The organism is Mycobacterium sp. ABE4_509 (genome assembly GCF_056160785.1).
In genome coordinates this window covers 1-56,872 of the sequence record NZ_JBSWXU010000014.1, presented here as the reverse complement: position 1 = coordinate 56,872, position 56,872 = coordinate 1, and the positions used below count along the sequence as shown (strand labels likewise).

Sequence of the window (56,872 nt, the reverse complement as noted above, 5' to 3'; positions counted from 1 at the left end):
GGGCGCAGGTCCGTGACTGGCTGGCCGACAACCTCGTCGGCGACTACGCCGCGCTGAAGGGTCTCGGCGGTCCCGGCCGCGAGCACGAAGCCTTCGAAGAGCGGCTGGCCTGGAACCGGCATCTGGCCGCCGCCGGCCTGACGTGCCTGGGCTGGCCGGAGGAACACGGCGGGCGCGGGCTGTCGGTCGCCCACCGCGTCGCCTTCTACGAGGAATACGCCAAGGCCAACGCTCCCGACAAGGTCAACCATCTCGGTGAGGAACTGCTCGGCCCGACGCTGATCGCCTACGGCACCCCCGAGCAGCAGCAGCGGTTTCTGCCCAAGATCCTCGACGTCACCGAGCTGTGGTCGCAGGGGTACTCCGAGCCGGGGGCAGGTAGCGATCTGGCCAACGTCTCGACCACCGCCGTCCTCGACGGTGACCAGTGGGTCATCAACGGGCAGAAGGTGTGGACCTCGCTGGCGCACTGGGCGCAATGGTGCTTCGTGGTGGCCCGCACCGAGAAGGGCTCCAAGCGTCATGCCGGGCTGTCCTACCTGCTGGTGCCACTCGATCAGCCCGGGATCGAGATCCGCCCCATCATCCAGCTGACCGGAGACTCCGAGTTCAACGAGGTCTTCTTCGACGACGCGCGTACCGATGCCGGCCTCGTGGTCGGGGAACCGGGTGACGGCTGGCGGGTCGCGATGGGCACGCTGACCTTCGAACGCGGGGTGTCCACGCTCGGACAGCAGATCCGCTACGCCCGGGAACACGCCAACCTCGTCGAGGTCGCCAAGCGCACCGGCGCCGCCGGCGACCCGTTGATCCGTGAGCGGCTCACCCGGTCGTGGGCCGGGTTGCGCGCGATGCGGTCGTACGCGCTGGCGACGATGGACGAAGAAGGGACCAGCCAGGCCGCCGGAAAAGACTCCGTGTCGAAGCTGCTGTGGGCCAACTGGCATCGCGAGTTGGGTGAGATCGCGATGGACGTGCAGGGCATGGCCGGGCTGACACTGCCCGACGGCGAATTCGACGAATGGCAGCGGCTGTATCTGTTCTCGCGGTCGGACACCATCTACGGCGGATCCAACGAGATTCAGCGCAACATCATCGCCGAGCGGGTGCTCGGCCTGCCCAGGGAGGTGAAGGGGTGACCGACCTATCGGTGGCACCGCAAGAGATCGAGGGTCACGGTCTGTTGACCGGCAAGGTGGTGCTGGTGACCGCCGCTGCGGGTACCGGAATCGGGTCCACCACCGCGCGGCGTGCGCTGGCCGAGGGGGCCGACGTCGTCATCTCCGACTATCACGAACGCCGGCTGTTGCAGACCCGCGACGAGCTCGCCTCGCTGGGCCTGGGCAAGGTCGACGCGGTGGTCTGTGACGTGACGTCGACCGAAGCCGTCGATGCATTGATCACCCAAACCGTTTCCACCGCAGGGCGATTGGACGTTCTGGTCAACAACGCGGGCCTGGGTGGGCAGACCCCGGTCGTCGACATGACCGACGACGAGTGGGACCGGGTGCTCAACGTGACGCTGACGTCGGTGATGCGTGCCACCCGGGCAGCGCTGCGTTATTTCCGTGATGCTCCGCACGGCGGCGTCATCGTCAACAACGCCAGCGTGCTCGGCTGGCGAGCCCAGCATTCGCAGTCGCACTACGCGGCAGCCAAAGCCGGCGTCATGGCGCTGACCCGCTGCAGTGCCGTCGAAGCTGTCGACTACGGCGTGCGGATCAACGCCGTGTCGCCGAGCATCGCCAGGCACAAGTTCCTGGAGAAGACCAGTAGCTCGGAGTTGCTGGACCGGCTCGCCGAAGGTGAGGCCTTCGGCCGCGCTGCCGAGCCGTGGGAGATCGCCACCACGATCGCGTTTCTGGCTAGCGACTATTCCAGTTACCTCACCGGTGAGGTGATCTCGGTGTCGAGCCAGCGGGCCTGAGCACCGCTCTGCGGCAGCACCTCCGCTCGCCTCTGGAAACGGATCCGCCCGCAGACGACCGGGCTAGAATCGCCCGGTGACCGGAGAAATCCCGCGGGCGCCGACTCCTCGGGACTCGATGCGATCGACGGCTCACCCGTGACTTCTCCCGAGGGCGGCTCCCTGCAGGGGGTTGCCGTTCGCGGCGGAGTGGCCGTCATCATCGGGCAGGTCCTGCGCACCCTGATCCAGCTGATCGGGCTCATCCTGCTGGCCCGACTGCTGACACCGGCGGACTTCGGGCTGGTGGCCATGGTCACGTCGATCATCGGGGTGACGTCGGTGCTGAGCGACTTCGGGCTGTCGATGGCGATCATGCGGGAGGCGAAACTCGAGCCGTCGGTGCGGGACGCCCTGTTCTACATCAACACGGTCCTGGCGATGACCACGGCAGCCCTGGTGTGGCTCGCGGCACCGTTGATCGCGGATTTCTACACCGAGCCGCGCCTGGAAGAGGTCGCCAGATGGCTGGCCGTGTTCGTGCTCATCTCCGGGCTGGCGCCGCAGTTCCGGGCAGAGCTGGCACGCAAACACAAGTTCAACGCGCTGGCGTCTGTCGACACCATCGCGCAGGGCGTCGCACTGATCGCCGCCTGCATCGCGGCCGTCCGCGGTGCCGGGTATTGGGCGGTGGTGGTTCAGCAGGGGACCGCCGCAGTGGTTCTGGTCCTGTCCTTGGTGATCCTGTCCAAATATGTGCCGCGGTCGCGGCCGAGCCTGCGCGGGGTCAAACAGCACGTGTCGCTGGGGGCGACGTCACTGGGTCTCGACGTCACGAATTACGCGGCCGTCTACGCCGCCCCCGCCGCCATCGGCCAGGCGCTCGGGGCCTCGGCGGTCGGGCTGTACACCAGGGCCTTTCAGCTCGTGGCGTTCCCCCTCGTCCAGTTGGCCGGGCCGCTGACGCGGGTGATCGTCCCGATCCTCGCCCACGTCGAGGACGGCCCGCCGCTGGTCGCGGCTGCGAAACGAGTCCAGCTCGCGATGGCTTACGCGCTGTTGCCGTTCCTGGCCCTCATCATCATCGGCGGCGCCGACCTCGTCGTGGTCATGTTCGGGCAGGACTGGCGTGCATCGGGGCATACCGCGCAGATCCTCGCCGTCGGCGGCGTCTTCCAGATCTTCGGATATGTCAACTACTGGCTGTTCACCCGTAAGGGCAGGCTGGGGCTGCTGTGGTTGATCGAAGCGTCCGCCTGGCTCCCGATCACCGCGATGTACTTCGTCTTCAGTTCCAGGGGCGCGGTCTGGGTGGCGGGGCTCTACGTCGTCAGCCTCGTGGTGAACTGGCTCGTCTCGACCGTTCTGGGCCTGCGCAGGCTCGGGCTCCCGGCAGCGGACTTCCTGCGGCCGTCGCTGGTGCGACTCGTTTTTCTCATCCCGGTGGTGGTGGTCGGGCTCGTCGTCCGCGAGGTCCTGACACGTGTCGGCTGGGACGAGATCTGGCGGCTGCTCACCGCATCCGCGGCGTCGCTGCTGGTGGTTGCCGTCCTGGCGGTCATACCGACGTTCAGACACGAACTGCGCGAATTCATCGGTGTTCTCGCCAAGGTCCGCAAGCGCGCATTGTGACCGGGTGGTCAGGGTACGTAGAGTTCGTTCAATTCCTCGCGGATCCGGTTCCAGGAGAATCGTTCCCGTGCGGTGTCATGCAGCGCGAGACAGTAGTCCCGCAGCTCCGGTGAGCTGAGCGCGGCGAGCGCATCGTACTTAGACCAGAACTCCTCCGGCGAGCAGAACAGCGAGCGATCGCCGTCGGCCGCGTAGTCGGTGACCCCGTCGATGCGGCTCAGAAACGCAGGGAGATAACGGTTGTACGCTTCGAGCAACGCGTTGTTCGCGGTGGCGAACGTGAGTGGCAGCAACAGTGCGAACGACCCCCGAAGTAGTTCGTCGTAGCTGTGGGCATCGAGTCGCGGGTGACACACCACGCCCGGGTGTCGCCCGAAGCGACTGCGTGCCTGCTCGTCCATGCCGACGAGGTCGAACTGCACGTCGCGTGTGCCTCGTTCCTCCACTATCCGCTCGAGCATGTCGAAATCGCGGTAGTTGGTGCCGACGATGACCAGACGCCGCGGGGGACGCATGCGTGCGGAGAACTCGTCGACCGACGGCGCGCCGGCGTCGCCGAATGAGCATCCGTGGGGGACGAATACCACCACCTTGTCGGGAAACGCGCGACTGAACACCTCGCGTTGGTGGCTGCTCAGCACGACGATCACGTCCGCTGCCCGAAGTGAGAGATGTTTGATGCGGTGGTGGTAGCTGCGCGCCGGACCCAACCAGAAGGCCTGGTCGAGATGCACCGTGTAGACGATTCGCTTTCCGAGCAGACGCAGAATCCACGGCGACAGGTACGCGGTGGCCTCCGGGTAGAAGTAGTGCACCGTGTCGTATCGCAGGGCGCGCACGACGGTGATCAGATCCAGCAACAGGAAGTTCAGGTGGCGCGGTCTGGTGGATTCGAGACGGTCGGCGAACGGGAGTCGCGCTCCGCTGACGTAGTGGCTCGGATCGGCGACCACCGAGTCGTAGCCCGAGCCCGGGTTGTGGTGCAGATAGTGAAACCCGGAAAACAGCACGCGCGCCGCGTCGCCCGCGCGTTTCGCTCTCACCACATCGATACCTTGTCGGTGTCCGGGGAAGGAATCACGGCGAGCTTCTCTCCATCGGGTTGTCGTTCTTTCGGGCCAGAAGCAGTGTTGCGAAGATCAGCGCGCTGGTGGGGAACTGCTGGGTGTTGGGCCACAGATCCCAGACGGCCTCGGTCACGGCCAGGGCGAAGAACGCAATGAGATAGCCGAAGCACGCGATCTGTTCAGCGGTGACACGCAATGCCCGAGTCGCCAACACCGCCCCGACCCAGATCGGCAGCAGGGTGGCCACGCCGGCGAGGCCGGATTTCACCAGGGTGTCGATCAGGATGTTGTGACCGGTGCCGCCGCCCGCCCACACGAACAGTTCTGTCCGGTATTGACCTTCGGTCATGAACCAGTCGAAACCCATTCCGACGAGGGAAGACTGCTTCCACAGGTCCAGCGCCTCCGCCCAGATGTAACCGCGTCCGGTGAATGCACCCGGACCCCACCCCAGCAAGGGAAAGACCAGGGCTATCGAGAGCGACAGTCCGGCGAGTGCGGTGCCGGCGGTACGGATCGAAATCACCGACCGAAGGCGGCAGACTGCCCACCACAGAACGACCAGTCCGGCGGCGACGAGCGCCGTTCGGGTGGCCGATGCGACGATCGTGGCCAACAGGATCGCCCCGCAGATCACCCGCCACCGTCTCGTGGGTATCAGCGGCACCAACGCGAAGGCGATGGCACAGTACATCCCGAGTGCGTTGGCCCGGCCGAACGGCCCGGCCAGCTCCCAGCCGGCGACCAGGGCCTTGCGCGAGACCATGTTGTACATCATGTACTCGGGGACTATCAGCCCACCGATGATGGAATACACCCCGACGCAAGACATCACGATCGGGATCCATTTCAGCTCGGCCACCCGCGCACCGGTGTTCCAGATCGCGACGAGGACGACATTGGCCAGCACGATCTTGATGAGATCCGCGGGTCCGGGCTTCAGCGGACCGACGACGTACGGCAGGTTCAACGCGAGCAGGAACACGAACAACCACGTGATGTCCCGGTTCGGGTGTCCGCGCATGACAACGATCGCAGAACCCACGGCGAGCAGCGCCGCCGATCCCGCCCATCTGGCAAGACCGGCTATCGGAGTCTCCGCGGAGACCAGTGCGTCCTCGATCGCCACATCGGGTGTGTGGGTGACGAGCAGATAGTTGATGCCCTCGGGGAGGATGATGAGACCGAGCGCGGTGAGGAGCAGCACGACGTAGGCCCGGTTGTCCGCTGTGAACCACGCCGAAATCGGGGCGACTCTGCGAGCGGGTGCGGCCAGGAACGTAACGGACGCGGCAGGCCGGCGCGGTGCGGGGTCGGCGGCCCTGGCTGCGGATCGCGGGGACGAGGTTGTGAACGTCGGCCGGGTCCGGTTCGGGACGGTCTCGCTGCTCTCCATGGATCGGCCGTCTGGTCAGTTCCCGTGCGGTGCGAAGTGCTGAACAGTCAACTGCGGCCCTTCACTCCTGCGTGCCCGTACGTTGAACCAAAATATCCCAGGTCGCGGGTCGCGGCCAAGAAGGCTGACCGCGCCCCGGCTTACCTAGCAAGCGCTTGGTTGCTATGCTTGCGCGGTGGACAAGGCGCCTCCCAGCCGCCGCGACGAGCTACTGCAGCTCGCTGCGACGATGTTCGCCGAGCGTGGCCTGCGGGCCACCACCGTGCGCGACATCGCCGATTCGGCCGGGATCCTGTCCGGAAGCCTCTATCACCACTTCAAGTCCAAGGAACAGATGGTCGAAGAGGTCCTGCGCGATTTCCTGGACTGGCTGTTCACCCGCTACGACGAAATCGTGGCGGGCACCACGGACCCACTGGAGCAGGTGAGGGGTCTGTTCATGGTCTCCTTCGAGGCCATCGAGCATCGGCACGCGCAGGTCGTCATCTACCAGGACGAGGCCAAGCGGCTCAACCCGCTCCCGCAGTTCGGCTTCCTGAACGAACGCAATCGCGAACAGCGCAGGATGTGGGTGGAGGTCCTCAAGCGGGGGGTGGCCGAGGGCAGCTTCCGGCCCGACCTCGACGTCGACCTCGTCTACCGTTTCATCCGCGACACCACCTGGGTTTCGGTCCGCTGGTATCAGCCCGGCGGGCCGCTCACGGCCGAACAGGTCGGAAACCAATACCTGGCCATCGTGCTCGGTGGCATCACAACAGAAGGAGACCGCTAATGGGCGACGCGTATGTCATCGATGCTGTGCGCACCGCTGTGGGCAAGCGCAACGGCTCGCTGGCCGGGGTGCACCCCGTCGATCTCGGGGCGGCAGGCTGGCGCGGGCTGTTCGAGCGCGTCGACGTCGACCCGGGCGCGGTGGACGATGTCATCGCCGGATGTGTCGACGCGATCGGCCCGCAGGCCGGCAACATCGCGCGGCTGTCCTGGCTGGCGGCGGGATTCCCCGAGGAGGTTCCCGGGGTCACCGTGGACCGGCAGTGCGGCTCGAGTCAGCAGGCTGTGTCGTTCGGTGCGCAGGCCATCATGTCCGGCACCGCGGACCTCATCGTGGCCGGCGGGATGCAGAACATGAGCCAGATCCCGATCAGCTCGGCCATGACCGTCGCCGAGCAGTTCGGATTCACTTCCCCGACCAACGAGTCGAAGAGCTGGCTGCACCGCTACGGCGATCAGGAGATCTCCCAATTCCGCGGCGCCGAGCTGATCGCCGAGAAGTGGGACATCTCGCGCGAAGAGATGGAGCAGTTCGCCCTGGCCAGCCACCAGCGCGCGCAGGCCGCGATCCGCGCCGGATACTTCGAGAACGAGATCATCCCGGTCGACGGCTTCGTCACCGACGAAGGTCCGCGGGACACCTCGCTGGAGAAGATGGCCGGGCTCAAGACGCTGGTCGACGGCGGCCGGCTGACCGCCGCGATGGCCAGCCAGATCTCCGACGGTGCCAGTGCGGTGCTGCTGGCCTCGGAGCAGGCGGTCAAGGACCACGGCCTCACCCCGCGGGCCCGCATCCACCACATCAGTGCCCGCGGCGCCGATCCGGTGTTCATGCTCACCGGCCCGATCCCGGCGACCCGCTACGCGCTGGACAAGACCGGGCTGTCGATCGAGGACATCGACACCGTCGAGATCAATGAGGCTTTCGCCCCCGTGGTGCAGGCCTGGCTCAAGGAGACCAAGGCCGACCCGGAGAAGGTGAACCCCAGCGGTGGTGCGATCGCCCTCGGGCATCCGCTGGGCGCCACCGGCGCAAAGCTGTTCGCCACCATGCTCAACAACCTCGAGCGCGTCGGTGGACGGTACGGTCTGCAGACGATGTGCGAGGGCGGCGGAACCGCCAACGTCACCATCATCGAAAGGCTCTGAGCTCCAACCTCAGTGGTCGTGCAGGATGACGCCGCGGATGTTGCGGCCGTCCCGCATGTCCTGGTATCCCTCGTTGACCTCGGCCAGTTTGTACTCGTGGGTGACCGTCTCGTCGAGCAGCAGCTTGCCCTCGCGGTACAGCGACAACAGCCGCGGGATGTCGGCGCGCGGGTTGGCCTCGCCGTAGAGGCTGCCCAGCAGCCGCTTCTGGAACAGCGTGAACATCATCAAGCCCAGCGTGGGTGAGTTGTCGGCCATGGTGGACAGCGCGGTCATCACCACCGCACCGCCCTTGCGGATGATGTTGGCGGCGTCCTCGAGCATCGCGCCCTCCAACAGGCCGACGGTCAAGATGGCGGAGTCGGCCATCACGCCGCGGGTCAGGTCGGCCACCAGCGCCGTGGCCTCCTCCAGCGAGGTGACGAAATGCGTGGCTCCGAGCGCAATCGCCTTCTCGCGCTTGCTCTCCACCGGCTCGACGACAACGATCTTCTCCGCGCCGGCCAGCCTGGCACCCTGCACGGCACCGCTGCCGATTCCGCCGAACCCGATGACCACGACGGTGTCACCCGGCTGAACATCGGCGGTGTTGACCGCCGAACCCCACCCCGTCGTGACACCGCACCCGAGCAGGCACGCCCGCGACAGCGGGATGTCGTCGTCGATCTTGACGATCGATGCCTCCGGCACCGTGCCGTATTGCGAGAACGTACCGACCAGCGCCATCACACCGATGTCCTGGCCGCGAGCACGCCGGCGATACGAGCCGTCCAGCTGCGTTCCGGCCATGATCATCGCGCCCAGGTCGCAGAGGTTCTGATGGCCGGTGGAGCAGAACCGGCACCGGCCGCAGGCCGGCAGGAACGACGCGACGACGTGGTCGCCGGGCGCCAGACCGACGACACCGGCACCGACTTCCCGAACGATCCCCGCGCCCTCGTGCCCCCCGATCAAGGGCAGCGGGGCGGGCAGGTCGCCGCTGCGGATGTGCTCGTCGGAGTGGCACAGCCCGGTGGCCTCCCAGGACACCAGGACCTCGCCGTCACCGGGCGGGTCCAGGTCGATCTCCTCGACGGTCCAGTCCCCGCCGTACTCCCACAGGATCGCTGCGTTGGTCTTCATGGTTCGCCAGTCTAAGAAGACCTCGGTCGGCCAGGGGTCGGTTTGACGGACTAGACGATCTAGACGATGTAGCCGGACGCCTTGCGCAGCTGCTCGACGGCCTCGGCGACGATCGAGGGGACCAACTCGGCGCAGGACGGCAGATCGTCGAGGATGCCGGCGACCTGACCGGAGGCCAGCACACCGGCATCGGTGTTGCCTTCCACCAGACCGGCTTTGAGCAACATCGGGGTGTTGGCGGCCATGATCACCTGCGACCAGGTCAGGTCCTTGCCGTGGCGCATCTCCATCCCGTCGCTGATCATCGAGCGCCAGGACATCTTCGACATCTTCTTGAACTTCTGGGCGTTGCCGACCGCGGCCGACAGGCCCCGCAGCGGTGAACCGCTCTCCAGCTTCTCGACCAGCCCGGTGCGCAGTACCCGGTGCGGCATGCCGTCGACCTTGGTGGACACCACGGTGCCGTCCAGCGCGGCCTGCAGATAGCGCTGTTTGACCGTGTCGGGAACGGTGGAGTCCGAGGTCAGCAGGAAGCGGGTGCCCATGGCGACTCCGGCCGCCCCGTAGGTCAACGCCGCGGCCAGCCCGCGGCCGTCGAAGAAGCCGCCCGCCGCGATCACCGGCATGCCGGTGTCGGCGACCGCGTCGAGCACCGAGGGCAGCAACAGGGTGGTCGCGATCGGCCCGGTGTGGCCACCACCCTCGCCGCCCTGGACGATCACGGCGTCGGCGCCCCAGCCGGCGACCTTCTTGGCGTGCTTGGCCAGACCCACCGACGGGATGACCACGACGCCGGCGTCTTTGAGCTCGGCGATCAGGTCGGGCTTGGGGGCCAGAGCGAAGGAGGCGACTTTGACTCCTTCGCGGATCAGGAGGGAGACGCGCTCCTTGGCGTCGCCGGCGTCGGCGCGGATGTTGATCCCGAACGGCTTGTCGGTGGCCGCCTTGACCTTGGCCACGGCCGTCTCGAGTTCATCGAGGGTCATCGTGGCCGACGCGAGGATGCCCAGGCCGCCGGCGTTAGACGTCGCGGCCACCAGGCGCGCACCGGCCACCCAGCCCATCCCGGTCTGCACCACCGGGTGTTCGATGCCGACCAGTTCGGTCAGCGGGGTCTTCAGACGGGAGGTCATGCCGTACCTACTTCACCTCTTTGTCGCGCAGCGACTTCGGGTCGATGACCTCGCGCAGCAGCTTCTGCTCGTCTTCGGTGGGAAGCCGGGTGGTGTCGGCTCCCTCCAGACCGTGGACCTCGAAGGACGTGTTCTCGGCGACCTGTTCGGGCGCCACGCCGGGATGCAGGGACACCGCGCGCATCTGATGGTCGGGTCCGTTGAAGTCGAACACGCCGAGGTTCGTCACGACCCGGTAGACGTTGACGAACCGGAAGGCGGGATTGTCCGGATCGACCTTGTCCCAGCCGATCCCGGACACCACATCGACCGAGTCGCCGAACACCCGCTTGGAGTGGTTGCCCACCCAGTAGCTCGTTGCGTGGTTGATGCTGTTGCCCGGCGCGCCGCGCACACCGAACATCTGGCGTTTCGGGTGCTGCAGCGGCCCGAAGGCCGACAGGTTCTGATTCCCGTAACGGTCGATCTGGTTGGCGCCCATCACGACGTGGCGGCGGCCCCAGGCCAGGGTCTCGAAGACCCGGCCGAAGGGCATCCAGCCCTCGATGGCCGCGGGGGCGCCGATCGCCGGGGTGTCGGCGATCAGGCGTGCCTCCCCGTCGGTCAGCAGGATGTCGGGGGAGAACGTCAGCCTGGCCAGCCGGGCCCCGATGGACACGATCGTGGTCATCGGGCTGACCATGATCTCGCCTGCGTCACGGAACAGTTCGGCGCAGGCGACGGCGCACACCTCTGGGCGGGTCACGGCGATCACTTCGAGGCCTCCCTCTGCTGCTCGGCGAATGCGCGCACCGCGAACTGGTAGTCGGCCTCACTGCCGGACAGGTAGGTCGCCACGAACTGTTCCCAGGTCTCGTCGGAGCCGGCCGCCTCGGCGTAGTGCCGCTGGAACTTCTCGTCGCGGCGGTAGTCGGGCTCGGCGGTGGTGAAGTGGGCACCGTTGGGGGCCTCGACCACCGTGTCGACCATCATCCGGTTGATCAGCAACGCCTGCGGCGGAACGGATTTGATCAGTTCCTCGGTGCTCACCACCTTCTCCACCGACAGGTGGCGGCGGGCCGCCGCCATCAGGAACAGATCGTCGAAGTACGGATCGATGCCGGTGTAGGCGGCGTTGCCCGCCGAGTCGCCGGCGTTCATGTGCACGAAGGCGGCGTCGAGGTTCAGCGCCGGCATCGCGATCAGCTCCTCGTAGCCGCCACCGGTCGGGTAGGGCGAGCGCACGGTCTTGAGTTCCTCGCCCCAGAAGGCCCGCACGTCGCTGCCGAGACCGGCGCGGATCGGCAGGAACGGCAGCCGCTGGGCGGCGGCCTGCAGCCCGCAGCGCAGCATGCCCTCATCCATCTCCCGTGCCTCGATCGAACCCGTGGTGCGGGCTCGCGCGAACCAGGGGTCGTAGAACGGCGGCGAATCCAGCGAGACGAAGCCGTAGTAGACGCGCTTGACCTTGCCGGCAGAACACAGCAGCCCGACATCGGGACCGCCGTAGGTGACCACGGTGAGGTCGGTGACGTCGGTGCGCAGCAGGGCGCGCACGAAGGCCATCGGCTTGCGCCGCGAACCCCAGCCGCCGATGCCGACGGTCATCCCGCTTTCGATCGACGAGACGGCCTCGTCGAGCGTGGTGCGCTTGTCTGTCATGGCTTCCCCTTGGCGGTTCCGGCGAACGCGTCCCGGTGTTCGTCGGACACCCCGGCGAGGTTCAGTTCGAACGTGAAGCCCTGCTCCATGCGGTAGCTCGAGTTGACCTTCTGCACGTCGATGAAGTTCAGCGCTTCCTTGGCGGCGCGGATCACCCGGGTGTCCTTGGTGGCGATGTCGCGGGCAACCCGCAACGCGGCCTCGTCGAGTTCGGCGCGCGGCACCACCTCGTGCACCGACCCGTAGTGGTGCAGGGTGTCGGCGTCGACGGTGGCGGCGGTGAAGAACAGCCGGCGCATCATATGTTGGGGCACAAGGCGTGACAGATGCGTGGCCGCGCCCAGTGCGCCGCGTTCGACCTCGGGCAGGCCGAAGGTGGCGTCGTCGGAGGCCACGATCACATCGGCGTTGCCCACCAGGCCGATGCCGCCGCCGACGCAGAAGCCGTTGACCGCCGCAACGACCGGCACCGCGCATTCGTAGACCGCACGGAAGGCTTCGAAGCAGCCGCGGTTGGCGTCGATCAGCGCGGTGAAGCCCTCGGTCTTCTGCATCTCCTTGATGTCGACGCCGGCGTTGAATCCGCGTCCCTCGGCGCGCAGCACGACCACATGGGTGCTCATGTCGCGGCCGGCCGCGGTGATCGTGTCGGCCAGTTCGAACCACCCGCGCGAGGGGATCGCGTTGACGGGCGGGTAGTCGACGGTGACCGAGACGATGCCCGGTTCCACGGTCGCTGTGGAAATCGTCATGCGCACTCCTGGGCTGACTACGGGGCGGCTACCTAAGCAAGCATTTGCTTGGTACGCTAGCACAGTGACTGACACCGCCGACAGGCACGTGCCCGCCGCGATAAGCCTCGGTCTCGCCGGCCGCGTCGTGCTCGTCACGGGCGGCGTACGCGGCGTCGGGGCCGGTATCAGCAAGGTCTTCGCCGACCAGGGAGCCACCGTGGTGACCTGCGCGCGCCGCCCGGTCGAGGGGTCGCCCTACGAGTTCCGCGCCTGCGACATCCGCGACGACGCCGCCGTCAAGGGGCTCGTCGACGGTGTCGTCGCCGACCATGGCCGGCTCGACGTCGTCGTCAACAACGCAGGCGGCTCGCCGCATGTGCCGGCGGCCGAGGCGTCGGCGAATTTCAGCCGAAAGATCATCGAGCTCAACCTGCTCGGGGCGCTGTCGGTGTCCACCCACGTCAACGCGGTGATGCAGGCCCAACCCGCCGGCGGCTCCATCGTCAACATCAGCAGCGTCAGCGGCACCCGTCCAACCCCGGGGACCGTCGCGTACGGCGCGGCGAAGGCCGGCATGGACAACATGACAGCCACCCTGGCCGTCGAGTGGGCCCCGAAGGTGCGGGTGAACGCGGTCGTGGTCGGCATGGTCGAGACCGAACAGGCCGAACTGTTCTACGGTGACGCCGAATCCATCGCCGCGATCTCGGCCAACGTGCCGCTGGGGCGGCTGGCCAAACCCGGGGACATCGGTTGGGCGGCAGCATTTCTGGCCTCCGATGCCGCTTCCTACATCAGCGGGGCCTCGCTCGAGGTCCATGGTGGCGGAGAACCGCCGCACTACCTGTCGACCACGACAGCCGACATCAAGTAAGGAGACGACAGCAATGGGACTGCTCGACGGCCGCGTGGTCATCGTGACGGGTGCAGGCGGCGGAATCGGCAGGGCGCACGCCCTGGCCTTCGCCGACGAAGGCGCCCGGGTGGTGGTCAACGACATCGGAGTCGGCCTCGACGGCTCGCCCGCCGGCGGCGGTAGCGCTGCCCAGAGCGTGGTCGACGAAATCGTCGCCGCCGGAGGCGAAGCCGTCACCAGCGGCGCCAACGTCGCCGACTGGGCGCAGGCCGAGGGGCTGATCCAGACGGCCGTCGACGCCTTCGACGGGCTGGACGTGCTGGTCAACAACGCCGGGATCGTGCGCGACCGGATGCTCGCCAACACCAGTGAAGAGGAGTTCGACGCCGTCACCGCGGTGCACCTAAAGGGGCACTTCGCCACGATGAAGCACGCTGGCGCGTACTGGCGCGCACAGTCCAAGGCCGGCAACACGGTCGACGCCCGGATCATCAACACCAGCTCCGGCGCCGGGCTGCAGGGCAGTGTCGGGCAGGCGAACTACAGCGCATCCAAGGCGGGTATCGCGGCGTTGACCTTGGTCGCCGCCGCCGAGATGGGCCGCTACGGGGTCAGCGTCAACGCGATCGCGCCGTCGGCGCGCACCCGGATGACCGAGACGGTGTTCGCCGACATGATGTCCACCCAGGACGCCGACTTCGATGCGATGGCACCGGAGAACGTCTCACCGTTGGTGGTGTGGCTCGGCAGCCCCGAGTCCCGCGAGGTGACGGGCAGGGTGTTCGAGGTCGAGGGCGGCAAGATCCGGGTCGCCGAGGGCTGGGCACACGGCCCGCAGATCGACAAGGGCGCCAAGTGGGATCCGGCCGACCTCGGCCCGGTGGTGGCTGATCTGCTGGCCAAGGCGCGGCCGGCGGTGCCTGTCTACGGAGCCTGAGGGGGCCTCACTTCTTGAGCCGGCGGCTGCCGCCATGCCAGTCCTCCTGTTTGCCGACCTCGTCGACATCGACACCCAGGCCGGCCAGCTGAGGCAGTTCACGCAGCGAGCGCTTCAATTCGGCGAAACCGGGAAACGACGCCAGCGCGATCACGTGATCCCACAGCGCCACCGCATCGTCGGGGGCAGGCAGGCGGCTGATCACCGGCCCGAAGAACGCGGTGCCGCCCGGCGGCTGGAAGTGCAGGATCGGGGTGCCGACGTCACGTCCGGTCAGCGCTAGCGCCTCATCGGTCTCGGCGCGGATCTCCCGGTCGAGGTCGGTGTCGTCGAGAGCGTCGGCCAGGCCGGTGGGCAGCCCGGCCGCACCCAGCAGTGGCTCGATCAGTTCCCGGGTGCCCTGCGCAGCCGCCTCGAGTGGATCGGCGCTGCGTGCCGTGTCGAAGATGCGGGCGCCGACCGCCTCGTAGAGCCCTCCGACGGCACCGCGCCCGTGTTCGGCGCGCACCCGCGCCAGCACCCGCAGCAGGCGTAGTCCGGCGGTGTGCCCGGCTTCGTACTCCGGCGGAAAGTGCGCGTCGTAGTCGATGTGCGCGTTGAGAATTCGCAACGAGATGAATCGCCAGTCCACCCGGTAGTCCCGCCGGGTGGCCACCAGCCGGACCCACTTGCTGGTCATCCAGGCGAACGGGCAGACAGGGTCGAAGTAGAAGTGCAGGTCATACGTTGCGCCAGGCGACGTGGACGGGGACTGCGTCATGACCCCGATGGTAGGCCGACCGGGGTGATGGCGGTGTTCGCTGAGTTCGGCGACTGACCGGCTCGCGGAGACCGGCACCGGTAACATCACCGAGAGTTCCGGCTGATCCGACGTTAGGCAGGTCCAGTGGCGCTCAAGCTCGCGTTCCTGACCGAGCTCTACACACCCAGCGTCGGCGGGCAGGAAGTGTTCTTCCAGGAGCTGGCCGAGGCGATGGTGCGCCGCGGACATCACGTCGACGTGTTCTGCATCGGGCACGTGGGTGGGCTTGCCGCGCACGAGCGGATCAACGGCGTCACAGTGCACCGCAACCCCAACGGCGGCGACTACCTGAACCCGGCCATTGCGGCGCTGCGGCGGAACTGGTTCGACATCGTGCGCTACAGCGCCGGGGTGCGGCGACTGGCGGCCAAGACCCACTACGACTTCTTCCTGCTCAACGAGTGGCCGTTGATGCACGTGACCGCGCTGCCCAAGGCGGTTCGGGCGCGCAGCGGCATCCACTGGTGCGAGGTACGCGACGACCGGTTGTTCCGGCTCCTCCAGCCCAGGCTGCCCAAGCTGGTCGGCTCGAACTTCGCGGTGAGCGAGGCGGTGGCGACGGCCATCACCGCCCAGTCCGGGCGGCCGTGCACGGTGCTGCCCAGCGGCATCGTGACCGAGCGGTACCGGTGCAGTGCTCGCAGCGAGCGCTCCGGGGTGCTCTACGTCGGCCGGCTGGCCCCGCACAAGAACCTGTCGCTGCTCATCGACTCCTTCGAGATCGCCGTCGGCCGTGGGTTGCCCGGGGATCTGGTGATCGCCGGCGACGGCCCGTCGCGCGGTGAGATCGAGGAGTATGCGCGTCGCTGCGCGGTGTCCGACCGGGTGCAGGTGGTCGGGTCGGTGGACGAGGCGGAGAAGATCCGCCTGCTCTCCCGCGCGGCCGTACTCGGAATGCCCAGCCGCCGGGAGGGATTCCCGCGCGTCATCGCCGAGGCCATGGCCAGCGGTCTGCCCGTGGTGACCGCCGACTTCCCGGAGAACGGCGCCAAGGATGTGGTGACCCAGTACCGCGCCGGTGTGGTCTGCGGTACCGGGCCCGCCGAGTTCGCCGACGCGCTGCTGGCAGTCGAATCGGACTGGGATGTGTTCTCCCAGGCGGGATTGGCCGGAGCGGGTTTCCTGGACTGGTCGCGGATCGCCGACACCCTGGAGGGCTGCGTGCGAGCGGTGGCAGGCAGATGACAACGGATCGGACCGGGGAAGCGGGGGACTGCACATGCGCATCATGGTGACCGGTGGAGCGGGGTTCGTCGGCAGGGAGCTGGTGCGCGCGCTGCGGGAAGAAGCCGACGTGCTCGTGGCCGACCTGTTGCGGTACGGCACCCCGGACTGGCTGGCCGGCGAACCCGACGGGTTCGCCTTCGAGCGCGTTGACCTGCGTGACCCGGCGGCGACCCGGGCCCTGACCGACGACTTCGGCCCGGACGTCGTCGTGCACCTGGCGGCCATCCACTACATCCCGGAATGTGACGGCGATCCGGCCAATGCCGTGGCCACCAACGTCGCCGGCACGGTCAACGTGCTGGCCGCGTGTAAACCCGGCACCCGGTTCGTGTTCGCCAGCAGCGGCGCGGTCTACCGGCCGGACGAGGCCCCCCATCGCGAATCGGAGTCCGTGGTCGAGCCGGTCGACATCTACGGCATCACCAAGGCCCACGGCGAGGACTACGTGCGGATGTTCGCTTCCAGCCGCGGGCTGTCCGGCGTCATCGTGCGATTGTTCAACGTCATCGGTCCGGGCGAGACCAACCCGCATCTGCTGCCGGCGATCGTCGTGCAGCTCCGCGGGAATCCCGAGGCGATCGAGCTGGGCAACACCTGGCCCAAGCGCGACTACATCGACGTGCAGGACGCGGCCGGAGGCTTCGCCGCGGCCGCGATCGGCAGCGCACCGCCGCCCGGCGAGTGCGAGGTCGTCAACCTCGGCAGCGGCCGGCAGTACTCGGTGATGGAGATCGTGGACCGGATGCGTTCGGTCCTCGGCCTCGATTTCGAGGTGCGTCAGGACGCCAGCCGGATGCGGGCGGTGGACCGCCCCTACCTGGGTGCCGACATCTCCCAGATCCGGGACGTCTTCGGTTGGACTCCGCAGCACGGACTGGACGAGACGCTGCGGCGCATGTGGGACAGCCCGGAATTCCTGCCCGCATTGGAAGGCCGGCTGCGCTGAGTCGGGCCGTCAGTGCACGTTCGCCGGTAGAAGGGGGCAGGTAGGTGAGCACACAGATCGATCTGCTGTTCGACGCGCGCCACATCCGGCAGAGCGGCATCGGCACCTACATCGGCTTGTTGCTGCCCCACCTGGAGAGCACTTTCGCCGACCGTGGACTGTCTCTGGCGGTGCTGGCCGCCGAGCACGCGGTTCCGCCGCTGCGGGACAGCACGACGGTGATCACCGAGCCCGACGCAGCTCCGATGTATTCGATGGCCGAGCAGCGGCTGTGGGATCGCGCGCTGCGAACGGTGACCCCCCGAGCGCTGTGGGTGCCGCACTACCCGTTTCCGCTCGCGACGCTGCGGCCGCGAAACCGCCGGGTCGAGGTGTTCGCAACCGTGCACGACACCATGCACCTGAGGCCGTACGACATCAGCGGGCAGAACCGGGCCCGGCGCACCTACGCCCGGCTGATGATGACCCTCGATGCACGCCGCTGCCGCATCGTGTTCACGCCCTCGATCGCGACGGCGGACTCCCTGGCGCGGCTACGACCGTCCGCCACGGTGATGGTGACACCGCTCCCGGTGGATGAGGCGTGGTTCCGGCCGGCCGACCCGGCGCTGTGCCCGGTGTCCGGGCGCTACATCCTCTACGTCGGAAACACCAAGTGGCACAAGAACCTGCCGCTGCTGTTGGAGGCGTTCTCCGAGGTCGCCGACGACATCACCCAGACCCTGGTGATCGCCGGCAGCGGGGAGTCGCTGCGCGGTGGCGATGAGCGGGTGGCGGCCCTGGCAGAACAGCAGGGCGACCGGGTCCAGGTGATGGGCCGACTCGACTTCGACGTGCTGCGCGCGCTGGTGGCCGGAGCCGATCTGCTGGTCATGCCGTCCCTGCACGAAGGTGCCGGCCTGCCACCGATCGAGGCGATGGCGGCGCACACCGCGGTGTTGGCTTCCGACATCCCCGCGCTGCGGGAGACCTGCGGCGGCGGGGCTGACTATTTCGACCCTCGCGATCAGCACGCGCTGGCGGACCTGCTGCGCACGTACTGCCGTGACGAGGTGGCCGCCGCCCGGCTGGCCGCGCGCGGCTGGGCGCATGTCACCGCCCGTCAGGCCGGCATCTTCTTCGACACCGCAGCCGAGGCGGTTGCCGCCGAGCTGTCCGGACGCCGGCGCTAGGCGCGGTGTCCCGGCGTGCTCGACGGCTCGTCGTCGGGTCCGGCAGGTCGGGCGGCACGCCGCCGGCGTGCCCACAGGGCCGCCGCGACCGTGCCGATGACGGCGATCACCGCCACGGCGACCCCGCCGAGGATCCACGGATTCGGTAACTGGGACGGCGATTGGGCTCCCTCGCCGGCATCGGACGCCTCGGCGGTGTCGGCGCCGGCCCGGATCTCGACGTTCGTCGGGGTGCCGGCGACCCCGGCGGCGAGCACGTCCCCGAACAACTGCGCCCAGCCACCGTCAGCCTGCTCGAGGTAGCCGAACAGTGGGTCCACCAGCGTCCACGCCCCAGTCGTCGTGACGAGCACGACGGAACGGTTGCGGGCTTGGTCGGCGAAGGCCTGGATCGACCCGATCCCGTCCTGGATGTTCGCGCGGAGCTCGGTGGGCAGCCGGAAATCCACGACGGTGTCGTCCCCGCTCACCGGCGGGGTCAGGGCGGTCTGCTGGATCGCCTCCGACCGGGCCACGATCAGCGCACCGGAGGTGGACTCGGCGGCGGATTCGAGGTCGACGACTTGGGGAGTCAGCTGGGTGGTCGTCTGTTCGGCGACGGAGGCGACGACAGCGGCGGCGTAGCCGAGTTGGTTCGGGCTGCTGCCGTCGAGCGCGACCATGTACGTGGGGCTGAACTCGGAGGGGAACGCGGCGAAACCGCCCCGCGGGGGGCCGCCCTGGTGGACGGTCATCGTCGATCGAGGATCGAGTTGGAAGGTCAGCGGCGCGATCAGTGGCCCACAGATCTGGCGCGGGGTGTAGGTGAGGACGAATTCGAGGGCCATCCATTGGCCCAACTCCTGCCGGTCCACGGTGAACGTCGCATCCAGGCGGCCGCTGTCGTCGAGCAGTGACCGGTAGACGACGGCACCGTTGGACCGGATGACGACGGTGGCCGCGTCACCGTCGGCCACCGGGGTGTAGTCGGCGAGCAGATGCACCTCGACGGAGTCGACCCGGCCGGAACCCAGCGCAGACACGGGCGCCGCGACCGACAGGCGGTTCGTCCGAAGGACGTCGAGTTGACCGCTTATGCCCATCTGGTCGAAGGTGACCGTGTCGCCGGCCGGGGTGGCGGGCGCGCCGGCCTGGTCGACCCGGACGAAGGGCGCCTGTGCCATCGACTGCAGCTCGTTGACCAGAAGCGACACCTGCGTGGTGAGTTCCTCACCGCTGCCGGAGACCCGGAGGTAGGTTCCCGGGGTGCCGGGGTTCTCCAGCTCGAGACCGGCGTCACCGCTCTCGACGACGATCGCGCGGCTGCGCTGGCCGACCGGCGGGGGAGCTGCGCCTCGCGGCTGGTTGACGACGGTGATGGGCAGGGCCTGGGCCTGGTACAGCCGCGCCAGAGTCGAGACCAGGGTCAATACCGACTGCTGTTCGGCGGCGTCGGCGTCGAACGGTGCATAGACGCTCACCCGGTCGAGTACCTGCGGGAAGAACTCGGCGATGGTGGTCACCGGGGCTTCGATCCCGGTGTAAACCGTGGACAGGTCGCTCAGGGTGATCAGCTGCAGCGGGCCGCAGACGCGGTCGATGGGTTCAGTCGGCTGGACGGTGAAGGACAGGTCCATCACCCCTGCGCGCACCTGCGCAGTCGATATGTCCACGTCGAAGGGGGCCACCGCGGTCGCTGCCCCCGGAGGCGGCAGTTCGACCGCTGCGAGCAACCTGCCGGTGCTGTCATTGATGGACAGATAGCCGGGCGCGGTGTTCGTCGCCCGCCGGATGATGCCCTGTAGCCGCGTCGCGGACATCCCCGCGGGCACCGGCACGCTGTAGGTCTGCGGGGTGTAGTCACCGAGACTGATGTACGGGTCGAGGACCACGTTGTCGGTCAAGCCGAGCGCGGGCCAGCTCAGCGGGAACGAACCGTCGTCGCCGGGGGCGGTGACGGTGTCCTCGTCACCGGGCTGCGCCTGTCCGACACCCGCACCGGCGAACATCGCCGGAAGGATCAGCAACCATGCCGCGGCCAGTATCCGCAGCGTGTTGCGCAGTTGCCCGCGTGCGACGGCTCGTTGAGCCCGAAGTCGCTGCGGAACCGCTAGCAGGACTGAACTGACCGGGTGCACGCTGTTCTACCTTCGGGTGTTCGAGCTCCAAATACGTCAGGGTCTAGGACTATACCGGCGGCATACGCGGGCGACGTTCGATCACCGGCAGCGCCGTGTCGGCGCGACGGCGCGGAGTCCGGTGACACTGCCCGCCTGTCCTATGACGCCGTGATCACGGCATAACATGAGGTCACCGGATTGTGGCGCGGCGGGGGGCCGGACAGCATTCTGGGATAGCGTGACGACCACAGCACGGCCATGGTGGTGCGCAGGTGGCAACGACGAGGGAGCATCGGCGATGAAGGGTCGCACTTGACAGTCCAGGATTTCGTACGGATTCTGCGCACCCGGTGGCTCGTTGTTTGCGTGACATTCGCCGTGGCCGTTCTCGGCGCACTCGGCTATTCGCTGCTCGGCACACCGCTGTACCAGGCTTCGACGCTGCTGTTCGTGTCGACGAGTTCGGAGGGCGACAACACCGAGGCCAACGACGGTGACCTCTTCGCGCAGCGTCGCGTCCTGTCCTACATCGAGCTGTTGATGAGCGAGGTCGTCGCGCAGCGCACCGTCGACAGCCTCGGCCTCGACATGTCCGCGTCCGACCTGCAGTCGCGGGTCGAGGCGAGCGCGCCGACGGACACCGTTCTCATCTACGTCACGGTGACCGACCCGTCGCCCGAGCAGGCGCGCGACATCGCCAACACGCTGTCCGACGAATTCGCCGTCATGGCCGCGGGGCTGGAGACCCCGCGGTTCGGTGTGGAACCCAACGCGCGGGTGATGGTCGAGCAGCGCGCCGAGACCCCGGACGCTTCGATCACGCCCAAGACGTCTCGGAACCTGGCGATCGCCGGAATGCTCGGTCTCGTCCTCGGCATCGTCATCGCACTCGTTCGCGACCGGCTGGACGGAGCGATCCGCCGCGCGGCCACTGTCGAGTCGGTCACCGGTGTCGGGGTGATCGCCGACATCCCATTCGACGAGCGCCGCCGGAAGGACCCGCTGATCTCCTTCGGCAGCGATCACTCACCGATCGCCGACGCCTTTCGCGATCTGCGGGTCAACCTGCAGTTCCTCGAGGTCACCGACGGGCCCCGGGTGATCGTGGTGGCCAGTTCGATGGCCGGCGAGGGCCGAACGACGACTGCGGTCAACCTCGCACAGGCGTTGGCCCAGTCCGACTACAACGTCGCCGTCGTCGACGCCGATCTCCGGCGCCCGCGGGTCGCCTCGTATCTCGGCGTGCCGGCCGAGCCGGGTCTGACCACCGTGCTCACCGGTGCGGCGACCCTTCAGGAGTCGCTCCAGGAAACGCGCCTGGCCGGGGTGAGTGTGCTCACCTCCGGGGCGGTGTTGCCCAGCCCCACCGAACTACTCGGATCCCCGGCCACCAAGGACGTGCTGAGTACCTTGGGCAGCCAATTCGACTATGTCATCGTCGATTCCCCGTCACTGCGGACCATCGATGCCGCCATCGTGGCCCGCAGCGCACAGGGAGTGCTCGTCCTCGCGCGCCTGCACAGGACGAAACGCAAGAGGCTGGCAGCCGCGGTGGATGTCCTCGGTCGGGCCGGGACGACCGTGATCGGCGTCGTCCTGACGATGACCCACCACAAGGACGCAGCCGACGACTGACCGGGGTATCTGCGTCCGCTACCGGGGCAGGTCACGTCGTGCCCGCTCTGCGCGAGCCTGAAGGACCCGAAACCACAGCACCTGGATGCCGATTCCGGCCATGATGAACAGGTACGGCTCGAGGTGCATCCGGTAGCGCGCGTGCACGGTGGTCACTGCGTAGGACACGGTGAGCAGGACGACGGCGGTGCCGTAGATCGTCGCGGCGGCGGTCCGGACGCACCGCCGCCGACGCCACGCCGCGACGAAACCCACGATGGCGAGAAGGGTCGTCACCAACCACGGCACGAGGTACGCGAGCCCGGCCGTGGTCTCCAGGTCGGTCCAGTCGTAGCCCCACAACAGCAGGACCTTGTTGGCGGTCAGCTCGATGAGCCGCAGCGGGGAGGCGTCGCGCACGTCGGCTTGAAACGCTTCCATGTAGGCGTCCTGCACCCGCGTTTCGTACCCGGGCCCCTCCGGCACCGACTCCTGGATCGCGACCAGCTCAGCGCGGCCGGGACCATCGGTCGCCTCGGACAGGTTGCCCGACCCGTTCGTGTACGGGTTGAACCCTTTCCAGAGGTTGTAGCCCATGCTCTGCGCAGTCGGGATGAATCGCCCGAACGTGTCGTAGTTGCGCAGCGTCCACGGAGCGATCACCAGCATCATCGCCAACGCCCCGGCCAGCCCCACCTTCAGCACGGTGGAGAACCGACGCTTCCAGAACGCCCCCAGCGCGATCAGAACGGGTCCGATCAGGAGCATCTCGGTGCGGTTGAGCGCGGCGAGCCCACAGAGAAGTCCGCCGGCGGCGCCGTACAGCAGTGGGTTGGCTCCTGCCGCCAGCTTGACCGCGACGGCGGTGACCGCCAGGAGTAACAGCACCGCCCAGTTCGTCTGATGGTAGGTCGCCGTCACGAAGACGAACGTGGGGTAGCAGGCGATGAGCATGGCGGCCGCGAACGCCGCCCAGCGTGAGGGCCACAGCTTCAGCGACAGGTAGAACACCAACGCCACGCAGCCGAGTCCGGCCGCCAGATTGGCGGCGAGCCAGACCGCCCGGGCCGCCGTGCCGTCGCCGAAGACATGGAACAGGCCGAGCCAGAGGTAGCTGAGCATCGGGGGCATGTAGGCCGACGGGTAGCTGGCCTGTCCGTCGGGCGAATAGTGGAGACAGAGTTGGCCGTTGTTCTCGAGCGCGCACAGGCCCTGCTCGCCGTACTCCCAGATGTTCGCACCCTGCGAGATGTCGCTCTTGAGGATCATCACGGCGACGCGCAACACCAGTGCGGTACCCAGGGCCCACAACAACAGGGCTCTGGCACTCATGGACGGGCCTGCGACTGGGCGGTGTGGTCGCCGCGCCGAACCGACGTCCATGGTTCGATCGTTCCCCTCGCCGCCTTGTTTGCGCAGGTATTGAGCCTAAGCAATGCCGTAACGACGACGCAAGAGCAGACGGACCGGTGGCTGCCGCCGGACCGGGACCGGTGTTGAGGTGCTCAGCCCCCGCCGCCCGAGGCCATGAGTGCCCGTGCGGCCGCCTTGGGGGTGAGATCCGCGCGCAACACGCCGAAGTTCTCCGCGATGTCGGTGGGATCCGTTCCGCCGTCGACGAGTTCGTAGAAGATGAGCGGTCCGGCCCAGTACCAGCCTGCGACGAGCTTGCGAGCCTGCGCCAGGCTGGCGGCCTGGTCCTCCTCGGACACCGAATGGGTGCCGGTCCCAGTCGGGGCGCCGAACTCGGTGATCCAGACCTTCTTCAGGCCGTCTCCGTGGCGGACCATCACGGCGTGCAGCGCGGGCAGTTCACTGAAACCGCCTTCGGTTCGCTGCTGGGTGTCCATGGGCAGCTTGGGGAACGTGTACGGATGCGCCGCGACCCCGTCGGCCAGTTGTGCGGTGCCATTGCCGTAGAGCTGCTCGAGGTAGGCCGCCGGCTCGATTTCCGAACCCGGCACCTCGAATTTCGGAGACAGCCCACCGATGAGGATGATCGCTTGTGGATCGACGTCCCGTATCGCGTCGGCGGCCACCCGGAAGAGTTCACCGTACTGATCGGCGTCGGGCCGCGGCGGCCAGAAGTGCCGGATGTTGGGTTCGTTCCAGATCTCCCAACTGTGCACCCCGCGCGACGCGTAGCGGGCGGTGGCGATTCGAGCGAAGTCCCCGTAGTCCGCCAGGTTTCGAGGCCGCAGATGCCGGGACGACTTGGCCGGGCCGGGGGCGGGTTGCCGTGCCCATTCCGGGGTGAACGCGAGAACCGCCAGCACGTTCATCTGCCGGGCCAGCGCCGCGTCGACGAACCTGTCGGTCTGCGCCCAATCGAATCGCCCGCGCTCGCTTTCGATCACGGCCCAGTCGATGTCGAGCCTGACCCACTTCACGTTCATCGCGGCCATCAGGTCGAACTGCCGCTCGATGGATGCCGCGTCGGCGCCACGGAAGTGCACGAGCATCCCGATCTCGACCGGCCTGGCCGGACCCTCGGCGTGGCAGGACATCGCCGTAAGGGCGATCAGGACAACCGCCAGCAGGTGAGTCAAGCGCTTCCATTCCGCCCGCACCGGTACCCGACTTCGCGGGGCCGGGCGGGCGGTCATCGAACTATCGCCCGGTGGTCGGTCCCATGGCTGAACGTCCGGCCCAACAGGCCCTCGGCGCGTCCGATCAGCAGGGCGAACGCCTCGCCGGGGCCGAACTTCTTGGGATTGCGCAGCGGCATCAGAGCTGCCGCGAGCAGGTGCGCCGCCTTGTACCAGAGCGGATAGTTCCAGGTGCGCAGGACATATCCGGCTCCGCGCCCGTAGCTGCGTTGCTTCCGCCGGCGCTCCTGGGGCGGTAGATGGGCGAACTCGGTCTGCGCGTGGACGACGATGTCGCCGACCCACACGATCTCGAACCCGTCTCGCGCGGCCATGCGCAGCAGCAGGTCTGGGCCTTCACCAGATTGCCACGGAGAATCCGCACCCGAACCCCGCTCCGGATCGAATCCGCCGACAGCGAGGAAGTCCTCGCGTCGAATGATTGTCGCGGGTTCCATCGCTCCCCACGCGGTACGCCTTGTGAGCTTCGACCCGGCTGGCGGAAGCGGATTCCGGGGGCCTTCGCGGTCGACCAACTGGAGTGCGCACGCGGTCACCGATCCTCGGCAGTGCCGGGAGACGCGCTCGAGAAAGTCCGGATCGACGCGGCTGGTGTCGTTCGGGAACCAGAGCCAGTCCGCGTCGCCGGCCAGCGCTGCGGCCGCGGCATTGCGGCCGTTCGAGATACCGCGCGGACTGAGCACTGTGCGGATGTCGAGGGTGTCGGCGAAGGTGCCCACGAGTTGGTCGAGCTCCGCGGTGCCGGCCGCGTCGTGGTGTGCGATCGCCACCGCGGCGGGCGGGTATGTCTGCGCAGCCAGGTCGCCGAGCAGATCACGAAGCGCGGGCCACCGGCCGACCGTTGTGATCGCCACACCGATCCGCATGCGGGCCGGATCCGGCAGGCTCGCAGTCATGCGTCGAAGTGTAATCGACCGTTTGCTGGGGGCCGCCGGCTCGACGGCGCCGAAACCTCAGGCCGGATCGCAGATGATGATCGGGATCTTGCGGTCGGTCCAGGACCGGTAGTTGGCGAAGTCAGGGTAGATGGCATCCAGCCTGGGCCAGTATTCGTCGCGCTCGGCATCGGTGGCGTCGCGGGCGATCAGCTCGAGCACTTCGCTCTTGATCTGGAACGTGACCCGGGGGTTGGCCTGGATGTTCAGGTACCACATCGGGTTGCCGGCCCGGCCGCCCTGCGAGGCCACGAGCACCACCCGGTTCCCTTCGCGCAGGAACAGCAGCGGGCTTTCCCGCGGCTGTCCGGACTTGCGGCCGATCGAGGTCAGGATGCCGACCGGCGGCGGAGCCGAGAAGCGATTGGAGCCGCCCCGCCAGCTGGCGCCGAGGCGTCCGCCGGTGGCCTTGTAGGCCCACGTGTTGAACCGGGACATCCACTTGATGACGGTTCCGGCCTGCTTGGAGTTCAGACCCTTGGGTGCAGTGGCCACGGCAAGACCCTATCTCGTCAGGAACGGCCGGATGGCGGCGTTGATGTGGTGGATCTGTGCTCTGCCCGACGGATCGTCGGCCGGGATGCGGAACGTCTCGTCGATGTGGGCCCCGACCTTGCGCCCGGCCACCGACGGCTTGGTCGACAGGTCGAATCGGGCCCGGACGGTGTCGCCGTCGACAGTGAACTCGGGGATACTCACCGACTCGATGACGCGGTACTGCAGTCCGCGATTGAGGCTGCGGCGCAGATGGTTCCCGGAGAATCCGGTCTTGATACCGACCTCGATGCGGGTGCATCCCGACGCGAACGGCACGTCGTCGGCATCGTGGCTGGCCAGTGCGCTGATGTAGGCCTGGGCCGCGGCGATGCGGTCCGTCTCGGAAATCACGGGCACCCTAGATCCGCTCGATGATCGTCCCGGTCGACAAGGCGCCGCCGGCGCACATCGTGATCAGCGCGGTGGTCTTGTCGGTGCGCTCGAGTTCGTGCAGCGCGGTGGTGATCAGCCTGCTGCCGGTGCTGCCGACCGGATGGCCGAGCGCGATCGCGCCACCGTTGACGTTGACGGTGTCCATGTCGGGCTCGTGGACCCGCGCCCACGACAGCACGACCGAGGCGAACGCCTCGTTGATCTCGGTGATGTCGATGTCGCCGATCTTCATACCGGCCTTCTCGAGCACCTTCGCGGTGGATTGCACAGGCCCGTCGAGGTGGTAGTACGGCTCGGCGCCGACCAGGGCCTGACTGACGATGCGGGCGCGCGGGCGCAGCCCGAGGGCCTTGGCCTTGTCCTCGTCCATCCACAGGACCGCCGCAGCACCGTCGGAGATCTGCGAAGAGGTACCCGCGGTGTGGATTCCGCCTTCCATCACCGGTTTCAGCGATGCCAGGCCTTCGACGGTGGTGTCGCGCAACCCCTGGTCGCGGGTGACGGGCGCACGTTCGGCCGTCGGCTGCTTGTTCTCGTCGAGCACCGGGGCCTCGATGGGGCTGATCTCGCGGTCGAACCGGCCCTCGGCCCAGGCCTGCTTGGCCTTGCGCTGCGAGTCGACGCCGAACCGGTCGATGTCCTCACGGGTGATGCCGCGCCGCTTGGCGATCCGCTCGGCGGCGGTGAACTGATCGGGTAGGTCGATGTCCCAGGACGCGGGGCGGATGATGCTGCGGTCGGGGCCCGCGTTGGCGCCCAGGCCGACGCGGCTCATCGCCTCGATGCCGCACGCGATGCCGACGTCGATCGCGCCGGTGGCGATCAATCCGGCGATCAGCCCGTTGGCCTGCTGCCCGCTGCCGCACTGGCAGTCCACGGTCGTCGCACCGACCTGCTCGGGCAGGCCGGCCACCAGCCACCCCACCCGGGTGATGTTGTTGGATTGTTCACCGAACTGCGTGACGCAGCCGCCGATGACCTGTTCGACCTCGGCGGGGTCGACGCCGGCTTTCTCGACCACCGCCCGCTGAACCGCCCCGAGCAACTCGGTCGCGTGCAGTCCGGACAACCATCCGTTGCGCTTCCCGATCGGGCTGCGGGTGGCTTCAACGATGACAGGGGTACCCATTCCGCCAGGCTAGAACACGTTCCATTACTCTGACAAGCGGCGATGCTGCCGCGCCTTTCATCTGCGGAGAAGCCGTGTTTTACTGGCACTAGAACACGTTGCAATTGAGGAGCGCACCCCTATGCCTGGCCCAAGTTCATGCCCCATTGCCCCGGACTTCGACTTCCTCGACGCGACCCTGAATCTCGAGCGTCTTCCGGTCGAGGAGCTCGCCGAGCTCCGCAAGTCAGAGCCGATCCACTGGGTCGACGTTCCCGGCGGTACCGGGGGCTTCGGTGACAAAGGGTACTGGCTCGTCACCAAGCATGCGGATGTCAAAGAGGTGTCCAAGCACAACGAGATCTTCGGCAGCTCTCCCGACGGCGCGATCCCGACCTGGCCGCAGGACATGACCCGCGACGCGATCGATCTGCAGAAGTCGGTGCTGCTGAACATGGATGCGCCCCAGCACACCCGGCTGCGCAAGATCATCTCCCGCGGATTCACCCCGCGCGCCGTCGGCCGGCTCGAGGCCGAACTGAAGGCGCGGGCCCAGAAGATCGCCGAGACCGCTGCTGCGGAGGGCTCCGGCGACTTCGTCGAGCAGGTGTCCTGTGAGCTGCCGCTGCAGGCGATCGCGGGTCTGCTCGGTGTGCCGCAGGAGGATCGCGACAAGCTGTTCCGCTGGTCCAACGAGATGACCGCCGGAGAGGACCCCGAGTACGCCGACGTCGACCCGGCCATGTCCTCCTTCGAGCTGATCACCTACGCGATGAAGATGGCCGAGGAACGCAAGCAGAACCCGACCGAGGACATCGTCACCAAGCTCATCGAGGCCGACATCGAGGGTGAGAAGCTCTCCGACGACGAGTTCGGTTTCTTCGTGGTGATGCTCGCGGTGGCCGGCAACGAGACCACCCGCAACTCCATCACCCACGGGATGATCGCGTTCGCGCAGAACCCCGAACAGTGGGAGCTCTACAAGAAGGAGCGCCCGGAGACCGCTGCGGAAGAGATCGTCCGCTGGGCCACCCCGGTGTCGGCGTTCCAGCGCACCGCGCTCGAGGACACCGAGCTCAGCGGCGTCGCGATCAAGAAGGGCGAGCGTGTGGTGATGTCCTACCGCTCGGCCAACTTCGACGAAGAGGTCTTCGAGAACCCGCATTCGTTCGACATCATGCGCAACCCCAACCCGCACGTCGGGTTCGGCGGCACCGGAGCCCACTACTGCATCGGCGCCAACCTCGCGAAGATGACCATCAATCTGATCTTCAACGCCGTCGCCGACAACATGCCGGATCTGAAGCCGATCGGCGATCCGGAGCGACTGAAGTCGGGCTGGCTCAACGGCATCAAGCACTGGCAGGTCGACTACACGGGAAAGTGTCCCGTCAGCAGTTGACCTACTGACCTTTACCGGGATCAAGGAGGATTCGGGTGGACTTCAGTCCAGACGAAGGGCAGCAGGCTGTCGCCGACGTGGTGACGTCCGTGCTGGGTCGCGAAAACAGCTGGGAGGCGCTGGTCTCCGGTGGCGTGCCGGCGCTGGCGGTTCCCGAGCGGCTCGGCGGTGACGGCGTAGGGCTGGCCGAGCTCGCCACCGCGCTGACCGAGATCGGCAGGCACGGGACGGTGAGCCCGGCGTTGGTGACGCTCGGTGCGACCGCCGTACTGCTCGATGCGGCGAGCGACGCACAGCAGGACCGCTACCTGGCCGGCGTAGGCAAGGGCTCGGTGCTGACCCTGGCGCTGAACGAACCCGGCCGCCAACTGCCGGCCCGCCCTGCGGTGACGTTCTCCGGAGGCAAGCTGAACGGCACCAAGATCGCCGTCGGCTATGCGCAGCAGGCCGATTGGCTGATCGTCGGCACCGACAACGGCGTCGTGGTCGTGGCCGGTGACGCCGACGGTGTCGCGGTCGCGAAGACACCGGCGGCCAACGGCTCCGACGAATTCACCGTCACATTCACCGACGTGACGGTCGGCGACGACGACGTGCTCCACGACGCCACGGTGGCCCGGGTGAATGCGTTGGTGCTCGCCGTCACCGGCGCCTACGCGGCGGGTCTGGTTGCAGGAGCGCTGCGGCTGACGGCCGACTACGTCGCGACCAGGGAGCAGTTCGGCCGGCCGCTGTCGACGTTCCAGACGGTGGCCGCCCAGTTGTCCGAGGTGTACATCGCGTCCCGGACGATCTCACTGCTGGCCAATTCGGTGGTGTGGCTGATGACCGAAGGCCTCGACGCGCAGGACGACCTCGCGGTGCTGGGCTACTGGCTGACCTCGCAGGCGCCGCCGGCGATGCGCCTCTGCCACCACCTGCACGGCGGTATGGGGATGGACATCACCTATCCGATGGACCGCTACTACTCGTCGATCAAGGATCTGTCCCGGCTGCTGGGCGGCCCGGCGCTGCGCCTGGACGTCCTCGCAGACCTCGAAATGGTGGGAGTTGGCCCGGGCGAGCGAAGCGACGGGAGATGAGCATGTACATCGAACTGACGCCGGAACAGCGCCAGCTGCAGGCCGAACTGCGGCAGTACTTCTCGACGTTGATCACCGCCGAGGAAGCCGCGGCGATGGAGTCCGACCGGCACAACGAGGCCTACCGCGCGGTGATCAAGCGGATGGGTTCGGACGGCAAGCTCGGTGTCGGTTGGCCCAAGGAGTACGGCGGGCTGGGCTTCGGCCCGGTCGAGCAGCAGATCTTCGTCAACGAGGCCAACCGTGCCGACGTGCCGTTGCCGTTGGTGACCCTGCAGACGGTCGGGCCGACGCTGCAGGTGTACGGCACCGACGAACAGAAGAAGAAGTTCCTGCCCGGAATCCTCTCCGGCGATATCCACTTCGCCATCGGCTACTCCGAGCCGGAGGCCGGCACGGACCTCGCTTCGCTGCGTACGACGGCCGTCCGTCACGGCGACGAGTTCATCGTCAACGGTCAGAAGATGTGGACCACCGGCGCCCACGACGCCGACTACATCTGGCTGGCCTGCCGGACCGATCCGGATGCCGCCAAGCACAAAGGGATTTCGATCCTGATCGTCGACACCAAGGATCCCGGCTATTCGTGGACTCCGATCATCCTGTCCGACGGTGCGCACCACACCAACGCGTCGTACTACAACGACGTGCGGGTGCCCGCCGACATGCTGGTGGGGGAGGAGAACGGCGGCTGGAAGCTGATCACCACCCAGCTCAACCACGAGCGGGTCGGACTGGGGCCGGCCGGCCGTGTCGCCGGAATCTACGACCGGGTCCAGGCCTGGGCCGCCAAGCCGGGCTCGGACGGCGTCACCCCGGCCGAGCACGCCGACGTGGCGCGTCTGCTCGCCCAGATCAAGGCGATCTGGCGGGTCAACGAACTGCTGAACTGGCAGGTGGCCGCCTCCGGCGAGACCATCGCCGTCGCCGACGCGGCCGCTACCAAGGTGTTCTCCACCGAACGGATCCAGGAGGTCGGCCGGCTGGCCGAGGAGATCGTCGGCAGGTACGGCGATCCCGCTGACCCGGAGACCGGTGAACTCCTCGACTGGCTCGACAAGATGACCAAACGCAATCTGGTGATCACGTTCGGCGGCGGGGTCAACGAGGTGATGCGCGAGATGATCGCCGCGTCCGGGCTGAAGGTGCCGAGGGTCATCAGGTGACCGGTACAGACGACATCAAGGCCGCCGCGGAGCGGGTCAAGGCCGAGGGGAAGAGCAAGCCGCGCACCGGTCGCCATCCGGTGAACCAGCCGATGGTGGACCACTGGCTCGACGCGATGGGCGACAGGAACCCGATCTACGTCGACGAGCAAGCAGCCAGGGCCGCCGGGCATCCCGGTGTCGTCGCGCCCCCGGCGATGATCCAGGTGTGGACGATGATGGGCCTGGGTGGCACCCGTCCCGACGACGACCCGCTCGGCAAGATCCTCGAGCTGTTCGACGACGCCGGATTTGTCGGGGTGGTCGCCACCAACTGTGAGCAGACCTATCACCGCTATCTGCGCCCCGGAGAAGAGGTCAGCGTCACCGCGGAGTTGACCGACGTGGTGGGCCCGAAGCGGACCGCCCTCGGTGAAGGGTTCTTCATCACCCAGCGGATCACCTGGCTCGTCGGCGACGAACCGGTCGCCGAGATGATGTGGCGGATAATGAAATTCCGCCCGGCCGACCGTGACGCCGGCGCCGGAGTTCCCGAGGATCTCGACGCCGAGGCGATGATGCGCCCGGCTTCGTCGAAGGACACCAAGTTCTTCTGGGAGGGGGTGGACGCGCACGAGCTGCGGATCCAGAAACGTCCGGACGGGACGTTGCAGCACCCGCCGGTGCCTGCGCTGTGGCAGGACAAGGCCGCTCCGATCGACTATGTCGTGGCCAGTGGCAACGGCACGGTGTTCAGTTTCGTGGTGCACCACGCGCCGAAGGTGCCCGGACGGACCCTGCCCTTCGTCATCGCGCTCGTCGAGTTGGAGGAAGGGGTTCGGATGCTGGGCGAGTTGCGCGATGTGGACCCCTCGGCCGTCGAGATCGGAATGCCGGTTCGTGCCACCTATATCGACTTTCCGGAGGGTGAGTCGGGTCCGGCATGGACGCTGTATGCCTGGGAGCCGGTGACATGACGGCGAAGACGACAACCCCCGACGGCGTCGATGTCGAGGTGGGCACCACGTTGCCCGAGCTGTCGCTCTACGGCGATCCCACCTTCATCGTCTCGACCGCGATCGCGACCCGCGACTATCAGGATGTCCACCACGACCGGGACAAGGCTCAGGCCAAGGGGTCCAAGGACATCTTCGTCAACATCCTCACCGACACCGGTCTGGTGCAGCGCTACATCACCGACTGGGCCGGCCCAAGTGCGGTGATCAAGACGATCGGCCTGCGGTTGGGTGTGCCCTGGTACGCCTATGACACCGTGACGTTCAAAGGACAGGTGACCGACATCGCCGATGGCCTGATCACGCTGAAAGTCGTGGGCAGCAACAGCCTCGGGGACCATGTCATCGCGACCGCGACGCTGACCATCGGAGGTGACCAGTGAGCGGCACCTTGTCGGGCAAGGCCGCGATCGTCGGGATCGGCGCCACCGACTTCTCGAAGAACTCCGGCCGCAGTGAGCTGCGCCTGGCCTCCGAGGCGGTTCTCGATGCCCTCGACGATGCGGGCCTGACGCCCGCCGACGTCGACGGCATGGTCACGTTCACCATGGATTCCAACACCGAGGTCGCCGTCGCGCGGGCCACCGGGATCGGTGAACTCAAGTTCTTCTCCAAGATCCACCATGGCGGCGGCGCGGCGTGCGCGACCATCCAGCAGGCGGCGATCGCGGTGGCCACCGGTGTGGCGGAATGTGTTGTGGCATACCGCGCTTTCAACGAGCGCTCGGGAATGCGCTTCGGGCAGGTGCAGATGCGGCTGGTCGAGAACGCCGATTCCACCGGGGTGGACAACTCCTTCTCCTATCCGCACGGATTGTCAACGCCTGCAGCGCAGGTCGCGATGATCGCACAGCGGTACATGCATCTGTCCGGGGCGACCAGTAGGGACTTCGGTGCGGTGTCGGTCGCTGACCGCAGGCACGCGGCGAACAATCCGAAGGCCTACTTCTACGGCAAGCCGATCACGATCGAAGACCACCAGAACTCGCGGTGGATCGCCGAGCCGCTGCGGCTGCTCGACTGCTGCCAGGAGACCGACGGTGGGGTGGCGCTGGTCGTGACCACGCCGGAGCGCGCCAAGGACCTCAAGCACCGGCCCGCGGTGATCGAGGCCGCTTCGCAGGGGTCGAGCCCCGACCAGTACTCGATGGTCAGCTACTACCGCCCGGAGCTGGGTCTGCCCGAGATGGGGTTGGTGGGCCGGCAGCTGTGGGAGCAGTCGGGCCTGACGCCCGCAGATGTCCAGACCGCGATCCTCTACGACCACTTCACCCCGTTCACGCTGATCCAGCTCGAGGAACTGGGCTTCTGCGGCAAGGGTGAGGCCAAGGACTACGTGGCCGACGGAGCGATCGAGCTCGGTGGCCGGCTGCCGATCAACACCCATGGCGGCCAGCTCGGCGAGGCCTACATCCACGGGATGAACGGCATCGCCGAAGGGGTCCGGCAGCTGCGGGGCACATCGGTGAACCCGGTGCCCGATGTCGAGCACGTCCTCGTCACCGCCGGCACCGGTGTACCGACCTCGGGCCTGATCCTCGGCTGAGCGCGGCCACGGCGCAGGAGTGGCTCGCACGTTCAGCGAGCACCGACCACTAGTCTTGTCCCGGTGAGCTCCCACGAGCCAGGGCCCGACGACGAGGACACCGGTCCGGTGCCTCTCGGAAGGTCGGCGCCGACGGCCGGTGCGGCGCAGGAGCGCCGCTTCGACGCCCCGCTGTCGGTGAACCCACGGCCGATGCGCAAGAACCGCCGGCCCGCCGTGCTGGTGGGGGCCGCAGCCGTGGCGGTGGTCGGGCTGGTCGTGCTCGCCTGGTTGTTCTGGCCGTCGGCAGAGCCCCGGAACGCCACCGCGGGCGAAGCGCCGGAGTCGGCGGACCCGGCCGCGCCGTCCGAGACCGCCGATGAGGCGGCAGAGCGCCTGATGGGCCTGCTACCGCCGGGATACCCGCCCGGTGCGTGCGAGTCGGTCGTGCCGGCGCAAGGGGCGCTGGCTCAGGTCAGTTGTGAACGCAACGCGGATCCCGGAGGGCCGCTGTCGGCGACGTTCACGATGACCGGTGACGAGCAGTCCCTCGACTCGGCCTTCGAAGCCGTGGTCGACTCGTTGTCGGTGGTGGACTGCCCGGGCAACATCCAGTCTCCGGGACCGTGGCGGCGCAACGCCACACCACAGCAGCCGGCCGGCACCCTGGTGTGCGGGTTCGACGAGAGCACCTCCACGGTGGCCTGGACCACCGACGCACAACTGATGGTCAGTAAAGTCCAATCGGGTCCTCAGGGACCGAACATGGTGCAGCTCTACTCATGGTGGTCATCGCACTCCTGACAGCCGAAACCCTTTCTGGATCAGGGTATCGAGGGTCCGAAAGAATCGCCCGGCAAGAGATTTCAGCAAAATTAGTTGTGCTCAGCGATTTCGTGATAGACCTCGATGCGGGCGCATGGGGCAACGCCTCCGTTCGGTCGCGCCGCACCACATCCAACTGGGGGTTAAGAATGGCAAAGCACGTAAGCAAGGGCGCTCGGTCGGCCGGAATCCGGACCTACCTGACAGCAGGGGTCACCGCGGGTGTCACCGGGGCGGCGATGGCCGGCATCGGCACGCTGATACTGACCGGCGGCAACGCGGTTCCGTCCGAGCTCGAGGTGCAGCTGGCCTCGACCGAAGAAGAAGAGGACAGCCTCTTCCTCGCACTCAACCTGACCGGGGGCAGCAACCGCCCCGCCGATGTGCTCAACGACGCGGTGGCCGGGTTCTCGTTCGACTTTCTGCCGTTGGCCGCCGACGACGCCAACGGGATCTTCCGTCCGATCTTCGGCCCCGGTGGCTGGTTGATCGGTGACGGCCTGGACGCCGCAGACGACTGCGAAGGCAGCGCGTGCAACGGCGGTAACGGCGGAATTCTCGGCGGCAGCGGTGGAAACGGCGCCAACGGCGGTAGCGGCGGCTACGCCGGCTTCTGGTGGGGCGACGGCGGCGACGGTGGCAACGGCGTGGACGCGGGCTATGACCCGGAGACCGGTGAGAAGGTCTCGGCGGCGGGTAGGGGCGGCAACGGCGGCGGCGGCTCGCTGTTCGGCCGCGGCGGAAACGGCGGCGAAGGCGGTTGGGACTTCAACGAGAACGACTTCACCGGTGACGACGCCTCGATGAACGACGCGCAGGGCGGTCGCGGTGGCAACGGCGGAGACGGCGGCTGGGGCGGCTTCGGCGGCGACGGCGGCCTGGGCGGATACGCGTACTCGGAGAACGGCGATGCCACCGGTGGGGCCGGCGGCACGGGTGGCGACACCTTCTTCGGTAACGCCGGTACCGGCGGCGAGGGCGGCGAGGGCGAAGCCTACGCCGACGGCATGACGGCTACCGGCGGAAACGGCGGCGACGGCGGACATTCCGAGTTCAACGCCGCTGGCAATGGTGGCACCGGCGGCTACGGCGAGGCGTACGAAGATGCCGACGCGCAGGGCGGTACCGGCGGCACCGGCGGACACACGATTGTCGGCGGATCCGGCAGCGGCGGTGACGGCGGCGAAGCCGTGACCCTCGACGGTGACGCGACCGGCGGTGACGGCGGCAGCGGCGGCAGCGTCTCGGTGTGGGGCAACGCCGGTGGCGGCGGTGACGGCGGCGAGGCCTATGGCGGGGTGCCGGACTACGACGGTGGCCCGGTCGGCAGTGGCGATGCGACCGGCGGCAGCGGCGGCTCCGGCGGGACCGGCGGGGCTGTCATCGGTGACGGTGGCGACGGCGGTGACGGCGGCGACGCCGACATCGAAACCGGTGGCACCGGAACCGCCACGGGCGGTGACGGAGGTTCCGGTGGACGGGGCGGCGTGGTCGGCTCCCGCGGGGACAGCGGCAGCGACGGCTCGGCAACCCAGGGCGGTGCGTCCGCCGCGTCCACTGCCTCGGATTCCGACTCCGACTCCGATTCTGATTCGGGTTCTGATTCCGATTCCGACTCGGAGTAACTGAGCCGCAACGCGATTCACCGGCACCGCGGCCGCGGTGCCGGTGAATCGTCGTCTCGGCTGCCGGTCAGGCTGGTGGCGGAGCGACGACGGTGGTCGTCACGGGCGCCGTCGCCGGTGGTGTGGCCTGCTGGCCTTCCGGCAGCGGTGTGCCGGAACTGCCGGTGGGGGCTTCGGCGGTCGCCGCGCCCTCAGGGATCGGGGTGCCCGCCGGGGCTGCTTCCGCAGGGACGGGGGTACCCGAACTGCCCTCCGGCAGGGGTGTCCCCGAACTGCCCTCCGGCAGTGGGGTGCCCGAACTGCCCGCGGGCTGGGGCGCCACGGTGGCCTCGGGAGCTGGGGTCGATTCGGCCGCCTCGGCCTCGCCGGCCGGTGCCTCCGGGCTGGCCGACTCGGCCGGCATGGTGTCGACGCCCGCCGTCGCCGGCGCGTTATAGCCCCCCGTGGATGCCGGGGCCGGCGGTGGCGGTGGTGCCTGCACCCAGAGCAGCAGATCGGGTCCGCCGGCGTTGTAGACCACGCTGTCCGGCGCCTCCCCGATGACGTCGAAATAGATCTTGCCCATGGTCTTCTCGCCCTCGGCCAGGGTAGCCGGGTTCACGCCCTGCGGGGTGGCGACACCGAAGAGCACCCGGTAGGTCTGGCCATTCTCCGCGCGTGCGTTGAGATTGGACACGATCGGTGTGACGGTGCCCGAGATGGCCTCGTCGATGGCGGTCGCCTCCCACAGGGTTCCGGCAACCGGATACGGAATCGTGTCGGTGCTGGGCTGCAGACCAGCGACGGTCCACCCTTGCTCGATGTCGCCGTTGACGAGCTCGCCTTGTTGGCCGAGGTACCGAACTTCGGTGTCGGCTGAGGCGACCGGTGCTGCGGCGATGCCGACTGTCGCAGCGGCGGCGGTGGTGATCGCGGCCAGTGCGGGCTTGGTCTTCACGTGATGTCCTCCTGTTTCGTTTAGTCGAGCAGCGAGGTTGTCTCCCCCCCGCGAGCAACGTAGCAGGCGCCAGGGCGGCTGAATACAGCAACACTGCACGCCACACACCGTGGGCGCTGCCGAGCGAGAAGTGGAATTGACAACCGATGATGGCAAATGATGGCCGACAGGGTTGCTTCAAGATCAAACCGCGGCCCCTGTCGCAGGCCGGCTGGCAATGTTCGCCTGCCACCCGCTCCGGCGCGTGCGGTCTGCCGGCCCACGCCAAAGTAGCCGCTTCCGCCCGGCGAATTGGTGGCCCAGGTCATGTTGCTGCAGACCGTGTGAAGTGGATCTCGGCAAATAATGGATACAACCGTGCGCAAAAGTAGCCGGACGGGCGGATCCGTGGTACTTGTCTACCCGGTGCTGCATCGGTTCTCGTTGCGGCGTGTCGGGGCAAATGGAACAAGGGGTTAACCAATGGCAAAGCACGCTCGCATGGGCGCACGCACTGCGGCCATCCGGTCGTATCTTGCGGCTGGAGTCACTGCCGGCGTCACTGGCGCGGCGATGGCCGGCATCGCGACCGTGATGCTGGCTGACGACGGCGCCGCAGTTCCGGCGGAGTTCGAGGTGCAGCTCGCTTCCACGGAAGAGGCCGAGGGGGACTCTCTTTTCCTGGCGCTCAATCTCGACGGGGGCAGCAACCGGCCCGTTTTCGACGCACTCAACGACGCGGTGGCCGGATTCTCCTCGGAGTCGTTTCCGCTCGAGGCCGATGACGCCAACGGGATCATCCGGCCGATCTTCGGCCCCGGCGGGTGGCTGATCGGCAACGGCATCGACGCCGCCGAGGACTGCGAGGGCAGCGCCTGCAACGGTGGTGACGGTGGAATCCTCTGGGGCAGCGGCGGCGATGGCGCCAACGGTGGTGACGGCGGGAACGCCGGCTTCTGGTGGGGCAGCGGCGGTCGTGGTGGTGACGGCACGGCCGCGGTGTACGACGACGAGACCGGCGAGCTGATCTCGGCGGCGGGTCGAGGTGGAAACGGCGGCGGTGGTTCGCTGTTCGGCAACGGCGGGGACGGCGGCACCGGTGGCGAGGCTATTGGATACAACGACACCCAGGGCGGCCGGGGTGGCAATGGCGGTGACGGTGGCTGGAGCGGGTTTGCCGGCAACGGTGGTGACGGCGGCTACGCCTACTCTCCGGACGGAAACGCCACCGGCGGCACCGGCGGCAACGGCGGCGGCACCTGGTTCGGCAACGCCGGCGCCGGTGGTGACGGCGGCGAGGGCGAAGCCTCGGCCGAGCTGACCACTGCCTACGGTGGTGATGGAGGTAACGGCGGTGAGTCGTGGGTCAACGCATCCGGTGACGGCGGTGACGGTGGCCTCGGCGAGGCGTTCGGTGAGGCCACGGCTCAGGGCGGTACCGGCGGCGACGGCGGGAACACGCACATCGGCGGCTCCGGCAGCGGTGGCGAGGGCGGCGAGGCCGTGTCGCTCGACGGCGAGGCCAACGGCGGGGACGGCGGCAGTGCGGGCCGGGTCACGACCTGGGGTAACGCCGGCAGCGGCGGCGACGGCGGTGACGCGTTCGGCGGCGTCCCGGACTACGAGGGTGGCCCCGTCGGCAGCGGCGCCGCGACTGGTGGCTCCGGTGGCTCCGGTGGTCGCGGCGGCACTGCCATCGGCGACGGCGGTGACGGTGGTGACGGTGGTGACGCCCTCACCGAGGGCGGCGGTGCGGCCGAAGGCGGCTCCGGTGGCTCCGGTGGTGTGCGTGGCGTGATCGGCTCGCAAGGCGAGGACGGCGAGGACGGCTCCCCGACGGTCGACGACGGTGATGACGATTCGGACTCGGATTCGGGCTCCGGCTCGGTTGCCGACGATTCGGATTCGGATTCGGATTCGGATTCCGATTCCGATTCTGATTCGAGCGATTCGGATTCGGCTTCCGGCTCGGATTCTGACTCGGGCTCGGATTCTGATTCCGATTCGGATTCCGACTCGGACTGACCTGGCAAGGGACGGATTCACCGGCATCGTGTCTGCGGTGCCGGTGAATCCGTTTTCCGCCCGCTGGCTGAACCACCAGAGCAAAAGCATTGAAGAGGGAGCGATCTCACCGACTCTCGGTGCGGCTATGATCGCCCGGTGTCGGATTCAGAAACTTCTTCCTCAGCCCCGAACAAGCTCGTCGTGGCGGCGTTGATCGTCGCTGTTGCGGCGCTCGGTATCGCACTCTGGTCATTCCTGAGCACTCCTGCCACCGAGGATTCCGCAGAGCCGGCCGATTCGTCGGCCTCTTCCGGGGAAGCCTCCGACACCGACCCCAAGGCCCGCGTGTGCGGCGCGTTCGATCTGGTCCGCAGCGCGGTGTCGTTGCAGACCAACGCCGACCTCGGACCCGACCCGGTGGCCAGGCAGACGGTGGCCGCCAACGCGCGGCTGGCAGCGCTCGGCGGGGGCCAGTTTCTGCTGTCCCAACTCTACGGAGACGTGCCGAGCGACCTCGCTGACGAGGTCCGTTCGTTCGCCGAAAACCTCAGCTACATCGGGATGAACCAGCTCGCCGGCACGCCCCCCAATGATCCCGCCCAGCTGGGCAGGCTCGACGACGCGCAGGGTATGGCCGCCGGGATCAGCGAGCTCTGCACGCAGTAGTAGGTCAGGCTGGGACGAACTCGACGCCCGACAACGCGACCGCGTTGTCGCGGTCGGGCGCGGTGACGGTGGCCGCATAGCTGCCGTCGAGTTTCCACACGCTGACCGTGAGCGTCTCGCCCGGGAACACCACACCCGCCATCCGGGCGCCGAATGACTTCAGCTGGCTGACGTCCCCGTCGAGCAGCGTGTCCACCAGGACCTTGCAGGTCATTCCGTAGGTGCACAACCCGTGCAGGATCGGACGCGGGAACCCCGCGGCCGCGGCGAAGTCCGGATCCGAATGCAGCGGGTTGCGGTCGCCGCACATCCGGTACAACAACGCCTGGGACGGGGCGGTGGGCACCGCGAGCTCGAGATCGGGGGCGCGGTCGAGAACCGCGGACTGGCTCGACGGGCCGCGGTCGCCGCCGAAACCGCCCTCGCCGCGAGCGAAGATCGAGCGCTTCTGCGTCCACAGCAGTGTGCCCGCGGGGTCTTTGACCGTCGTCTCCGACCAGATCACCGCAGCCTTGCCTTTGTCCCAGATCTCGGTGAACCGGGTGACTGCGATGCCGGTACCCGACGGCGGGATGGGCCCCGGCACCGTCACCGCCTCGCTGGCGTGCAGCACCTTGGACAACTCGATGTCGATGCCGGGGAACTGGACCGCCGGCGGCTCGGTCATGTGAAAGCTCTGCGCGACGTTGCCGAACGTGGGCAGCACCTGCGGGGTGTCATCGGCGAGGTAGCGCAGTTCACGCTTGTCCATCGGGTCGCTTCCGGCGCCCAGGCCGAGGTGGTAGAGCTGGATGTCGCTGCTGGTCCAGGAGAACTCGACCGGATCGAGTTCGGCGCCGATGGCCTCGTCGAGGTTGATGGGCATGGCTCAGTCCTTCCGGGCGAGGTGTAGCGCAGCGAGGTAACCGAACGTCATCGCGGGCCCGATGGTGCCGCCGGGACCGGGATAGGTGTGGCCCATCACCGGTGCGCTGACGTTTCCCGCAGCATAGAGCCCGTCGATCACCGAGCCGTCATCGCGCAGCGCCCGGCCGTCGTTGTCGGTGACGACCCCACCTTTGGTGCCCAGGTCGCCGGGGACCATCTTGGCCGCGTAGAACGGTGCGTGGCTGATCTCGCCGAGGTTGGGGTTGGGTTTGTTGGTCGGGTCCCCGTAGTACCGGTCGTAGGCGCTCTCGCCGCGCTTGAAGTCGTGGTCGGTGCCGGAGCGTGCGAAACCGTTGAACCGTTCAACCGTGGCCTCGAAGGCGTCGACCGGCAGGCCGGTCTTGGCGGCCAGCTCGTCGAGGGTGTCGGCCTTGACGATCACGCCGGACTCCATCCACTTCTTCGGGATGCGTTGTCCGGGCTGGAGTCCGGCGAAGATGTAGCGGTCCCGGTACTGCTGGTCGAACACCAGCCAGGCCGGGATGTTCTCGCCGGGGCCGGGCCCCTGTCCGTACTGCCCGCCGTACATGTGGTGACAGGCCTCGACGTAGGGCATGGACTCGTTCATGAAGCGCTTCCCGGCCATGTTCACGATGATCGACCCCGGGGAGTTGCGCTCCGACAATGCGAACCACGGTGCCCCGACCAGCGGAACCGTCGGGCCCCACCAGGCATCGGCCATCACGTCCAGTGCCGCACCCAGCTTCTCGGCCGCCAGGATGCCGTCACCGGTGTTGGCGGCCGCACCCACGGTCCACTCGGTGGTGATGGGTGCGCGCTGATACTTCACCCGCATCTGTTCGTTGTGCTCGAATCCGCCGCTGCCCAGGATCACCCCCCGCCGGGCCCGGATCAGCTGGGGTTCAGTGGATTCGGGGTCGGCGGTGTTGCGCACATAGATGCCGCGGACGACACCGTCCTCGACATGCAGGTTGGTCATCGCGGTGTTGAGCAGGACCGGCACGCCGGCCTCACGCAGACCGATCCGCAGCGGCGCGATCAGCGCGCGGCCCATGCCGACGAGGTTCTTGCCGGTCGCCTGGGCCCACATCGTGCGCGCGCCGACCTTGAGGCTGCGCAGCAGCCCCCGCGGATGGCGCTTGAGCTGGTTGAGGCGGACATAGTCCTGCTGCATCACCACGACGTTGAGGGGAACCTTGCCGTAGGGCGGTTCGAGCCCGTCGAGGTCGGGGCCCAGCTTCTTGGCGTTGAACGGCTTGGGCTCGACGGAGCGGCCCGACGCCTTGCCGCCCGCGGTCTCGGGGTAGTAGTCCGAGTAGTTCGGCACCCAGCACAGCTTCAGCGGTGAGTGCTTCAGCACGAAGGACAGCATCTCCGGGCCGCGCTGCAGATAGGTGTCGATCTTGTCGGCCGGCACCACGTCGCCGATGATCGAGTGCAGGTAGGTGCGGGCGGCGTCGGTGGTGTCCTTGACGCCGTCGCGCCGCAGCACCTCGTTGTTCGGAATCCACACGCCGCCGCCTGACCGCGCAGTGGAACCGCCATAGTGCTGGGCCTTCTCAACGACTACTGTCGAGAGTCCCTGGTGGGCAGCGGTGAGTGCGGCGACCATGCCTGCGGCGCCGCTTCCCACCACGACGACGTCATACACCTGTCCAGTCATGTAGAACACGTTATAGAATTGCCCGGCCAGCTAACAACTGGCCCGGTCAGAAAAACGAGGGGAATTCATCAGATGCTCCGTGATGAGGTCCGTCAGAAGCTCGCCGCCGACCTCGCCCAGGCCGAGCGCAGCCGGGTCCCGATCGCACCGCTGACCGACGGCAACCCCGACATCGACGTCGTCGATGCCTACGAGATCCAGTTGATCAACATCCGAGCGCGGGTTGCCGACGGAGCGCGGGTGATCGGTCACAAGGTGGGGCTGTCCTCGGAGGCTATGCAGAAGATGATGAACGTCGACGAGCCCGACTACGGACACCTGCTCGACGAGATGCAGGTCTTCGAGGATCGCCCGGTACCCAGCGCCAACTACCTCTACCCACGGGTGGAGGTCGAGGTCGGGTTCGTGCTGGCCGACGACCTGCCCGGCGCCGGCTGCACCGAGGACGACGTTCTGGCCGCGACCGCCGCCTTCGCCCCGTCGATCGAACTGATCGACACCAGGATCACCAACTGGCAGATCAAGCTCTGCGACACAATCGCCGACAACGCCTCCTCGGCCGGCTGGGTGCTCGGGCAGGCCCGGGTTTCCCCCAAGGACATCGACGTCAAGAACATCGACGCGGTGCTGACCAACAACGGCGAGGTGGTGGCCAAGGGGCGCAGTGATGCGGTGCTGGGTAATCCGGTCACCGCGGTCGCCTGGCTGGCCCGCAAGGTGGAGAGTTTCGGGGTGCGGCTGAAGGCCGGCGACATCGTGCTTCCCGGTTCGTGCACCCGTGCGATAGATGCACCTCCGGGCAGTCACTTCGTCGCCGAGTTCAGCGGGTTGGGTTCAGTAGAACTGAGTTTCGAGTAGGTCGAACAGGTAGGAAACCACATGTCCCAGAAGGCTTCAGTCGCCATCGTGGGTTCGGGCAACATCAGCACCGACCTGCTCTACAAATTGCTGCGTTCGGAGTGGCTCGAGCCGCGCTGGATGATCGGCATCGACCCGGACAGCGAAGGGTTGGCGCGGGCCCGCAAGCTCGGCCTGGAAACCTCGCACGAGGGAGTGGACTGGTTGTTGGACCAGTCCGAAAAGCCCGACATGGTGTTCGAGGCGACCAGCGCCTACGTGCACCGCGACGCCGCGCCCCGCTACGCCGAGGCCGGTATCCGGGCGATCGATCTGACCCCGGCCGCGGTCGGGCCGGGGGTGATCCCCCCGGCGAATCTGCGCGAGCATCTGGATGCCCCCAACGTCAACATGGTGACCTGCGGTGGCCAGGCCACCATCCCGATCGTGCACGCGGTGTCCCGGGTGGTCGAGGTGCCCTACGGGGAGATCGTGGCGTCGGTGTCGTCGGCGTCGGCCGGCCCGGGCACCCGCGCCAACATCGACGAGTTCACCAAGACCACCAGCGCGGGCGTGCAGAACATCGGCGGCGCCAAGCGCGGTAAGGCGATCATCATCCTCAACCCGGCCGATCCGCCGATGATCATGCGCGACACGATCTTCTGCGCGATCCCCGAGGACGCCGACCGCGACGCGATCGCACAGTCGATCCGCGACGTCGTGGCCGAGGTGCAGACCTACGTGCCGGGCTACCGGTTGCTCAACGATCCGCAGTTCGATGATCCGTCGATGAACTCGGGCGGTCAGGCGCTGGTCACGACATTCATCGAAGTGGAGGGTGCGGGTGACTATCTGCCGCCCTACGCTGGAAACCTGGACATCATGACCGCCGCGGCCACGAAGGTGGGCGAGGAGATCGCCAAGAAGATGGCCGGAGCGAGCCTTTCGACGACAGGAGGCCAATCATGAGCGGCACCGAGAAGCGCAGCGCATCGCGCATCGGCGGAGTCGACGGCGTCTACTTCAACCCGATCTGGGACGTCCGGATGACGGACACGTCCCTGCGCGACGGGTCGCACCACAAACGCCACCAGTTCAGCACCGACGAGGTGGGTGCCATCGTCGCGGCACTGGACGCGGCCGGGGTACCCGTCATCGAGGTCACCCACGGCGACGGCCTGGGCGGGTCGAGCTTCAACTACGGGTTCTCCAAGACCCCGGAGCAGGAGCTGATCAAGCTGGCGGCGGAGACGGCCAAGGAGTCCAAGATCGCCTTCTTGATGCTGCCCGGCGTGGGCACCAAGGAGGACATCAAAGAGGCGCAGAACAACGGTGGCTCGATCTGCCGGATCGCCACCCACTGCACCGAGGCCGATGTGTCGATCCAGCATTTCGGGCTGGCCCGCGAACTCGGCCTGGAGACGGTCGGGTTCCTGATGATGAGCCACACCATCCCCCCGGAGAAGCTGGCCGCCCAGGCGCGCATCATGGCCGACGCCGGGTGCCAGTGCGTCTATGTGGTCGATTCGGCCGGCGCACTGGTGCTCGAAGGGGTGCGCGACCGGGTGCAGGCTTTGGTCGCCGAACTGGGTGACGACGCTCAAGTTGGCTTTCATGGCCACGAGAACCTCGGGCTCGGGGTGGCCAATTCGATCGAGGCCGTGCGTGCGGGTGCCAAGCAGATCGACGGCTCGTGCCGCCGGTTCGGCGCCGGGGCCGGCAACGCCCCGGTCGAGGCGCTGATCGGGGTGTTCGACAAGATCGGCGTCAAGACCGGCATCGACTTCTTCGACATCGCCGATGCCGCCGAGGAGGTCGTCGCCCCGGCGATGCCGGCCGAATGCCTACTCGACCGCAACGCGCTGATCATGGGTTACTCGGGGGTGTACTCGAGCTTCCTCAAGCACGCCATCCGCCAGTCGGAGCGTTACGGGGTGCCCGCCCACCAGCTGCTGCACCGGGCCGGCCAACGCAAGCTGATCGGCGGTCAGGAAGACCAGCTGATCGACATCGCGCTGGAGATCAAGCGCGAGATGGATTCGGCGTCGGCGTAGCTGCCTCCTGATCTGACCGGTGCGCTCGTGCGCCGATTCCCGTTTGGTCGTCGCGCGAAGCCGATACGCTGTCGGGTGCGACCGACAGGTCGACAACGTCGTCGATAGTGGGGGTTTTCATGACCGCGTCTGTTTCGAACGTTCGCCGTAGCCTGGTCAGCGTGCTCGCCGGCGGTGCGCTGGTGTTCGCCCCGGCGGCGATCCTGGCCCCGGTAGCCACCGCTCAGCCCGACCCCGCGCCCGACTGCTCGGCAGCGAATGTGGCCCGGACCGTCAGTGCCGCCACCGCGGCAGAGGGTGACTACCTGGTCGCCAATCCGCCGACCCACTCGCAGCTGTCCAGTATCTCGTCGCAGCCGCAGGATCAGGCCCAGGCCGCCTACAACTCGTTCTTCGAGCAGAACCCGCAGGCCAGAGATGATCTTGCGGCCATTCACCAGCCGGTGAGCACCCTGAACGAGCAGTGCGGCTTCAACGTGACGCCGACCCTGGTGGCCGGGGGTGTGTGGCAGACCGAGCCTCAGACGGCGGCGGGCGTCAACACTCCGAACCTCGACCAGAACGAGGAAGGCACCCCGGCGGGCGTGGAACCACCGTCCTGAGCACCGGCTGACGGCGTCCGGCTTCCTGACCTGGGCGGCGTTTGACCGACGGCCCGACGGGCTAGCCACGGTGTACGACCGAAATCGATCGCACACCGTGAGGAGTGTTCCGTCATGACCGCGTCCGTGAGGACCGTGCGACGCACCTTGTTCGGCATGTTCGCCGGTGGCCTGCTCGCGTTCGGCTCGGCGGCGATCATTGCCCCGGTGGCCGGGTTCGAGCCGGCACCGGCCTACGAATACACCAGCGACTACACGACGACCACCGACGCCGGTTGACGATGCGCAACCCGCTCCCGCGCTGATTCGCTGTCAGCGGGTACGGGCATGCTGGGCTGATGGCGACACGAGCCCAGGCGCAGGAAATCCTCGAGCAGCTGGTCGGCCCGACAGCACAGCTGCGTGACGACCAGTGGACGGCCATCGAGGCCCTGGTGGTGCAGCGCCGCCGGGCACTGGTGGTCCAGCGCACCGGATGGGGGAAGTCCGCGGTCTACTTCATCGCCGCCAAGCTGTTGCGCGGTGCCGGGCACGGCGCGACGGTGATCGTCTCGCCGCTGCTGGCACTGATGCGCAATCAGGTGGCCGCCGCCGACCGCGCCGGGGTGCACGCAGCCACCATCAACTCGAGCAATGTCGCGGACTGGTCGGACATCCACGATCGGGTCCGCGGTGGTGAGCTGGACGTCCTGCTGGTCAGCCCGGAGCGGTTGAACAACCCGGACTTCCGCGACGAGGTGCTGCCGGCACTGGCCCGCGACGCCGGGCTGGTGGTGGTGGACGAGGCGCACTGTGTGTCTGACTGGGGCCACGACTTCCGTCCCGACTACCGGCGCATCCGCGCCCTGGTCGCCGAACTGGGCTCCGACGTTCCGGTGCTGGCCACCACCGCCACCGCGAACGACCGCGTGGTCGCCGATGTCGCCGCCCAGCTCGGCGTCGGGGGTACCGACACCCGGGCAGACACGCTGGTACTGCGCGGCGGGCTGGACCGGGAATCGTTGCGGCTGTCGGTGGTTCAGGCGGGTAACCCCGCCCAGCGGGCGGCCTGGCTGGCCACCCACCTCGACGCGCTACCGGGTTCCGGGATCGTCTACACGCTGACCGTCGCCCAGGCCCACGATGTGGCGGCGCTGTTGCGCGAACACGGACATCAGGTCGCCTCCTACACCGGCGCCACCGAGGCCGCTGAACGCGAACAGCTCGAGTCCGACCTGCTCGACAATCGGGTCAAAGCACTGATCGCGACGTCTGCCCTCGGGATGGGTTTCGACAAGCCCGATCTCGGCTTCGTCGTGCATCTGGGCGCCCCGTCGTCGCCGATCGCCTACTACCAGCAGGTCGGGCGCGCCGGCCGGTCGACCTCGAGCGCCGAGGTGGTGCTGCTGCCGGGCCGCGAGGACCAGGATGTCTGGCGGTACTTCTCCTCGGTCGCCTTTCCGTCGGAATCGATGGTGCGCAGCGTGATCGGCGCACTCGAGCCGGACCGGCCACAATCCACCCCGGCGCTCGAGCCGCTCGTCGACCTCGGCCGGTCGCGGCTGGAGATGGTGCTCAAGGTGCTCGACGTCGACGGTGCGGTCAAGCGGGTCAAGGGCGGCTGGATCGGCACCGGGGTGCCGTGGGAGTACGACGAACCGCGCTACCGCACGCTGGAGGAGGCGCGCCGGCGCGAGCAGCAGGCGATGCTCGACTACCAGGCGACCGGCGACTGCCGGATGGCCTTCCTGCGCCGCCAGCTCGACGACCCCGAGCTCGGGGCCGAGGAGCGATGCGGCCGTTGCGACAACTGCACCGGGACCAGGTTCGGCGGCGATGTCGACGCCGCGGCCGCCGCCGACGCCCGGGACCGGTTGATGCGCCCCGGCGTGGAGATCAGCCCGCGCAAGCAGTGGCCGTCCGGGCTGGCGAAGCTGGGGGTCGAACTGTCCGGACGGATCACCGACGGCCCCGTGCCGGGGCGGGTCATCGGCCGGCTGACGGATCTGGGCTGGGGCGCCCGGCTGCGGCGGCTACTCGGCGACGAGGACACCGAGGTGCCCGACGATGTGGTCGCAGCGGCCGTCAAGGTGCTGGCGTCGTGGGAATGGGACACCCGCCCGACCGCGGTGCTGGCGATGGACTCCGACACCCATCCGGTGCTGATCTCGTCGTTGGCCCGCAGGCTGGCCGAGCTGGGGCGGCTCACCGATCTGGGCACGCTGCACTACGCGCCGCAGCGCAGGCCGGTGACCGCGGCCAACTCGGCCTACCGGGTGGCCGCCCTGCACGGCTCGTGGGCGGCGCCGGATCGTGTGTTCGACGGGCCGGTGCTGCTGGTCGACGACATGACCGACACCGGGTGGACGTTGACGATGGCCGCGCGCGCCGTGCGGGCCGCCGGCGCTCCGGAGGTGCTGCCGTTCGCCTTGGCCAGTGTCAGCTGACCGGCTTCACACCGCCCAGCGCCGCGGTGACCGCATCGGCTGTCGCCACCACCGCGAGGGCCCGGGCGTCGATCTCGCCGTCGCCCAGCGGTTGCCCGATATGCAGCGACGCCACCATGATCTGGCGTCGGTAGTGGTCGTAGACGGGGGCGGAGATCACGCTGATGTCGTGGCGGACATCGGCCTGCCGGTCGTCGTCGGAGCGCAGGTACACCCGCTCGCCGATGTCGGAGACGAGTTCGCCCAGCAGTGCGCGCAGTTCGTCGGGCAGAGTGGCCGACACCCCGGCCATCAACGCGTAGAGCCGTCGCCCGCCCGGTGTCAGCCGCTCCACCAGATACCCGGTCTGCCGGCATTCGGCGACCACCAGGTCGAGCCGGTCGGTCCCGGTGCGCAGGCCGACCGTGGGTTCCCGTGCGAGCCAGTCGCGCAGGGCGGCGTCGTCCCACAGCACGAACATCAGGCCGACCGGGGGAGCGAACGGGTAGCTCTGGCCGATCCGGACGCCGGCGTCGGCGCCGGGCGGGCCGACCAGTTCCAGCACCGTGATGCGGTCGTCGATGACGGCCGACAGTGCGGCGGTCATCTCGAACTCGGCGGACAGTCTGCGTAGCTCGTCACGGGCCGGCGGGCCGACCCGCATCGACTCCTGCGCGGTGTGGCCGAGCGAGATCAGCGACGGTCCGAGCCGGTAGGTCTTGTCCACCGCATCGCGTACGAGGTAGCCCGACTCGGCCAGCGTGGCGGCGATGCCCAGACACGTCGGCTTGCTCTGCCCGGTCCGGCGGGCCAGTTCGGAGATCCCGAACCGGTCGTGCGGGTGGCGCGCCAGGAAGTCCAGCAGGTCGACGACCCGCTGTGTCGGTGGTGACGCCCGACCGCTCATCTGCGCAGCCCTCTCAGCGACGTTGACTCCCACTAGAACGCGTTCTAGTGTCAGGTCGGAAACTCTACCAGTCCGGTCCAATATTGAACCGTGGAGGCATTCGCCGCATGTACTCACAGCCGTTGGCAGAGGCCATCGCCGAGGCGGAGGGCCTCGTCGCGGCCGCGCCGTTCATCGAATCCGAGGCAGACCTGCTCGAGGGGCTGCAATACCTCGCCGGATGCATCTCGGCATGCACCCATCTGGCCTTCGACTACGACCGGGACCACCCCTTCATGCAGTCCGGCACCGGACCGTTCACCAAGATGGGCCTGGACAACCCGGACACCCTCTACTTCGGCACCCGGGTGCAGCCCGGCCACGAGTACGTGGTCACCGGGGTGCGCGGCACCACCACCGACCTGAGCTTCCAGATGCTCGGCGGCGACTACACCGACGACAACGTCCCGGTCAGCCAGGCCGCGTTCGACGACCGCGAACTCGACATCGCCGCCGACGGCTCGTTCGAGTGGCGCATCACCCCGAACAGCCCGTCGCAACTGCTGGTTCGTGAGGTGTACAACGACTGGTCGGCGCGCCGCGGCTTCATCAGCGTCGCGCGAACCGACACCGCCGGCACCGCCCCGCCGGCACTGACCAGGGAACTGATCGAGAAGCGCTACGCCGTGGCCGCCAAACAACTCGTCCAGCGGGTCAAGACCTGGCTGCAGTTCCCGCAGTGGTTCTACAACAACCTGCCGGTCAACACGATGGTCGCACCGCGGCTGACCCCCGGTGGGCTGGCCACCCAGTACTCGTCGGTCGGGCACTTCGACCTGAACCCGGACCAGGCGATGGTCATCACCGTCCCGGTGTCCGACGCCCCGTACATGGGATTTCAGCTGGGCAGCCTGTGGTACATCTCGCTGGACTACATCAACCACCAGACCTCGCTGAACGGCACCCAGGCCCAGCCCGATCCGGATGGCAACATCCGCATCGTCGTCTCCGACGCCAATCCTGGCGTCGCCAACTGGTGTGAGACCCTCGGCCACCGCAAGGGCTACCTGCAGTTCCGGTGGCAACGTCTGTCCCGCGAGATGACCGCGGCCGACGGCCCGTCGGTCGAGGTGCTCGACATCGACAAGGTGGCCGCCGCGCTGCCCTACTACGAGGCCAACAAGATCTCCGAACAGGACTGGCGGGCGCGAATTGCGCTGCGCCAAAAGCAGATCGCCGACAGGATGGTGGGATAGGTCATGAGCGGCACACGAGCGGGACTTCTCGACGGCAAGGTCGTGGTCATCAGTGGTGTCGGCCCGGCGCTGGGCACCACGCTCGCGCGCCGGTGCGCGCAGGCCGGCGCGGATCTCGTGCTGGCGGCCCGCACCGTGGAACGCCTCGACGACGTGGCCAAGCAGATCACCGATCTGGGCCGGCGCGCGGTGTCGGTGGGCACCGACATCACCGACGAGGCGCAGGTGGCCAACCTGGTGGACCAGACGCTCGAGGCCTACGGCAGGGTCGACGTACTGATCAACAACGCCTTCCGGGTGCCGTCGATGAAGCCGTTGGCCAACACCACCTTCGAGCACATGCGCGAGGCCATCGAGCTGACCGTGTTCGGTGCCCTGCGGATGATCCAGGGATTCACCCCCGCGCTGGCGGAGGCCAACGGGTCGGTGGTCAACGTGAACTCGATGGTGGTGCGGCACTCGCAGGCCAAGTACGGCGCCTACAAGATGGCGAAGTCGGCGCTGCTGGCGATGTCGCAGTCACTGGCGACCGAGCTCGGTGAGCAGGGCATCCGGGTGAACTCCATTCTGCCGGGCTACATCTGGGGCGGGACCCTGGAGAGCTACTTCACCCACCAGGCCGGCAAGTACGGCACCACGGTCGACGAGATCTACAAGGCGACCGCTGCGGCGTCGGACCTCAAACGGTTGCCCACCGAGGACGAGGTCGCCTCGGCGATCCTGTTCATGGCCAGTGACCTCTCCAGCGGCATCACCGGCCAGGCTCTCGACGTCAACTGCGGGGAGTACAAGGCCTGATGGCAGCGCGCACCGATGTGGGCACCGTCGAGGATCTGCACGCCTCGGCCACCAAGGCCTGCGGCCTCGACGATTTCGGCAGCGATGACGACAACTACCGCGAAGCGCTCGCGGTGCTGCTCGACTCCTACGCCAGAGACGCCGACCTGACCGAGTTCGGCAGCAAGATGAACCGGTTCTTCGTGCGCAACGCACTGGTCGCCCGGTTGGTCTCGGAGGCGGCGTTCAAGCAGTATCCCGAACACGCCGACGTGGCGATCGAACGGCCGATCTTCGTCACCGGCCTGCCGCGGACCGGTACGACGGCGCTGCATCGGCTGCTGGCCGCCGATCCGCGCCATCAGGGGCTCGAGCTGTGGCTCGCGGAGTATCCGCAGCCGCGCCCGCCCCGCGAAACCTGGGCGGACAATCCGGTTTTCGCCCAGCTCGATGCCCAGTTCACCAAGGCCCACAACGAGAATCCGGACTACACCGGCCTGCACTACATGACCGCCGACGAGGTCGAGGAGTGCTGGCAGCTGCTGCGCCAATCGCTGCACTCGGTGTCCTACGAGACGCTGGCCCACGTGCCGACCTACTCCCGGTGGCTTGCCCAACAGGACTGGACGCGTCCGTACCGGCGCCACCGGCGCAATCTGCAGTTGATCGGGCTCAACGACACCGACAAGCGGTGGGTGCTCAAGAATCCCAGCCACCTGTTCGCACTGGACGCGCTGCTGGCGACCTATCCCGATGCGTTGGTGATCCAGTGCCACCGTCCGGCTGAGACGATCATGGCCTCGATGTGCTCGCTGGCCCAGCACACCACCGAGGGATGGTCGAACGTGTTCGTCGGCGACACGATCGGGGCGGACTCCCTGGAGACCTGGTCACGCGGGCTGGAGCGGTTCAACGGGGTTCGCGCGCAACACGACCCGGCCCAGTTCTACGACATGGACTACTTCGACCTGATCGCCGACCCGGTGGCCTCGGTGGAGGCGATCTACCGGCACTTCGGGATCCCGATGACCGGGGATGCGCGGGCGGCGATGCAGGCCAGTGACGAGGCGAGCAAACAGGGTCCCCGCGCGCCGAAACACACCTACTCGCTGACCGACTACGGCCTGACCGACGAGCAGGTGGCCGAGCGGTTCAGGGGCCTGTAGCGCGGGATTTCACGACGGGCCGGCCGCAGTGTGAAACGCTGAGCAGATGGCCGAACAGCCGCCGGTACTCGGCATCGCCGGGCCTGTCGCGGTGACCAGCCTGTTGGTCGGGCTGCTCACCTGGCCGCTGGCGTTCAACCTGGGCGCCTACGGGACGGTCTTCTATGACGACATCTTCTCGCTCGTGGTGGCCTCGGCGATACTGGTCGCGCTCACCGTGGTCTACCGGCCCTTCGGCACGGTCGGCAACTGGGTGACCGGTCTGGCGCTGTCGGCTCCGCTTGGCTGGCTGCTCGCGGCGGTGTTACTGAACGGGTCGACCAGCGACGCGCTCGATCGGCCGGTGTTCGCCTGGGTGGCCGTCGTGATCGTCGTGGTTTCGGTGCCGCTCACGTTGCGCCTGCTGTTCGAACTCTTCTATCCGGAGCTCACCACGCCCGCCCATCGGCGGCAGAAGGCCGGCGTGGTGGTTCTGGTCGCAGTGGTGGCGCTGGTCGGATTCCTGGCCGGTCATGGCAACGACCGGCTCATGACATGCTCGGACTTCGTCGTCGCCGGAGCGCACGCGCCGGACAACTGCCGGCCGGACTGAGCCTCGGCGGCGGCCCCTCGGGCCTCAGCCGTCGCCCGGTGACGGAGCGCTGGAGTACTCCTCCAGGCATCCTTCGGCCACGGCGTGCCGGATGCTGTCGGACAACCGCGGGCAGGCCCGTTCCCGGGCGGGATCGCCGCCGGCTTCACGGATCTCGGCGAAGTAGGCGCAGCGCTGGGTGGCCTCGGTGCTCCACTGCACAGAGGTGTGGGTCGGGCCGAGCTTCTTCACCCGGACCGAGACGTGGCAGTGCCGGCAATCGACGTCGGCCAGCCCGGAGGTCAGATACCTCTCCCGGTCCCGGCTCGTGCTCTCGGCCACCGCCGCCGCGCGGTCCGGGTCGGAGGCGAAATCGGGTGCCTTGCGCCAGGTTCCGCCGCCGTCACCGTTCTGGCCGCCGTGGTCGTGATCGTCGTCGTGACCGCCGTGCAGCAGCAGCATCGACCGGGCCAACCGGTCGACGTCGGGCGGCTGCCGCGGGCTCACGTCTGGGACACCTCGGACGGTTCGTCGGCCTGTTCGGTGTCGCGGGCCTTGAGGTTCTCCTCGACTTCGACCTGCCATTTCTGGTTGGCGACGGTGGTGTCGACCTCCATCTCGAACCGATCGGTCATCTCCGGGGTGACATCGGCGACGTCGACATAGAACTGCTGGTACCAGCGCCGCATCTGGTAGACCGCGCCGTCCTCCTCGACCAGTAGCGGGTTGTCGATGCGGGTCTTGTGCTTCCAGATCTCGACGTCCTGCAGGAAGCCCTTGCTGACCCCGTCGGTGAACGCGGTCGCCAGTTTCTCGGTGGTCTTGTCGTCCAGGCCCTTGGGCTTCTCGACGATGACGCCCCACTGCAGCACGAACGAGTCCTGGGTCACCGGGTAGTGGCAGTTGATCAGGATCGACTCGGCCTTGAAGTCGCCGTACTTGTTGTGCAGCCAGTTGATCATGAACGACGGGCCGAAGTAGCTCGCCTCGGAGTCCAGCGAGGCGTCGCCGTAGGCGGTGCCCATGTCGTTGACGTCGGGCCGGCCGACGTTGTGCAGGTACTGGCTGGCGATGTGGCCCTCGAATACGTTCTTGAAGTACGTCGGCAGCCCGAAGTGGATGTAGAAGAAGTGCGCCATGTCGGTGACGTTGTCGATGATCTCGCGGCAGTTGCTGCCCTCGATGAGCATCGTGTTCCACTTCCAGTCGGTCCACTCGCCGCTGGCCCACTCGGGGATCTCGGGGATGCGGACCTCTTCCTGGGGAGGGTTGCCCTCGTGGTCGTTCCAGACGAACAGCAGGCCGCCGCGGACGTCGGTGTGCCAGGCCCGGGTGCGGGCCAGGCGCGGTGTGCGCTTGGCGTAGGGCACCAGCTTGCACTTGCCGTCGCCGCCCCAGCGCCAGTCGTGGAACGGGCAGGCGACCTCGTCGCCCTTGATCTCGCCCTGGGCGAGATTGCCGCCCATGTGCCGGCAGTATCCGTCGAGGATCTGCAGTTCCCCCTGGGAATCGGCGAAGACGACCAGCTTGGTGCCGAAGATCTCGACCCCGTGCGGCTTACCGTCCCGGAAGTTCTTGACCGGGCCCAGGCAGTGCCAGCCCCTGGCGTACCGGTCGGGCAGAGTGCCGGTGTCGATCTCGCGAATATTCGCGGTTCCCGTAGCTGACTCGGTGCTCACTCGGGCCTCCCGTTCTTGGCTTCTAACTAGAACACGTTACAGTTTTCCGCCGTCGCGACGCAATCCGATGCGCGCTCACCTGCACAAGAAGTGACCAAATACCCTCACCGGGCCGGATACCCGCTGTCCGCCCGTCCACACCCCCATTTATAGTGGACAGAGTGTTCAGTAATGTAGTGATCCGGCAGCCCCGCCCGGGCGGCCCTGCCGCCGTCCGGCGCGGCGCCCATCCCTGGCAGGCGGTCGCCGCGGCGACCTTCGCCATCGCCTGGGGAGGCAACGAGTTCACCCCGCTGCTGGTCATGTACCGGGCCAACCCCGCGTTCTCGCCGCTGACCGTCGACCTGCTGCTGTTCGCCTACGTGCTGGGCATCGTGCCCGCGCTGCTGATCGGTGGCGCACTGTCCGACCGGCTCGGCCGGCGAGCGCTGATGCTGCCGGCGCCGCTGCTGGCTGCGGCCGGATCGACCATCCTGGCCCTCGGCCAGGACTCCGCGCTCACCCTGGCGCTCGGCCGGATCTTCAGCGGCCTGGCACTCGGTCTGGCCATGGCCGTCGGCGGCAGTTGGCTCAAGGAGCTGTCCGGTCCGCCCTGGGGTGACGGCGAAGGGGGAGCACGGCGCGCGGCGATGAGCCTGACCGCCGGTTTCGGCCTCGGCGCCGGCCTGGCCGGCGCGCTGGCTCAATGGGCGCCGGCGCCGACGGTGCTGCCCTATGCGGTCAACGTCGTGCTGGCGCTGGCCGCCGCGGCGGTGCTCACCGCGGTGCCCGAGACGCGGCAGCGGCCCACACCTGTCCGGCCGCGTTGGACGGACGTGCGGGCCGATCTGGCGATTCGGCCGCACCTGCGTCGCCGCTTCCTGCTCGTCGTCGTCCCGGTCGCACCGTGGGTGTTCGGTGCCGGCGCGTCGGCCTACGCGGTGCTGCCCGCGTTGATGGCCGAACGCGCCGCAGCGGCTCCCATCGCGTTCTCCGGGCTGCTGTGCGTGGTCACCCTCGGTGTCGGCTTCACCGTCCAGCACCTCGCCCGGCGGATGGGTGGCGGCGTGCGAACGGCGCTGGTGCTCCTGGCCGCCGGCATGGCGACCGCCGCCTGGGCGGCCACCGTGCTGACGATCGCCTCGGCCCTGCTGGCCGCCGCCGTCCTGGGAGCGGGCTACGGAATGGCGTTGCTGGCCGGGCTGCAGGAGATCCAGCAGATGGCGGGCCCGGACGATCTCGCCGGCCTGACCGCCGTCTTCTACTCGGTCAGCTACCTCGGGTTCGCCGTGCCGGCTGCGTTGGCCTTCCTGTTCGGACACCGGCCGGATCTGATGAGCTATCCGGTGATGTTCGGCTTCGGAGCGCCGGCCGCGCTGGCGTGCCTGGTGCTGGTGGGGGTGGGGCTGCGCGAGGGCCGGCAATAGGCTGGTCCGGTGGCCAGCCGACAACCGGTCCGGCGCGGCCGTCCGCGCAGCGCGGCCGTCCGCGAGAAGATCCTGCGTGCGGCCGCGGACCTCGCCCTCGACGGCGGATCGTCGACCACGGTGGATGCGATCGCCAAACGAGCCCAGGTGAGCCGCACGACGATCTACAAGTGGTGGCCCTCGGCGGCGGCGATCGTGCTCGAGGGGCTGCTCGACCAGGTTCGCGAATCGATTGTGCGCCCGCCCGGAAGCACCACGGTGCAGGCGCTGATCCATCACGTCGGCGCGTTGTTCGGCATCCTCGCCGACCCTGCCGTCGGGCCGCTGCTACGCAATGCGATCGCAGCCTCGGCATCCGATCCCGCGGTCGAACGTGCGCTGATGGAGCAGTGGATCACGCCGCGCCGGGCCGCGGTGGCGGTGACGTTGCGCGACGCCGTGTCCGCCGGGGAGTTGCCGGCCGACACCGACGTCGAAGTCGCCGTGGATGCGTTGGTGTCCCCGCCCTACTACCGGCTGATGTTCGGGATGGCCCCGCTGGGCGAAGACGGAGTGGCCGCGCTGGTGAACGCGGTGTGGGGTGGATGCCGAGCTGTTCAGAAGGGTGGCGGTTCGTAGGTTGCTGCGAGCCAGGCTTGGTGGTCGCGTTCGGCTTGGGCGTTGAGTTCCAGGCGCGCGCGGCGTTCG

The 56,872-nt window shown here is 68.0% G+C and carries 54 protein-coding genes (1 of these 54 cut by a window edge); 33 read left to right on the top strand and 21 right to left on the bottom strand.

Features of this window, described 5'->3' with window-relative positions; genetic code table 11:
* The 3 genes from ipdE1 to ACXAID_RS05410 form a co-directional block, all read left to right on the top strand.
* Nucleotides 1–1,139, top strand: partial view of an acyl-CoA dehydrogenase IpdE1 gene (gene ipdE1, locus ACXAID_RS05420; protein ID WP_475021160.1) — the 3' portion only. It extends 22 nt beyond the left edge of the window; the window shows 1,139 of its 1,161 coding nt (coding positions 23–1,161); its start codon lies off the left edge, out of view; the stop codon is at nt 1,137–1,139.
* Complete coding sequence (gene ipdF / locus ACXAID_RS05415; protein ID WP_475021159.1) at nt 1,136–1,927, top strand: (5R,7aS)-5-hydroxy-7a-methyl-1-oxo-2,3,5,6,7,7a-hexahydro-1H-indene-carboxyl-CoA reductase; 792 nt, start codon at nt 1,136–1,138, stop codon at nt 1,925–1,927. The genes ipdE1 and ipdF overlap by 4 nt, the downstream gene beginning before the upstream one ends.
* Before the next feature lie 138 nt (nt 1,928–2,065).
* Complete coding sequence (locus tag ACXAID_RS05410) at nt 2,066–3,538, top strand: lipopolysaccharide biosynthesis protein (RefSeq protein WP_475021158.1); 1,473 nt, start codon at nt 2,066–2,068, stop codon at nt 3,536–3,538.
* 8 nt (nt 3,539–3,546) lie between these two features.
* Here ACXAID_RS05410 and ACXAID_RS05405 read toward each other — a convergent pair whose 3' ends face one another.
* Together ACXAID_RS05405 and ACXAID_RS05400 are read right to left on the bottom strand one after the other, a co-directional pair.
* Nucleotides 3,547–4,584, bottom strand: coding sequence for a glycosyltransferase family 4 protein (locus ACXAID_RS05405; protein WP_475021157.1), 1,038 nt, complete (start codon nt 4,582–4,584; stop codon nt 3,547–3,549).
* Between the two features lie 31 nt (nt 4,585–4,615).
* Nucleotides 4,616–6,001, bottom strand: a complete 1,386-nt coding sequence (locus tag ACXAID_RS05400) for an O-antigen ligase family protein (RefSeq protein ID WP_475021156.1) — start codon at nt 5,999–6,001, stop codon at nt 4,616–4,618.
* Nucleotides 6,002–6,176: 175 nt separating this feature from the next.
* Here ACXAID_RS05400 and kstR2 point away from each other — a divergent pair, with 175 nt between their 5' ends.
* Nucleotides 6,177–6,773 carry a TetR family transcriptional regulator KstR2 gene (gene kstR2, locus ACXAID_RS05395; protein WP_475021155.1) on the top strand — a complete coding sequence of 199 codons (597 nt, stop codon included), beginning with the start codon at nt 6,177–6,179 and terminating at the stop codon, nt 6,771–6,773.
* Entirely contained in the window at nt 6,773–7,921 is a 1,149-nt protein-coding gene (gene fadA6 / locus ACXAID_RS05390; protein WP_475021154.1) for a steroid 3-ketoacyl-CoA thiolase FadA6, read from the top strand. Before kstR2 ends, fadA6 begins: the two co-directional genes overlap by 1 nt.
* 9 nt (nt 7,922–7,930) lie before the next feature.
* Here fadA6 and ACXAID_RS05385 read toward each other — a convergent pair whose 3' ends face one another.
* From ACXAID_RS05385 to echA20, 5 genes are read right to left on the bottom strand one after another with little or no spacing between them, the layout of a single operon-like run.
* Nucleotides 7,931–9,043, bottom strand: a complete 1,113-nt coding sequence (locus ACXAID_RS05385) for an NDMA-dependent alcohol dehydrogenase (RefSeq protein ID WP_475021153.1) — start codon at nt 9,041–9,043, stop codon at nt 7,931–7,933.
* A 59-nt stretch (nt 9,044–9,102) separates the two neighbouring features.
* Nucleotides 9,103–10,176 carry a (3aS,4S,5R,7aS)-5-hydroxy-7a-methyl-1-oxo-octahydro-1H-indene-4-carboxyl-CoA dehydrogenase gene (ipdC, locus tag ACXAID_RS05380; protein ID WP_475021152.1) on the bottom strand — a complete coding sequence of 358 codons (1,074 nt, stop codon included), beginning with the start codon at nt 10,174–10,176 and terminating at the stop codon, nt 9,103–9,105.
* 7 nt (nt 10,177–10,183) lie between these two features.
* A complete protein-coding gene (gene ipdB, locus ACXAID_RS05375) occupies nt 10,184–10,930 on the bottom strand; it encodes a cholesterol ring-cleaving hydrolase subunit IpdB (RefSeq protein WP_475021151.1) in 747 nt (248 codons plus the stop codon).
* Nucleotides 10,927–11,817 carry a cholesterol ring-cleaving hydrolase subunit IpdA gene (gene ipdA / locus ACXAID_RS05370; protein ID WP_475021150.1) on the bottom strand — a complete coding sequence of 297 codons (891 nt, stop codon included), beginning with the start codon at nt 11,815–11,817 and terminating at the stop codon, nt 10,927–10,929. Before ipdA ends, ipdB begins: the two co-directional genes overlap by 4 nt.
* Nucleotides 11,814–12,569 carry a (7aS)-7a-methyl-1,5-dioxo-2,3,5,6,7,7a-hexahydro-1H-indene-carboxyl-CoA hydrolase gene (gene echA20 / locus ACXAID_RS05365; protein WP_475021149.1) on the bottom strand — a complete coding sequence of 252 codons (756 nt, stop codon included), beginning with the start codon at nt 12,567–12,569 and terminating at the stop codon, nt 11,814–11,816. Before echA20 ends, ipdA begins: the two co-directional genes overlap by 4 nt.
* Nucleotides 12,570–12,657: 88 nt before the next feature.
* On the opposite strand from echA20, the gene ACXAID_RS05360 reads away from it, so the two are divergent.
* Nucleotides 12,658–13,425, top strand: a complete 768-nt coding sequence (locus tag ACXAID_RS05360; RefSeq protein ID WP_475021170.1) for an SDR family oxidoreductase — start codon at nt 12,658–12,660, stop codon at nt 13,423–13,425.
* Nucleotides 13,426–13,438: 13 nt separating this feature from the next.
* Nucleotides 13,439–14,344 (top strand): SDR family oxidoreductase, encoded by a 906-nt coding sequence (locus ACXAID_RS05355; protein ID WP_475021148.1) that lies wholly within the window; start codon nt 13,439–13,441, stop codon nt 14,342–14,344.
* A 7-nt stretch (nt 14,345–14,351) separates the two neighbouring features.
* Here ACXAID_RS05355 and ACXAID_RS05350 read toward each other — a convergent pair whose 3' ends face one another.
* Nucleotides 14,352–15,104 (bottom strand): DsbA family protein, encoded by a 753-nt coding sequence (locus tag ACXAID_RS05350; RefSeq protein ID WP_475021147.1) that lies wholly within the window; start codon nt 15,102–15,104, stop codon nt 14,352–14,354.
* A 126-nt stretch (nt 15,105–15,230) separates the two neighbouring features.
* Between ACXAID_RS05350 and ACXAID_RS05345 the strand changes: the two genes are divergently transcribed.
* From ACXAID_RS05345 to ACXAID_RS05335, 3 genes are read left to right on the top strand one after another with little or no spacing between them, the layout of a single operon-like run.
* Complete coding sequence (locus ACXAID_RS05345) at nt 15,231–16,331, top strand: glycosyltransferase family 4 protein (protein WP_475021146.1); 1,101 nt, start codon at nt 15,231–15,233, stop codon at nt 16,329–16,331.
* Between the two features lie 34 nt (nt 16,332–16,365).
* Nucleotides 16,366–17,319 (top strand): NAD-dependent epimerase/dehydratase family protein, encoded by a 954-nt coding sequence (locus tag ACXAID_RS05340; protein WP_475021145.1) that lies wholly within the window; start codon nt 16,366–16,368, stop codon nt 17,317–17,319.
* Between the two features lie 44 nt (nt 17,320–17,363).
* Nucleotides 17,364–18,491: a glycosyltransferase family 4 protein gene (locus tag ACXAID_RS05335; protein WP_475021144.1), complete on the top strand. Its 1,128-nt coding sequence runs from the start codon at nt 17,364–17,366 to the stop codon at nt 18,489–18,491.
* Here the strand turns inward: ACXAID_RS05335 and ACXAID_RS05330 are convergent.
* A complete protein-coding gene (locus ACXAID_RS05330) occupies nt 18,488–20,608 on the bottom strand; it encodes a hypothetical protein (protein ID WP_475021143.1) in 2,121 nt (706 codons plus the stop codon). The genes ACXAID_RS05335 and ACXAID_RS05330 overlap by 4 nt on opposite strands.
* A 240-nt stretch (nt 20,609–20,848) precedes the next feature.
* Between ACXAID_RS05330 and ACXAID_RS05325 the strand changes: the two genes are divergently transcribed.
* Nucleotides 20,849–22,225, top strand: a complete 1,377-nt coding sequence (locus ACXAID_RS05325; RefSeq protein WP_475021142.1) for a tyrosine-protein kinase domain-containing protein — start codon at nt 20,849–20,851, stop codon at nt 22,223–22,225.
* An 18-nt stretch (nt 22,226–22,243) separates the two neighbouring features.
* Here ACXAID_RS05325 and ACXAID_RS05320 read toward each other — a convergent pair whose 3' ends face one another.
* The 6 genes from ACXAID_RS05320 to ACXAID_RS05295 all read right to left on the bottom strand — a co-directional run bounded on the left by ACXAID_RS05320 (nt 22,244) and on the right by ACXAID_RS05295 (nt 27,807).
* A complete protein-coding gene (locus ACXAID_RS05320) occupies nt 22,244–23,536 on the bottom strand; it encodes an ArnT family glycosyltransferase (protein ID WP_475021141.1) in 1,293 nt (430 codons plus the stop codon).
* A gap of 173 nt (nt 23,537–23,709) precedes the next feature.
* On the bottom strand, nt 23,710–24,753 hold the full coding sequence (locus tag ACXAID_RS05315) for a cellulase family glycosylhydrolase (protein WP_475021140.1): 1,044 nt from the start codon (nt 24,751–24,753) through the stop codon (nt 23,710–23,712).
* A gap of 53 nt (nt 24,754–24,806) precedes the next feature.
* A complete protein-coding gene (locus ACXAID_RS05310) occupies nt 24,807–25,709 on the bottom strand; it encodes a glycosyltransferase family 2 protein (protein ID WP_475021139.1) in 903 nt (300 codons plus the stop codon).
* 57 nt (nt 25,710–25,766) lie between these two features.
* Entirely contained in the window at nt 25,767–26,186 is a 420-nt protein-coding gene (locus ACXAID_RS05305; protein WP_475021169.1) for a nitroreductase family deazaflavin-dependent oxidoreductase, read from the bottom strand.
* 66 nt (nt 26,187–26,252) lie between these two features.
* Complete coding sequence (locus ACXAID_RS05300) at nt 26,253–26,636, bottom strand: DUF8021 domain-containing protein (RefSeq protein WP_475021138.1); 384 nt, start codon at nt 26,634–26,636, stop codon at nt 26,253–26,255.
* A 7-nt stretch (nt 26,637–26,643) separates the two neighbouring features.
* Nucleotides 26,644–27,807 carry a steroid 3-ketoacyl-CoA thiolase gene (locus tag ACXAID_RS05295; RefSeq protein ID WP_475021137.1) on the bottom strand — a complete coding sequence of 388 codons (1,164 nt, stop codon included), beginning with the start codon at nt 27,805–27,807 and terminating at the stop codon, nt 26,644–26,646.
* A gap of 121 nt (nt 27,808–27,928) precedes the next feature.
* Between ACXAID_RS05295 and ACXAID_RS05290 the strand changes: the two genes are divergently transcribed.
* From ACXAID_RS05290 to ACXAID_RS05255, 8 genes are all read left to right on the top strand, one after another.
* On the top strand, nt 27,929–29,188 hold the full coding sequence (locus ACXAID_RS05290; protein ID WP_475021136.1) for a cytochrome P450: 1,260 nt from the start codon (nt 27,929–27,931) through the stop codon (nt 29,186–29,188).
* A 35-nt stretch (nt 29,189–29,223) separates the two neighbouring features.
* A complete protein-coding gene (locus ACXAID_RS05285) occupies nt 29,224–30,270 on the top strand; it encodes an acyl-CoA dehydrogenase family protein (RefSeq protein WP_475021135.1) in 1,047 nt (348 codons plus the stop codon).
* A gap of 2 nt (nt 30,271–30,272) precedes the next feature.
* Nucleotides 30,273–31,436 carry an acyl-CoA dehydrogenase FadE29 gene (gene fadE29, locus ACXAID_RS05280; protein ID WP_475021168.1) on the top strand — a complete coding sequence of 388 codons (1,164 nt, stop codon included), beginning with the start codon at nt 30,273–30,275 and terminating at the stop codon, nt 31,434–31,436.
* A complete protein-coding gene (locus tag ACXAID_RS05275) occupies nt 31,433–32,392 on the top strand; it encodes a bifunctional MaoC family dehydratase N-terminal/OB-fold nucleic acid binding domain-containing protein (RefSeq protein ID WP_475021134.1) in 960 nt (319 codons plus the stop codon). Before fadE29 ends, ACXAID_RS05275 begins: the two co-directional genes overlap by 4 nt.
* The gene (locus tag ACXAID_RS05270) at nt 32,389–32,814 is read left to right on the top strand and encodes a MaoC family dehydratase (protein ID WP_475021133.1); all 426 of its coding nucleotides are present in this window, start codon (nt 32,389–32,391) and stop codon (nt 32,812–32,814) included. Before ACXAID_RS05275 ends, ACXAID_RS05270 begins: the two co-directional genes overlap by 4 nt.
* A gap of 8 nt (nt 32,815–32,822) precedes the next feature.
* Nucleotides 32,823–33,977: a lipid-transfer protein gene (locus tag ACXAID_RS05265; RefSeq protein ID WP_475021167.1), complete on the top strand. Its 1,155-nt coding sequence runs from the start codon at nt 32,823–32,825 to the stop codon at nt 33,975–33,977.
* 63 nt (nt 33,978–34,040) lie between these two features.
* On the top strand, nt 34,041–34,760 hold the full coding sequence (locus tag ACXAID_RS05260) for a hypothetical protein (protein ID WP_475021132.1): 720 nt from the start codon (nt 34,041–34,043) through the stop codon (nt 34,758–34,760).
* Nucleotides 34,761–34,930: 170 nt separating this feature from the next.
* Nucleotides 34,931–36,406 carry a hypothetical protein gene (locus ACXAID_RS05255; RefSeq protein ID WP_475021131.1) on the top strand — a complete coding sequence of 492 codons (1,476 nt, stop codon included), beginning with the start codon at nt 34,931–34,933 and terminating at the stop codon, nt 36,404–36,406.
* A 67-nt stretch (nt 36,407–36,473) separates the two neighbouring features.
* Here the strand turns inward: ACXAID_RS05255 and ACXAID_RS05250 are convergent, their stop codons facing one another.
* On the bottom strand, nt 36,474–37,343 hold the full coding sequence (locus ACXAID_RS05250; RefSeq protein ID WP_475021130.1) for an MPT63 family protein: 870 nt from the start codon (nt 37,341–37,343) through the stop codon (nt 36,474–36,476).
* Between the two features lie 480 nt (nt 37,344–37,823).
* Here ACXAID_RS05250 and ACXAID_RS05245 point away from each other — a divergent pair, with 480 nt between their 5' ends.
* Both ACXAID_RS05245 and ACXAID_RS05240 read left to right on the top strand, forming a co-directional pair.
* Nucleotides 37,824–39,347, top strand: a complete 1,524-nt coding sequence (locus ACXAID_RS05245) for a hypothetical protein (protein WP_475021129.1) — start codon at nt 37,824–37,826, stop codon at nt 39,345–39,347.
* 138 nt (nt 39,348–39,485) lie between these two features.
* Entirely contained in the window at nt 39,486–39,995 is a 510-nt protein-coding gene (locus ACXAID_RS05240; RefSeq protein WP_475021128.1) for a hypothetical protein, read from the top strand.
* 4 nt (nt 39,996–39,999) lie between these two features.
* Here the strand turns inward: ACXAID_RS05240 and ACXAID_RS05235 are convergent, their stop codons facing one another.
* Together ACXAID_RS05235 and kstD are read right to left on the bottom strand one after the other, a co-directional pair.
* A complete protein-coding gene (locus ACXAID_RS05235) occupies nt 40,000–40,860 on the bottom strand; it encodes a MaoC/PaaZ C-terminal domain-containing protein (protein ID WP_475021127.1) in 861 nt (286 codons plus the stop codon).
* A 3-nt stretch (nt 40,861–40,863) separates the two neighbouring features.
* Complete coding sequence (gene kstD / locus ACXAID_RS05230) at nt 40,864–42,546, bottom strand: 3-oxosteroid 1-dehydrogenase (RefSeq protein ID WP_475021126.1); 1,683 nt, start codon at nt 42,544–42,546, stop codon at nt 40,864–40,866.
* A gap of 72 nt (nt 42,547–42,618) precedes the next feature.
* Here kstD and ACXAID_RS05225 point away from each other — a divergent pair, with 72 nt between their 5' ends.
* The 6 genes from ACXAID_RS05225 (at nt 42,619) to ACXAID_RS05200 (ending at nt 48,465) form a co-directional block, all read left to right on the top strand.
* On the top strand, nt 42,619–43,404 hold the full coding sequence (locus ACXAID_RS05225) for a 2-keto-4-pentenoate hydratase (RefSeq protein WP_475021125.1): 786 nt from the start codon (nt 42,619–42,621) through the stop codon (nt 43,402–43,404).
* 21 nt (nt 43,405–43,425) lie between these two features.
* Nucleotides 43,426–44,352 carry an acetaldehyde dehydrogenase (acetylating) gene (locus ACXAID_RS05220; protein WP_475021124.1) on the top strand — a complete coding sequence of 309 codons (927 nt, stop codon included), beginning with the start codon at nt 43,426–43,428 and terminating at the stop codon, nt 44,350–44,352.
* 77 nt (nt 44,353–44,429) lie between these two features.
* Complete coding sequence (dmpG, locus tag ACXAID_RS05215) at nt 44,430–45,437, top strand: 4-hydroxy-2-oxovalerate aldolase (protein ID WP_475021166.1); 1,008 nt, start codon at nt 44,430–44,432, stop codon at nt 45,435–45,437.
* Between the two features lie 119 nt (nt 45,438–45,556).
* A complete protein-coding gene (locus ACXAID_RS05210; RefSeq protein WP_475021123.1) occupies nt 45,557–46,039 on the top strand; it encodes a hemophore-related protein in 483 nt (160 codons plus the stop codon).
* 114 nt (nt 46,040–46,153) lie between these two features.
* Nucleotides 46,154–46,318, top strand: coding sequence for a hypothetical protein (locus ACXAID_RS05205; protein WP_475021122.1), 165 nt, complete (start codon nt 46,154–46,156; stop codon nt 46,316–46,318).
* 59 nt (nt 46,319–46,377) lie between these two features.
* Nucleotides 46,378–48,465, top strand: a complete 2,088-nt coding sequence (locus ACXAID_RS05200) for a RecQ family ATP-dependent DNA helicase (RefSeq protein ID WP_475021121.1) — start codon at nt 46,378–46,380, stop codon at nt 48,463–48,465.
* Here ACXAID_RS05200 and ACXAID_RS05195 read toward each other — a convergent pair.
* On the bottom strand, nt 48,458–49,351 hold the full coding sequence (locus ACXAID_RS05195) for an IclR family transcriptional regulator (RefSeq protein WP_475021120.1): 894 nt from the start codon (nt 49,349–49,351) through the stop codon (nt 48,458–48,460). The two genes, ACXAID_RS05200 and ACXAID_RS05195, sit on opposite strands and share 8 nt — an antisense overlap.
* Before the next feature lie 107 nt (nt 49,352–49,458).
* Here ACXAID_RS05195 and ACXAID_RS05190 point away from each other — a divergent pair, with 107 nt between their 5' ends.
* From ACXAID_RS05190 to ACXAID_RS05175, 4 genes are read left to right on the top strand one after another with little or no spacing between them, the layout of a single operon-like run.
* Complete coding sequence (locus ACXAID_RS05190; protein ID WP_475021119.1) at nt 49,459–50,586, top strand: hypothetical protein; 1,128 nt, start codon at nt 49,459–49,461, stop codon at nt 50,584–50,586.
* Nucleotides 50,587–50,589: 3 nt separating this feature from the next.
* Nucleotides 50,590–51,384: an SDR family oxidoreductase gene (locus tag ACXAID_RS05185; RefSeq protein ID WP_475021118.1), complete on the top strand. Its 795-nt coding sequence runs from the start codon at nt 50,590–50,592 to the stop codon at nt 51,382–51,384.
* Complete coding sequence (locus tag ACXAID_RS05180; protein ID WP_475021117.1) at nt 51,384–52,529, top strand: sulfotransferase family protein; 1,146 nt, start codon at nt 51,384–51,386, stop codon at nt 52,527–52,529. The genes ACXAID_RS05185 and ACXAID_RS05180 overlap by 1 nt, the downstream gene beginning before the upstream one ends.
* A gap of 46 nt (nt 52,530–52,575) precedes the next feature.
* Complete coding sequence (locus tag ACXAID_RS05175) at nt 52,576–53,121, top strand: hypothetical protein (protein ID WP_475021116.1); 546 nt, start codon at nt 52,576–52,578, stop codon at nt 53,119–53,121.
* Nucleotides 53,122–53,145: 24 nt separating this feature from the next.
* On the opposite strand, the gene ACXAID_RS05170 is transcribed toward ACXAID_RS05175, so the two are convergent.
* Together ACXAID_RS05170 and ACXAID_RS05165 are read right to left on the bottom strand one after the other, a co-directional pair.
* Entirely contained in the window at nt 53,146–53,562 is a 417-nt protein-coding gene (locus ACXAID_RS05170; RefSeq protein ID WP_475021165.1) for a hypothetical protein, read from the bottom strand.
* A gap of 41 nt (nt 53,563–53,603) precedes the next feature.
* Complete coding sequence (locus ACXAID_RS05165; RefSeq protein WP_475021115.1) at nt 53,604–54,779, bottom strand: 3-ketosteroid-9-alpha-monooxygenase, oxygenase component; 1,176 nt, start codon at nt 54,777–54,779, stop codon at nt 53,604–53,606.
* 161 nt (nt 54,780–54,940) lie between these two features.
* Between ACXAID_RS05165 and ACXAID_RS05160 the strand changes: the two genes are divergently transcribed.
* Nucleotides 54,941–56,185 carry an MFS transporter gene (locus ACXAID_RS05160; protein WP_475021114.1) on the top strand — a complete coding sequence of 415 codons (1,245 nt, stop codon included), beginning with the start codon at nt 54,941–54,943 and terminating at the stop codon, nt 56,183–56,185.
* A 9-nt stretch (nt 56,186–56,194) separates the two neighbouring features.
* Nucleotides 56,195–56,803 carry a TetR/AcrR family transcriptional regulator gene (locus ACXAID_RS05155; protein WP_475021113.1) on the top strand — a complete coding sequence of 203 codons (609 nt, stop codon included), beginning with the start codon at nt 56,195–56,197 and terminating at the stop codon, nt 56,801–56,803.
* Nucleotides 56,804–56,872: the final 69 nt, after the last annotated feature.

What these genes read in the sequence shown, in the direction of transcription:
- ACXAID_RS05400 (WP_475021156.1), bottom strand. Translation starts at nt 6,001, where the DNA reads ATGGAGAGCAGCGAGACCGTCCCGAACCGGACCCGGCCGACGTTCACA.
- fadA6 (WP_475021154.1), top strand. Translation starts at nt 6,773, where the DNA reads ATGGGCGACGCGTATGTCATCGATGCTGTGCGCACCGCTGTGGGCAAG.
- ACXAID_RS05385 (WP_475021153.1), bottom strand. Translation starts at nt 9,043, where the DNA reads ATGAAGACCAACGCAGCGATCCTGTGGGAGTACGGCGGGGACTGGACC.
- ipdC (WP_475021152.1), bottom strand. Translation starts at nt 10,176, where the DNA reads ATGACCTCCCGTCTGAAGACCCCGCTGACCGAACTGGTCGGCATCGAA.
- ipdA (WP_475021150.1), bottom strand. Translation starts at nt 11,817, where the DNA reads ATGACAGACAAGCGCACCACGCTCGACGAGGCCGTCTCGTCGATCGAA.
- echA20 (WP_475021149.1), bottom strand. Translation starts at nt 12,569, where the DNA reads ATGACGATTTCCACAGCGACCGTGGAACCGGGCATCGTCTCGGTCACC.
- ACXAID_RS05355 (WP_475021148.1), top strand. Translation starts at nt 13,439, where the DNA reads ATGGGACTGCTCGACGGCCGCGTGGTCATCGTGACGGGTGCAGGCGGC.
- ACXAID_RS05350 (WP_475021147.1), bottom strand. Translation starts at nt 15,104, where the DNA reads ATGACGCAGTCCCCGTCCACGTCGCCTGGCGCAACGTATGACCTGCAC.
- ACXAID_RS05340 (WP_475021145.1), top strand. Translation starts at nt 16,366, where the DNA reads ATGCGCATCATGGTGACCGGTGGAGCGGGGTTCGTCGGCAGGGAGCTG.
- ACXAID_RS05325 (WP_475021142.1), top strand. Translation starts at nt 20,849, where the DNA reads ATGGTGGTGCGCAGGTGGCAACGACGAGGGAGCATCGGCGATGAAGGG.
- ACXAID_RS05320 (WP_475021141.1), bottom strand. Translation starts at nt 23,536, where the DNA reads ATGAGTGCCAGAGCCCTGTTGTTGTGGGCCCTGGGTACCGCACTGGTG.
- ACXAID_RS05310 (WP_475021139.1), bottom strand. Translation starts at nt 25,709, where the DNA reads ATGACTGCGAGCCTGCCGGATCCGGCCCGCATGCGGATCGGTGTGGCG.
- ACXAID_RS05305 (WP_475021169.1), bottom strand. Translation starts at nt 26,186, where the DNA reads ATGTCCCGGTTCAACACGTGGGCCTACAAGGCCACCGGCGGACGCCTC.
- ACXAID_RS05295 (WP_475021137.1), bottom strand. Translation starts at nt 27,807, where the DNA reads ATGGGTACCCCTGTCATCGTTGAAGCCACCCGCAGCCCGATCGGGAAG.
- ACXAID_RS05290 (WP_475021136.1), top strand. Translation starts at nt 27,929, where the DNA reads ATGCCTGGCCCAAGTTCATGCCCCATTGCCCCGGACTTCGACTTCCTC.
- fadE29 (WP_475021168.1), top strand. Translation starts at nt 30,273, where the DNA reads ATGTACATCGAACTGACGCCGGAACAGCGCCAGCTGCAGGCCGAACTG.
- ACXAID_RS05270 (WP_475021133.1), top strand. Translation starts at nt 32,389, where the DNA reads ATGACGGCGAAGACGACAACCCCCGACGGCGTCGATGTCGAGGTGGGC.
- ACXAID_RS05255 (WP_475021131.1), top strand. Translation starts at nt 34,931, where the DNA reads ATGGCAAAGCACGTAAGCAAGGGCGCTCGGTCGGCCGGAATCCGGACC.
- ACXAID_RS05245 (WP_475021129.1), top strand. Translation starts at nt 37,824, where the DNA reads ATGGGCGCACGCACTGCGGCCATCCGGTCGTATCTTGCGGCTGGAGTC.
- ACXAID_RS05235 (WP_475021127.1), bottom strand. Translation starts at nt 40,860, where the DNA reads ATGCCCATCAACCTCGACGAGGCCATCGGCGCCGAACTCGATCCGGTC.
- kstD (WP_475021126.1), bottom strand. Translation starts at nt 42,546, where the DNA reads ATGACTGGACAGGTGTATGACGTCGTCGTGGTGGGAAGCGGCGCCGCA.
- ACXAID_RS05225 (WP_475021125.1), top strand. Translation starts at nt 42,619, where the DNA reads ATGCTCCGTGATGAGGTCCGTCAGAAGCTCGCCGCCGACCTCGCCCAG.
- ACXAID_RS05220 (WP_475021124.1), top strand. Translation starts at nt 43,426, where the DNA reads ATGTCCCAGAAGGCTTCAGTCGCCATCGTGGGTTCGGGCAACATCAGC.
- dmpG (WP_475021166.1), top strand. Translation starts at nt 44,430, where the DNA reads ATGACGGACACGTCCCTGCGCGACGGGTCGCACCACAAACGCCACCAG.
- ACXAID_RS05210 (WP_475021123.1), top strand. Translation starts at nt 45,557, where the DNA reads ATGACCGCGTCTGTTTCGAACGTTCGCCGTAGCCTGGTCAGCGTGCTC.
- ACXAID_RS05205 (WP_475021122.1), top strand. Translation starts at nt 46,154, where the DNA reads ATGACCGCGTCCGTGAGGACCGTGCGACGCACCTTGTTCGGCATGTTC.
- ACXAID_RS05200 (WP_475021121.1), top strand. Translation starts at nt 46,378, where the DNA reads ATGGCGACACGAGCCCAGGCGCAGGAAATCCTCGAGCAGCTGGTCGGC.
- ACXAID_RS05195 (WP_475021120.1), bottom strand. Translation starts at nt 49,351, where the DNA reads ATGAGCGGTCGGGCGTCACCACCGACACAGCGGGTCGTCGACCTGCTG.
- ACXAID_RS05190 (WP_475021119.1), top strand. Translation starts at nt 49,459, where the DNA reads ATGTACTCACAGCCGTTGGCAGAGGCCATCGCCGAGGCGGAGGGCCTC.
- ACXAID_RS05185 (WP_475021118.1), top strand. Translation starts at nt 50,590, where the DNA reads ATGAGCGGCACACGAGCGGGACTTCTCGACGGCAAGGTCGTGGTCATC.
- ACXAID_RS05180 (WP_475021117.1), top strand. Translation starts at nt 51,384, where the DNA reads ATGGCAGCGCGCACCGATGTGGGCACCGTCGAGGATCTGCACGCCTCG.
- ACXAID_RS05175 (WP_475021116.1), top strand. Translation starts at nt 52,576, where the DNA reads ATGGCCGAACAGCCGCCGGTACTCGGCATCGCCGGGCCTGTCGCGGTG.
- ACXAID_RS05170 (WP_475021165.1), bottom strand. Translation starts at nt 53,562, where the DNA reads ATGCTGCTGCTGCACGGCGGTCACGACGACGATCACGACCACGGCGGC.